The sequence below is a fragment of the Geomonas silvestris genome (assembly GCF_014193515.1).
Lineage (GTDB): Bacteria > Desulfobacterota > Desulfuromonadia > Geobacterales > Geobacteraceae > Geomonas > Geomonas silvestris.
The window spans coordinates 56,763-114,433 of the sequence record NZ_BLXX01000012.1 but is presented as its reverse complement, the minus strand read 5'-3'; the positions used below and the strand labels follow the sequence as shown (position 1 = coordinate 114,433).

Here is a 57,671-nt window from a genome sequence, read left to right as displayed (position 1 = left end):
GTGAAGAAGGAGGCCAAGGCCGCCTCGGCCGCCGCAGCAGGCGGCAGCACCAAGAAGCTCTCCGACGTGCTGAAGACCTGCCGCGAGAAGATGTACCCGCGCTGCCGGGTCTGCCCGGAGTGCAACGGCGTCGCCTGCTCCGGCGAAGTCCCGGGGATGGGGGGGCTCGACTCCGGCAAGGCCTTCCGCAACAACCTGGAGGCCCTTAACAAGTACGACCTGAAGATGAAGACCTTCCACGAGGTGAAGAAACCCGACACCACCCTCACCCTTTTCGGCGCGAAACTCTCCATGCCGATCCTCTCCGGGATCACCGGCGGGGTGACCTACAACATGGGACTGGGCGGCAAGGTGAGCGAGGAGGAGTACGCCGAGGGGATCATCGGCGGCTGCGCGAGCGTCGGCACCATCGGCTTCGCGGCGGACGGCATCGGCGACCCGCTCTCCGTGTACGAGACCCGTCTCCAGACGGTGGCCAAGTACCGCGGCAAGGCTGCGGCGCAGATCAAGCCGCGCACCCAGGCCGAGATCATCGAGCGCATCCGCTTGATCGAGAAGGCCGGCGCCCCCTTCTTCGCCATCGACATCGACTCGGCCGGCCGCGCCAACCGCGCGCTCCCCGGTAAGACCGTCGAGCCCAAGAGCCTGAAGCAGCTCCGCGAGATCGCCAAGTCCACCAAGCTCCCCTTCATCATCAAGGGGATCATGACCCCCGAGGAGGCCGAGGCGGCGGTCGAGGTCGGCGCCGCCGGCATCGTGGTCTCGAACCACGGCGGCCGCGTCTTGGACCACACCCCGGGTACCGCACAGGTGCTCCCGCAGATCGCCGACAAGGTGAAGGGGCGCCTGGTGATCTTCGCCGACGGCGGGGTGCGCTACGGCGCCGACGTCCTGAAGATGCTCGCCCTGGGTGCCGACGCCGTGCTGGTGGGGCGCCCGCTCTTGCGCGGTTCGGTGGGTGGCGGAGCCGAGGGTGTCGCCCTGACCCTCAAGAAGATGCACGAGGAGCTCCTGGTCGCCATGATCCTGACCGGCACGGCCGACGTGAAGAAGGTGAGCCGGAGCATCATCGCCTGATCCCGACTACGTACCCTGAAGCGGCGGGACTTGAGCCTTGAGGGGCGGGTCCCGCCGCGTGAACGGGATGGAGAGAATATGAAACTATCGAACGTAAGCCTTACGCTTCTGGGGCTCGCGCTTTGGGCCGCAGCGGCAGGCGCGACCAGCGACAAGGCTCTGCTCTACGGCGGAGCGGGGCAGGGGAAGGTGATCTTCGACGGCCGGCTGCACGCCTCGAAGGGGCTGGTCTGCAACGACTGCCACAGCGCCATCTTCGCCACCAAGAAAGAGGCGCTGATGACCATGGACAACCACAGCCAACCGGTGGGGTGCTTCACGTGCCACGACGGCGTCAAGGTCTTCAACGACTGCGAGCAGTGCCACCGCAAATTCTAAGGTTCATCCTACACGTTCCTGAAAACCGCATCCCCCCCTCCCTTGACGGGTGGGGGGAGGAGGGTGGGAGAAGCTGCCAGGTGCGATGAAATGGCACCTTCCCCCTCACCCAGTCCCTCTCACGCACGGGGAGAGGGGACCTAAACGCACGGCTTTCCAGGGAAACCCGGACGAACCAAATCTACAGGGTTTTGCACCCTGAACAGGAGGACACACATGAACAAGGCATTCCGGATTTCGGGCCTTATCCTGGGCGCCGTTTTGGCTCTGGGCCAGCTGCAGGCGGCTGGTGCCGAGGAAGTGAAATTTGCCGGCGCGGCGAGCGTGGTCACCGACCTGGTGGCGCCGCACAAGGCGCAGGTGGAGAAGACCACGGGGATCAAGCTCGTGGTGGACAAGAGCAATGCCGGCAAGGGGCTCATCGACCTCATCGACGGCAACTGCGATGCGGCCATGGCGTCGGCCTCGCTGGATGCCACGCTGGCTGCCGCCAAATCCGCCGGGCTCAAGAAGCCGGTCCCCGACCTGAAGCTGCAGGTGATCTCGAAGTCCGAGGTGGTTTTCATCGTGCACCCCTCGAACCCGGTGACCAAGCTCACCTGGGAGCAGATCAAGGAGATCCACACCGGCAAGATCGTGAACTGGAAGGAAGTGGGGGGCAAAGACCTCCCCATCACCGTGTACACCGACGCCAAGGCGAGCGCGACCCGCGGCCTCATCAAGCAGACCGTGCTGGCCAACGCCGAGTATGCGGCGAGCGCCAAGGCGGTGGATTACGTGAAGGACGTCAACGACAAGGTAGCCCTCGACCCGAGCGGCATCGGCGGCCTCGGTTCCGGGTTCGTCGATGCGGGGAAGGTCGTGGTGGTGGGCACCAAGAAGCTGGAGCGCCCGCTTGGTTTCATCACCGTGGGTGAGCCCTCCGCCAAGGTCCGCAAGGTGATGGAGGCCTTCAAGGCGGCAAGCAGGTAGCACGAGCAACCAGTATCTCAGGCGCAAGCCTCTTCGTTCACTGTGATGGCCGTCCCTCCATGTGGAGGGGCGGCCTTTTTTGCGAAGGATAGACAGAGGGGAATTTGACCTGGTTGCTGCCGATAAATCCCCGCGTTCCCCCCTTCGCAAAGGGGGAACGCGGAATTCAGCCGCAGAGCTGCGTGGAAATGAAGTTAGAGCTAGGGTTGTCGGAAACCAGACAAAGGTACTTTCCCCGGAGATCTAGGCAGTGCCGCCGGCGTCACGTCCTCCCCTTTGCGAAGGGGAGACAGAGGGGATTTGATCCAGGTCGCTGCCATCTGCGTGGCGAGGAATAAAAAAGGGAGTGTCCTGTTGGTCAGGAACACTCCCTTATTTGTGGCTTGTGGCGATTCAGTGACGCTTCAGAAATTTTACGGGTGGGGTTCTATCCCCTTAATCCCATGCATCCCTGTTGGTCTAAAAGGTCGTATCCCTTAATCCCCGTTACCAGTCGAGATCCTTGCTCTTCTGCACCCCGAGCCGCTGACCGGTGGCGGCATCCACCGTGAAATTGCTGGTCCAGGTGTAGCTCCCCTGGCTGGACGAGGCGGCGTAGTTCACCACGAAGCGCAAAAGCGAGCCCGGCTCCTGCTGTACCCCCTTGATGAGCACCTCGAAGCTGCGGTAATCGTCGCTGTCGATCGGCTGGGGCAGCGGAAAGGCCACCGCCTCTCCCAACACCTTGCGGTTCTTGTCCAGAAGCGCTACCCGCACTTCCATGTTTTCCAGCCGCTGCGCTCGCACGTTCTTGATGAGCCCCTCTACCTTGAGCCCTTCGGCCGCCGGGGCGAGACGCCAGGCGTAGCGCAGGTCGAAATCCTTATAGATGTACCGGTAGTCTGCAGCCGGGCTGCGCGTGGCCGCCTGCTCGGTCGCGCAGGCACCCAGGGCGACGACTACTGCCAGTAACGCTGCCGCTTTGATCAGAATCTTCACGTTCCCTCCGATGAGCATTCCAGAAATGAAAAAGGCCCGCCGAGCTTAAACCCGGCGGGCCGGAACTGTCCACTGTTTTCTACTCTTTGCGCGGGACCACCACGATCCCGGAATCGGTCACCGTATAGCCGCGGCGCAGGTCCTCGTCCCGGTCGTAGCCGATCACGGTCCGGTCCGGGATCACCACGCCGCGGTCGATGATCGCCTTCTTGATCTTCACCTGGCGCCCCACCTGGACGTTCTCGAACAGGATGGAATCCTCCACGAGGCTGTGGCTCCTGACCCGACAGGAGGGACCCAGGATGGAGCGGCACACCGTGGCACCGCTCGTCACGCAGCCGCCGCTTACGTGCGACTCCAGGTTTACCCCCGAGTTCCCCTCGCTGTCGGTCACGGTCTTCGCGGGGGGGAGGTTCCCCTGGTTGGTGAGGATGGGCCACTTGTAGTTGTACAGGTCGAGCTGGGGGGTGCATTTGATCAGGTCCATGTTGGCGTGGTAGTAGGCGTCGAGGGTTCCCACGTCCTTCCAGTAGCCGCGCTCTTCGCTCTTGAAGCCGGGGATCACGTTGTTCTTGAAGTCGTAGGCGAAGACCCGCTCCCGGCACTCGAGCATCATGGGGATCACGTGCCTGCCGAAGTCCAGGTTCTCGTGGCGCTTCTTAGCCTCCTGGAGCACCTCGATGAGCTTTTTGGTGGAGAAGATGTAGTTCCCCATGGAGGCGAGGCAGGTCTCGCAGCCGGAGATCGCCTCCGGGCACTCCGGCTTCTCCTCGAAGGAGCGCACCCGCCCCTCGTCGTCCACCGCGAGGACCCCGAAGCGGCGTGCCTCGCTCGCCGGGACCTCGATGGCGGCGATGGTGAGGTCCGCGCGGTTCAGCCGGTGCTGGTTGATCATCTGGCTTACGTCCATCCGGTAGATGTGGTCCGCCCCGAAGATCGCCACGTAGTCGGCGTTGGAGGACTCGACGAAGCGCAGGTACTGCAGGATGGCGTCCGCGGTCCCCTTGAACCACTTCTCGCTCTCGCTGCTCGTCTCGGGCGAGATGGCCACGAAGAACTCGCCCAGCCCGGTCCACTTGCCCCAGGACTCGCGGATGTGCTTGTTGAGCGAGAAGGCGCGGTACTGGGTGAGGATGTAGACCTTCCTGATCCCCGAGTTGAACAGGTTGGAGAGCACGAAGTCGATGAGCTTGTACTTGCCGGCAAAGGTCACGCTCGGTTGGGCGCGCCTCATGGTAAGCGGCCAGAGCTGCTCTCCTTTGCCGCCGGCGAGCACCATGGCGATGGTGTTTTTTTCGACATTGTCCTGGCCAAACATGCTGCTTCTCCTTTCTTGAATCGGTGGTGAGGGGTGAGGTGGCCCTGCACCCGGAATCGGGTCTGACACCGTTTGGAGGGCGGGCCGGTTTTCTGTCAGGACGATGTGCTCTTTCACTATCAGTACCTACGTAGGGGTCGATTGTAAAATATTATGAAAATTTTTCAACAAATAAAGCGTCAGGTAATCTGCCCGGCGTGCTCACTGCGGCAAGAAAAGTGAGTTGATGCTAATGTCTGTGCCTGTATTTCTGGGGCGTTAGCTTTTTCTGTGACTTGGTCATTTTTTTTGTGAGGAGGATAGCTGGGACCGGTGGGGGCGGGTGAGTGAGTGCCGCCCCTCCTCGTCCACGAGAAGCCTGAGGAGTGAGTTCGCCGTTTTTCGTGGAGGCTCGGCAGCGAGCCTTGTCTGGGAGGAACGGGATACTGATCGCTCGTCTGAAGGGGATCTCCTGCGATGGTATACACCTTGGACCTCCCGGACGATATGCGCTAACATCCAAGTGCTTGCTCTGGCGGGTTTCTTCTGCCGGGGCGCTTAAGGGAGTTTTTGCGTGCAACTAGGGTGCGATCAGATAGCGGGGATCCGGCTTTTCCACGGGTTCGACGCGGAGGAGTTGGACCGGGTGGTCCGGCGCCTGGAGGTCTGCGAGTTCGGCTCGGGGGTGGTGATGCTCGAGCGCAACCAGCCGGCCCGGGAACTCTTCGTCATCCTGGAAGGGCGGGTCAGGGTGGAGCTCAACCCCGGGGGAGGGCAGGTCCTGAACCTCACCGAGCTCGGACCGGGGAGCATCATCGGCGAGCGCGCCATCTTGACCGACGAGCGGCGCTCGGCGGACGTGCGCGCCATTTCGGCGGTGCGCGCCGCGCGGCTCACCCGCTCCGATTTCGAGGAGCTCCTGCGCGAGATCCCCAAGCTCTACGCCAACATAAGCCGTATCTTCGCCCGTCAGCTGGGGAGCTGGGCGCACCGCCACCAGCGCGAGGAAAACGAGCACCGCGAGGTGATCACCAACATCATCGGCTGGCAGCTGCTGCCTGAGTTCGGCACCTTCCCCGGCAACTCGCCCTGGGTGCGCACCCTGAACCAGCGCCTCGAGCGGCTGGGCGCGAACCGCTGCCACGTCCTGATCCAGGGGGAGCCGGGGACCTGGAAGGACCTGGCGGCGCGCCTCATCCACTACCACAGCGAGATCCCCTGCCCGGTGCTCTTTCTGGACTGCGCCTCCCCGCCTCCGCTTTTGGGGCAGGAAAACGGCGCGGCGAGCCCGGTCCCCGAGGCGGGCCACCTGGCGCTTGCCCAGGACGCCGCGCTCTTCGGCACCGTCTCCGAGGAGGGGGAGCGAGCGCGCCGGGTGCGCCGCGGCATGCTGGAGCTTGCGGCAGGGGGGGACATCATCCTGCGCAACGTGGACTGCCTGGCGCCGGAGGTGCAAAAGGCGCTGGTCGACTACATGGAGAGCGGCCAGTTCAGCCGCCGGGGCGAGTCGCGGCTGCGCAGTTCTGAGGTCCGCATCATCGCGACCAGCGGCAAACCACTGGAGCCGCTGGTCGAGGCCGGGAAGTTCCTCGCCCCCTTCTGCCAGCGCCTAAGCGGCGAGACCCTGAACATGATGCCGCTTCGGGAGCGCAAGAAGGACATCCCGGTGGTGGCGCGGGGGCTCTTGAAGACCCTCAATGCGAAACACCACAAAAAGGTGCACCGCTTCTCCCAGGACGCCATGAACCTCCTGGTGGACCACGACTGGCCCCTAAACGGTACCGAGCTCTACCAGGTGGTAAGCCGCGCCGTGGTGGTCTGCGACGATGAGGTGATCCTTCCCGAGCACATCTCCTTGCAGGGACAGCTCTTCGGCGGCGGGCGCTTCAACCTCTTGTCCGTGGCCGGGCTCGAGCAGGTGGCCCGCAAGGGGGAGTACCCGCGCAAGCTGCGCTGGACCACGGTCCCCCTGTTTCTCCTGGTCATCGTCTACCTCTTTTTGGGGCCTCCGCTGGACAACCCGGCGAACCTGGCCGCCTGGACCCTGGGGTGGCCGGCGCTCCTTTTGACCGCCTTCCTGCTGGCGCGCGGCTGGTGCAGCTACTGCCCCATGGAGGCGATCGGCGAGTACCTCGGGGTGAAGACTCGGGTGGTGCACGAGCCGAGCCGCTGGCTCAAGCGCTGGGGGCCGGTACTGAGCTTCGCGGGACTGGTGCTCATCCTCCTCCTGGAGCAGGGGACCGGGATGTTCACCCGCGCCTTCGCCACCGGTCTTCTCTTGAGCGCTATGCTGGCGGCGACGGTGCTTGCCGATCTCATCATCGGGCGGCGCGGCTGGTGCAAGTTCCTCTGCCCGCTCGGGCGCATCGTGGGGCTCGTCTCGCGCATCTCGATCCTGGAGATGCACAGTAACCACAACGTCTGCCACTCGCGCTGCCGGGTCGACGACTGCATCAAGGAGAAGGGGTGCCCCATGGGGCTGCACCCCTCCGCCCTGGACACCTCGGACCACTGCATCCTCTGCCTGGACTGCGTGCGCAACTGCCCGCACCACTCGATGCAGCTCGACCTGCGCCACCCGGCCTGGGGTATCCGGGCCAAGGCGAAGCGGGGCTTTGCCGAGGCGCTCTTCTCGGTGACCCTGGTCGGGGTCGTGCTGGCGGCGAAGCTCACCCCGATCTGCGCCGGGCGCCGGCCGGAGTTCTTCCCGCACACGCTGTGGGGTGCCCGCGAGTACCTCTACGCCCTGGCGATCCTCACCGTGGTGGCGGGGCTTGCCCTTTTGGCCTCGGCCGGCAGGGGGAAGAACCGCTGGCAGCAGGTCTTCACGGCGAGCGGGATCACCTACCTCCCGGTGGCCGCCATCGGGCTCTTTTTGATCTACTTCCGCCCCCTGGTGGAAGGCGGTGCACGGCTGGTCCCCCTTTCGCTTGCCGCGCTCGGCCTGGACGGTCTGTTCGACGCGTCCCGCCTTACCCCGGACCTTGGGACCCTGCGGCTTTTCATCTATCCGCTGATCCTGGTCGGCTGGCGCATCTCCTGGGTGGAACTCGGGCGCCTGCAGCAGCAGGAGGGGCTGAGCGGCCGCGGGTTGTTCTGCCACCGGCTGCTGGTGACGGCGGTGACCGCCCTCTTTGTGGCGACCCTGTAAAACCCGTCCCGGCGGCAACAAAAAAACCCCTGTCCAAAGGCAGGGGTTTTTGTTTTTTATCCTGATATGTAGGTCGAGCCTGTCACGGCTTATTTACGTCCCGATCCCTTGCACATGCTGCAGGGAACCTCGATCTCCTCGTAACCTGTCTGGCGGGATTTCGTGAGGACTTTGCCTTTGCCGTGGCATTTCGCGCAGAGCGTGGTGTACATGTTGTTACCTCCGTTTTCGTCCTTTCTTCCACCTCCTCATTCTAGCAAACCGGCGTAACAGAATCTATAGTGATTTTTGAATATATAGCTGGGTCCGGATGCTTAGCCTGGGGCTGTCTCGTCAGTTCCGAGAGGGAGGCGGATCCGAGCGTCAGCTAAAGGTCAGGGAGAGGTGCGTGGGGCCTGTTCCTCGCGCGCTTTCTGGAAATCGTCCATGTTCCAGGTCTGCTGGCAGACGATGCAGCAGACTTGGCCGGATGCCTTGCGGATGGCGGCCTGCGAAGAGAGGTGCAGAGACATGCTTTTTCCCTTCGGAGTGGTGATGAACATGTTGGTCAGTTCACTGTTCCCACAGATCGGGCAAAAATACTTCTTCTTCATGGCTCCACTCTCCCTTACTGGCAGTGTCAGTGGTTGTGAGTCGGACTTAGGGCGCCACACTATCGGAGGTTAAATATAATCTAATAGTCTAAGGAGATCAAGTATTTTAATATTATTGCATATCTCGCATATAGTGTATACGTAAACTGCTGATTTCGCGTGACAACACCAGCAGGCGGCTGTGCCGGGTACCGGTGCTCACTGATTCTGGGGATGAAAGAATTTCACCGACAAGGCGGCGCATATCTGTTGATTATACTGCGTGTTTACAATTGTCCACTGTCAGGTGTGGTAAGCCGTTAATCGGGGAATCTGCGGTTCGTGAAGGAATCAGTGCGACAGGGGTGAGCTGGGGTGCGGCTGTGGCGGAGGGGCAGGGGAGGGCGAAGGTGCCGCTGCCGCTTGAGGACGGGAAGAGGTTACCGAGGTTTAGCCGCGGGTCAAGTGGACCGGGCGGGGGAGCTGCTGCAACTGGATTAGGCGAGCTCCGCCTACCGGGCATGGAGCTCCTGCCACTCTTTCTCGAGTTTGGCGGGCTCGGTGGTGATGCGCTTGAGCAGCCGGAAGAGCAGCTCCTCGGCGCGCTCGTCGATCTGGACGAACTCCACGCCGACCATCGAGAAGAAGGCGTGCACCACCCGCACCTCCATCGTCAATACGGCGTCTTCTGCGTCGAGCTGGATGCCCAGGGTGGCACAGTCGTCTTCGGGGATCATAATGCACTCGTGGGAGCTCAAAAGGGCTCCGCGCATGGAGATGTTCTCCAACCGGATGTGGTAGCTGACCCCCTGGTGGCGCAGCTCGCCCGGTGCTGCGAATTTGATCCGGTGGAACCGCCGGTGCTCCATGGTTTGCCTCCCTAGGTCCGAGTGATAGACGGCACTGGCACTCATCGACAGCGCGCCGGACAAACTGAAGCACTTTTGCCCGTGCTTCGCTTACCGGCAGCAATGCCGACCTCGAGAGGCGATGGGCGAGGGGCGCTGCCGCGGCGAGCTCCACTAACTAGGTGCTCGCTGATCCTCCCGGCTTTTCCTGTCCTCAGGCCGCGCCCGCCTCCCCGCGAACCGCGGCCGGCCGCTTCCGGTAGAGCCGAGCGAGCTGCTCCCGCTTCCCCCGGGAAGCAGAGGGATGGTGCGCGGCGCTCCACGTCTACGCTTCTCGGCCCGCGGCAGCTGCTTTTACGGTTGACTTCAAACCTCAACTATTGTATTAAATAGCGTTTCGAGGGTCCGGCGTCTGCCTCAGCGGCAGGCGCTGCAGGGCATTCCGATGCAATTACACGAGAAAAAAAAGAGGGCCGGAAGTTGATGGAAAATAAGATCAGAGTGTTTAGTGGCAATTCCAATCCGGTTCTGGCAGAAAAGATCTGCGGCTTCCTGCAGGTTCCTCTCGGTAAGGCAAAGGTGAAGACCTTCTCCGACGGCGAGATCATGGTGGAAATCGGCGAGAACGTGCGCGGCCGCGACATCTACGTGGTGCAGGCAACCTGCGCGCCGACCAACAACCACCTGATGGAGTTGCTCATCATGATCGACGCGCTGAAACGCGCCTCGGCAGCGACCATCACCGCAGTCATGCCCTACTACGGCTACGCCCGCCAGGACCGCAAGGCCGCACCGCGCACCCCGATCAGCTCGAAACTGGTCGCCGACCTGATCACCACCGCCGGCGCCGACCGCGTGGTGACCGTCGACCTGCATGCCGGCCAGATCCAGGGCTTCTTCAACATCCCGGTGGACAACCTCTACGCCGCTCCGGTCCTTTTGGCCCACCTGAAGACCCGCTTCGCCGACAGCCTGGAGAACCTGGTCATGGTCACCCCGGATGCCGGCGGTACCGAGCGCGCCCGCGCCTTCGCGAAGAGGCTCGGCTGCTCGCTGGCCGTGATCGACAAACGCCGCTCCGGCCCCAACGTCGCCGAGGTGATGCACCTCATCGGTGACGTGAAAGGGAAGTCGGCGATCATCCTGGACGACATGATCGACACCGCCGGGACCCTGACCCAGGCCGCCCAGGCCCTCAAGGACCACGGTGCCGCCAACGTGTACGCCTGTGCGACCCACGGCGTCCTCTCCGGCCCGGCCATCGACCGGATCAACAACTCGGTCATCGAAAAGGTGGTCATCACCGACACCATCCCGCTGGGCGACAGGGCCGAGGCGACCGAGAAGATCCGGGTCCTCTCGGTTGCCGAACTGCTGGGTGAGGCGATCCGCCGCATCCACGAGGACGAGTCGGTCAGCTCCCTTTTCGTATAACAATTTCTAGCGACAAGCTTCATCTACATAGTGAATCGCACCTATCAAAGTTGACATCGGAGGATGTATGAGTAAGCAGGTATTGAACGTTGAACTGAGAGAACAAACCGGTAAAGGGATCTGCCGCCGCCTGAGGGCAGCCGGCCGCGTTCCGGCCGTTGTCTACGGCAAGGGTATCGAGCCCGTCGCTGTTTCCTTGAACGAGAAAGAGCTTACCGAAGCCATCGCCGGCGTAGGTGGCCGTAACCACATCCTGACCATCAACGGCGCTGGCGAGCTGAACGGCTCCAACGTCATCGTGTCCGACCTGCTCGTCGATTCCCTGAAAGGGAACCCGCGCCACGTCGACCTGCACAGGGTCAACCTGGCAGACAAGGTGAAGGTTCACGTTCAGCTGCGTCTCACCGGTACCTCCGCAGGCGTGAAGGCCGGCGGTTTCCTCGATTTCGCCCTGCACGAGGTGGAAGTCGAGTGTCTGCCGGTGCACATCCCCGAGGCCATCAAGGTCGACGTGACCGAACTGCTGGTCGGCCAGACCCTGCACGTTTCCGACGTGGCTGCTCCGGTTGGCACCGTCATCCTCAACGACCAGAACGCGCCGGTGGTCAGCATCCTGGGCCGCAAAGGTGGCGAGGCTGAGGAAGCCGCGGTCTAATCAGGTAGCTCATGGCAGCAAAACTTATCGTAGGGCTCGGCAACCCCGGGCCACAGTACTCATGGACCCGCCACAACGCGGGTTTCATGGTTTTAGACCGTCTTTCCCGCCAGACCGGTATCTCCGTCACCAAGAAAGCCTTCTCCGGGCTTTCTGGCGACGGGAACTGGGCGGGGGAGCGGGTGATCCTCCTCAAGCCGCAGACCTTCATGAACCTCTCCGGGCGCTCGGTGGCCGAGGCGCTCCGCTTCTACAAGCTCACCCCTGCCGATCTCATTGTCATTCACGACGATCTCGACATCCCGTACGGGAGCGTCCGGCTCAAGCTGGGCGGCGGTCACGGCGGGCACAACGGCCTACGCTCCATCGATCAGGAGTTGGGGAATAAGGAGTACCTTCGGGTGCGCATGGGGATCGGCCGGCCGGTGCACGGCGACGTCTCCAACTACGTCCTGTCCAACTTCTTCAAGGAGGAGACGGATTCGCTCCTGAACGTCTTGGACGGGGTGATCGACGCCATGGAGATGCTTCTCAGGGAGGGGCTTCCCAAGGCGATGAGTATTCATCACAGTAAGAAGCTCAATTGACGACGAGAGGCAATTGATAGTTGACAATTGGCAATTGACAACGAAAGCCTGAGGCACTGCTTATGAGTATTGCGGCAGTATCTTTGGAGTATGCAACTTACATGTTCACAACCACTCCATTGCATGTAACTATTGGCGATTGGAGTTTCACGCATTGTCAATTGTCCATCGTCAATTGTCAATTGAGGTAAATTATGGGTTTCAACTGCGGCATCGTCGGTCTTCCCAACGTCGGCAAGTCCACCATCTTCAACGCGCTCACCTCGGCCGGTGCCGAGTCCGCCAACTACCCGTTCTGCACCATCGATCCCAACGTCGGGATCGTCTCGGTGCCGGACCCGCGCATGGATAAGCTCGCCGAGATCGTACATCCCGAGCGCATCCTCCCCACCACCATCGAGTTTCTGGACATCGCGGGGCTGGTGAAGGGTGCGAGCCAGGGCGAGGGTCTGGGGAACAAGTTCCTCGGGCACATCCGCTCGGTAGATGCCATCCTGCACGTGGTGCGCTGCTTCGAGAATGAGAACGTGGTGCACGTAAGCGGCAGCGTCTCCCCGGTGCGCGACATCGAGGTGATCCAGACCGAACTTGCCCTGGCCGACCTCGACACGGTCGAGAAACGTCTGCAGCGCACCGAGAAACAGGCCAGAAGCGGCGACAAGAAGGCCAAGGAGGACGTAGAGTTCTGCCTCAAGGTTAAGGCGACCCTGGAGAAAGGGCTCTCGCCCCGGGACCTGGCCGAGAACGAGGACGAGCGGCTGATCCTGCGCGACATGCACCTTATGACCGCAAAGCCGGTGCTCTACGTCGCCAACGTGGCCGAGGACGACCTGGACGGGAAGCACCCGTATGTCGAGGAAGTGCGCCAGTTGGCGACCCGCGAGGGTAACGGCGTGGTCTTTATCTGCGGCTCCATCGAAGCCGAGATCTCGGAGCTCGAGGGGGAGGAGAAGCAGGCCTTCCTGCAGGAGATGGGGCTTGCCGAGTCCGGCCTGGACCGCCTGATCCGCTCCGGCTACGAGCTTTTGGGCCTCATCACCTACTTCACCGCAGGCGTGAAGGAAGTGCGCGCCTGGACCATCACCAAGGGGACCAAGGCCCCCGGTGCGGCCGGCGTGATCCACTCCGACTTCGAGAAGGGGTTTATCCGCGCCGAGGTCATCGCCTACGAGGACTACATCGCAGCAGGCGGCGAATCGGGTGCCAAGGAAAAGGGGCTGATGCGCCTGGAAGGGAAAGAGTACGTGGTGCAGGACGGCGACGTCATGCACTTCAGGTTCAATGTGTAGAAGCTAAGTTCTAAGTTCTAAGTTAGGGGCTGGGGATCAGGGGCACGGGGGGCAAGGGTTGGAAGGCCAACTTCCCCTCGCCCTCTGGGAGAAGGTAAGGTGAGGGGGGCGGCAGCTCTGACATTTTGGCCGCCAACTTGAGAATCAACCCTGCTTTTCGCCGCCCGTGCTGTTTTTCCTTGTCAACTTGCAGCATCTGTAGTAAAAAACGTGGTTCCACCAGAACGGCATAGCCTGCCGTATCTCCTTGCTCCGGGCCGGACCCGGGGCTCAATAACCGTGAGGAGGCATTACCATGAGGATGTACGAGACGATCTACATCGTCCAGCCGGACCTCGGTGACGAAGAGCTGAAAGGGCTCTCCACCAAGGTTCAGGAAATCATCGCCAGCATGAACGGCGATTTCAAGAGGCTCGAGGACTGGGGCGTCAGGAAGCTGGCTTACCCGATCAACAAGAACCCCCGTGGCCGTTACTTCTACCTCCGCTTCGACGGCGACTCCGCACTGATCGCCGAACTGGAGCGCCGTCTGCGTCTGGACGACAAGGTCATCCGTTACCAGAGCGTCAAGCTGGAAACCGAAGTCGTGGCACCCGCCGCCGCTCCGGTGAAGGCTGCCGAGGAAGGGACCGAGGAAGCCGCTGAGGCGACCGCAGAAGTGACCGCGGCTCCGGCCGAAACTACTACGGAGGGATAAGCAATGGCTGACGAAAGAGCACCCCAGGGCAGGCCGACCAGCGGCCCCCGCAAAAAACGCCCGTTTCAGCGCCGCAAAGTCTGCCGCTTCTGCGCAGACAAGCAGGTGAGCATCGATTACAAAGATCCCCGCACTCTGCGTTACTTCGTGTCCGAGCGCGGCAAGATCATTCCGCGCCGCATCTCGGGTAACTGCTCCAAGCACCAGAGGGAGATTACCGAGGCGATCAAGCGCGCCAGGAACATCGCGCTGCTCCCCATCGCGGGCAGCCACGCAAGCGCCTAGTCTGTGTCGCTCGCTGGCAACCCTGTGTTGCAGGGGCGGATTCTGGACGTCATCAAGGGGAGCGTCGCTTCGGCGGCGCTCTTTCTTGCGTTTCTGCTGCTCCCGATCGTCGGCCTGATCCCTGGCAGCTTCGCTGCCGCTCCCGGGATCTACTACGCCCTGAAGCAGGGGCGCTGGGTCGGGCTCTCGATCGTGGTGGCCAGTTCGCTGCTCCTTGCGGCGGTGGCCGATCCGGCCTCGACGGTGATCTACCTTTTGCAGGCCGGCATCATGGCCGTGGCACTCTCAGAATTCCTGATCCGGATCAGGGGGGGCGCCCGCTCCATCGTCTATGCCGTCGCCATAAACCTGTGCTGCATCGCCATCGCAGCCGGGCTGTACGGATACCTGACCGGTTCCGACCTGCACGCCAAGGTGGTCCGGGGGGTGGAAACGAGCATCAGCCAGACGGCCAAGATGTACGAGAAGGCCGGCGTGGCTGGGCAGGAACTCAAGGCGCTCAACGAGTCGATGCACCAGGCCGGGACGCTCATCGTCAGGGTCTACCCGGCGCTGGTTACCGTGGCGCTCGGCATGATCGCCATGGCGAACCTGGTGCTGGTCTCCAAGGTGGCGGCGCGCAACAGGCTGCCGGTCTACCTGGGGGCCTTCAGAAAGTACAAAAACCCGGAGCCGCTCATCTGGCTTTTGATCGTGGCCGGCTTTGCGATGCTCGTCGAGCAGACCCAGGTACACCTGGCCGCGCTCAACGTGCTGATCGTGCTGGGCACCCTCTACCTCGTGCAGGGGTGCGCGGTACTGAGCCACCTGTTCGCCAGCTACAAGGCTCCGGTCTTTATCCGTCTAATCGTCGTCCTGCTCCTGATCTTCCAGCCCTTCATGGCGCTGGCGGTGGCGGCGCTGGGCATTTTCGATCTCTGGGGCGATTTCCGGGCCCCAAAAAACCCGCAAAACCTGTAAAAACATCAGGCTAGGAGGCATTACATGAAGGTCATTCTGCAGGAAAACGTTGAGAATCTGGGCCACATCGGCGACGTCGTAAAGGTTGCTCCGGGCTACGCCAGGAACTACCTGCTCCCCAAAGGGTTCGCCATCGAGGCCACCGAGAAGAACGCCAAGGCTCTGGCTCACGCCAAAAAGCACCTGGAGTACAAGAAAAACCGCGTCCTCGAGGCAGCCAAGGCTGTAGCAACCAAGATTGAAGCTATCACCCTGACCCTCGCCCACCAGTCCGGTGCTGACGACAAGCTCTTCGGTGCCGTCACCAACATGGAACTGGCTGAGCAGCTCAAGGCACAGGGCGTCGAAATCGATCGTAAGCGCATCGTGCTGGCCGAGCCGATCAAGCAGCTGGGCGAGTACGCCGCTGCCGTGAAGCTCCACCCGGAAGTCACCGCAAACCTGAAGGTTGTAGTGACCAAGGCCTAACAGCCGGTCTCCAAGTAGTGAAAAGGGTCGTCTCCCTCGGGATGCGGCCCTTTTTTTGTTACCATTTCCGTACCTACCGGACACCAGGCTGAACCTGCAGGGAGGAGCTATGGACATCAGGAAGTACTCCAAAGAGGAGATCGCCCAGTGCCAGATCGAGACGGCACTGGAACTTTTCTTCGTTAAGGGGGACCTCTTTTCGGCTATCACGCTGGCCGGTGCCGCGGAAGAGATCCTCGTGCAGCTGAACGCCGTGAAGAGCGGGCGCCAGGGGCTGGCGGAGAAGGTGGTTTCCCTCTTCGAGATCCTGCGGCCGGCCCGCAAGAAGACTGAAGGCGGCGACGACCCCGCACGTTTCGAGGCCGAGACCGTGGTCCACATGGATGCCCGGCACGAAGCGGTGTTCCTGTTGGGTCGCGCCATCGAGGAGTACGTGACGCTCACCGGAAAACCCACCACGCTCATGCTCAAGTTCTTGAGCGAGGCGGCGGTGCGCGGCTAGCTGCAAACTGGCCTGCGCTTGGTGTGCTGGTGTGCCGTCCGGAAACATTCCAGAAACAGTGATACGACAAAGAGAGCGGCGTCTGCCATCGAGGGCAGACGCCGTTTTTTTGCGCTTTCGGGTAGGTGATCCACCTGGGTCCCCTCTCCCCTTGCGGGAGAGGGATAGGGTGAGGGTGAGGGTGAGGGGGAAGGCGCCACGTCAGCGCAGATGGCAGCTTCACCCACCCCCCGACTCCCTCCCGTCAAGGGAGGGGGGATGTGGTTCCGAAATGACCTTTATTCCAGGGGGATGCTGGGTAGTTTCGGGAATCGGGAACACTGAGCTTGCAGAGCAGTCGCGCCACGGTATATTGTACTGGCACATTAGAGCCGGTGAATCTTTCCGGTCTCGGAAACCAGGTAGTGAGGCAGAGGGGGAAGGTTATGAACAAGAAACTGGGCGTACTTTTTATCCACGGCATGGGAGAGACGCAGGACGACTTTGCGCACGACGCGATCCACCACCTGCGCGAGCGGCTTTCCGGGCTCGGTTTCGACCGCGACGATGTCGCCTACGAGGTGGTGTACTGGGCTCCGGTGCTCTCGCCGCGGGAAAACCAGCTCTGGGTCGACCTCTCCGCGCAGAACGACCTGAACTGGGCCAAGTTGCGCAAGTTCTTCATCAACGGCTTCGGTAACACGACGGGGTACCAGCAGGGACAGTGCAGCCGCAACAACGTGTACGCCAGGATCCATTCCCTGGTGCATCAGGCGCTTATGTCGCTGCGGGGCAAGTTGGGAGGTGAAGACCGGCCGCTGGTGGTACTGGCCCATTCCTTGGGCTCGGTCTTCGTCTCCGATTACATCTGGGACCGCCAGCACGGTAAGGAGGCCGAGCGCTACGGCGGCTCCGCCTTCGAGCGGATGGAGACCCTCTCCGGGCTGATAACCCTGGGAAGCAGCATTCCGCTCTTCACCCTGGCCCACGACCCGGTCGCCTGCATCACCTTCCCGCCGGCCGGGCTCCCCCAGAACCTGCGCAAGCGGGCCAAGTGGCTCAACTTCTACGATGCCGACGACGTCCTGGCCTGGCCCCTCAAGCCGCTCAGCATGAACTATGCGGAGACGGTAAGCGAAGACATCGAGGTGAGCGCCGGGAACCTGCTCACCGCCTGGAACCCCGCCAACCATGCCGCCTACTGGACCGACGAGGCCGTGATCAAGCCCGCCGCCCACCTGCTCTCCTCGCTCCTCGAAGAGTGTCAGGTCGCGCAATTGGGGAGACCTGCAGAAGCGGGGAGGGAGGAGCAGCTGGCGGGCCGGGTCGGCTGACCCCGAGCGTAGCTGCGGCAAGGGATACAGAAAAGGCGCCTGCACGGGCGCCTTTTCTGTTCCAAGCGAAAAGCCGGATCAAGCAGCGCTGAGCGCTCCCGATCCGGCTTTTTCTTTTCTGTATCGGTTGTAGTGCCTGCCGCGATCTCCCATCTCAGGAATACCATCAGCATCAACCACCACGTCGTCAATCGCTAATCGTCAATCGCTTCTAGCTTTCCCTGCACTTCTGCCCCGCCATTTTCCCCATCTCCTTCATCTTGGCGAGCATCGGGTGGTCATCGGTGCCGTCGAAGCTGAAGTGGGTCGGCATGCCGGAGCCTGCAAAATCGAACTTGTTGCCGTGGTCCTTCATCATCAGCATGAAGGCCGAGAGCATGTACTTGCGCTTGAACCCTTCCTCGAGGTCGATGATCTCCTGCATCTTGTTGCCGTAGAAGCGCATGTAGCAGGTCCCCAGCGCCTGGGTGATCTCATCCATGGTCATCTCGTAGGGCTCGATGATCGGGGTCACCAGGTTGTACTGCGAGTAGTCCCAGACCCGGATGCGGTCCTTCATCTCCGCGTGGATCGGGGTGAAGGGCATCGGGGTCACCACCGGGAAGACCGCGATGTCGGGGTTCAGGTACTGGGCCGAGGCGATGGTGTTTTCGATCGACTCCCAGGTCTCGTTGGGGAAGCCGATCATGAAGGATGCCTCGGTGATGATGCCGGCCTCGCGGCAGAGATCGAGCGCCTGCTTGTTCTGCTCAAAGCTGGTCCCCTTGTTGAGGCTGTTCAGGGTGTCCTTGTCGGCACTCTCGGCACCGATGTAGATGTGGATGATCCCCGCCTCGCGGTATTTGTGCAGGATGTCCTCGTCGCGGATGATGTCCTCGACGCGGGTCTCGATCAGCAGGTGCACCCCGAGGTCCGCCTCGATGACCAGGTCGAGGAACTTCTCCCAGCGGGCGCGGTGCTTGGTCGGGTAGGCGTCGATCAGGGTGAAGAACTTGACGCCGTAGGTCTCGATCAGCATCTTCATCTCTTCGATGACGGGCTCAGGCTTGCGGCAGCGCCAGTCCTCGTTCCAGAACATGCGCTGGCTGCAGAAGGCGCACTGCATGTCGCAGCCGCGCGAGGTGAGGATGGAGGCCATGGTGCCGCAGGGCTCCACCTGGTACTGGTAATCCGCCCAGTCCAAAAGGTGCCAGGCCGGCTTCAGCTCGTCGAGGTTTTCGATGTGCGGCTGCTTGGGGTTCACCTTGACCTCGCCCTCCTGCTTGAAGGCGATCCCCTTGGTCTGCTTCATGGCAGGGGTGCCCTCGGGAAGAGCGGTGAGGAGTTGCTGGAGGGTGCGCTCCATCTCCCCGACCAGGATGTAGTCGACGTTGCTCTCGGCAGGCTCGAAGATCTCCCGGTACATGAAGGTCGGGTGCGGACCGCCCAAAAGGGTCGTGATGGCGGGGTTGATCTCCTTGGCGATGTCGAGGATCTTCAGCGAATCCGGTATGGTCGCGGTGCTGATTGCGCCGGTCACCGGCAGGTAATCGAGCGTCATCACGAAGTCCGGCTGGTAACGCACGATCTCTTCCCTTATGTCATCGAACGACTTGTTCTTGTTCATGGCATCGTAGATACGTGCTTCGTGCCCGGTCTCCAGGGCTACGCCGGCGAGATAGGCCATGTGCAGCGGCGGCCAGTTGCCGACTACCTGGACCCCCCAGCAGTGATACGGTGCCGTGACAAAAAGAATCTTGCTCATTCGATGTTCTCCTTAATGGATTTGGTCTGCCGCACCGGAAGGCCGCCACCGGGAAAACCGGTGCCGAGATGAGCCGGCGTTTTACCTCGCGCCGCTGTCTGAGGCCACACCTTTTCACATTTAAACGACAAAGGTACGGTCTCAATGAGCCCATGGTAGCGATACGGGGGAATGATAGCGCAGAAGGAGACGGCGTGCGTGTAAAGTTTTGGTAAAGATGGGGTGGGGATAGGGGCTAGAGGGGGAGGCTGAACCAGATGCGGGTTTCCTGGCCGTCGCTTTCGGCCCCCACCTGGCCGCCGTGGGCTTCGATGAGTTCCTTGACGATGGAGAGGCCGATGCCGGCTCCCCCCGCGTCGCGGGAGCGGGAGCGGTCGGCCCGGAAAAAGCGTTCGAAAAGAAAGGGGAGATCCTTCTCGGCGATGCCGGCACCGGTGTTGCTGAAGACGGTCCTGATGCTCCCCTCGGCCTGCCGGGTGCTGATGGTCACCTGGCCGCGTGCCGGGGTGTACTTCCAGGCGTTGTCGGCCAGGTTGCGGATCGCCTGCAAAAGCTTCTCGGGATCCGCCGAGACCCGGTCGCTCCCCGCGTCGAGGTCCCAGGTTACCTCGATCTCCTTCTCCTGGAAGTTGGGGCGGTACAGGTCCATGATCTGCCCGAGCAGCTGGTTTAAGGAGATCTCCCGGCAGTCGAGGAAAGAGCGGGCGGCGTCGGCCTTGGCGAGCTGCTGCAGGTCCTCGACCAGGTGCACCAGGCGCAGCACCTCCTGCTCCAGCATCCGGAAAGTGTCAGGGGTGGGGGGGATCACCGCGTCGCTTAAGGCCTCGAGGTAGCCGCGCAGGTTGGTAAGCGGGGTGCGCAGCTCGTGAGAGATGTCGGCCACCATGTTCTTTCTGAGCTGCTCGATCCCCTCGAGCTTGTCGGCCATGGTGTTGAACGCATTGGCGAGTTGGCCCGCCTCGTAGCGCGAGGCCACCTGGACGCGCTCCGAGTAGTTTCCGTCGGCCACCTGGCGGGTGAGCGCCGACATCTGCAAAAGCGGCCTCAAGGTCCAGGTGATCAGGGCATAGCTTAAAAGCGCCGAAAGGCATAGGGCGATCACGGTCCCCCAGACCAGGTAGTGGTGGATCCCGTCCAGAAAGGCGCGGTGGGCCTCGAGGGGGGATACCTTGTGGACTACGACCAGGTCGCGGAAGTAGTCGGCGGCCAGCCGGTCGATCTTGAGCCAAACCACCACTACGGCGATGGCTACCAGGGGGATGATGTGACAGAAGAGCAGCTTCCAGAGCAGGCGCTGGCGCAGCTGTTTCCCTTGCGTGGTCTTCATGGGATCCTTATCGGTCGTTTTCATCGCTTAGCCGATAGCCGTGGCCGCGCACGGTCTGGATGTAGCGGGGGGCGGCCGGGTCGTCTTCGATCTTTTGGCGCAGCTTCCCCACATGTACGTCGATGACCCGGTCGATGACGACTTCGCCGCCGGGGTAGCAGTGCTGCAGGAGTTCCTCGCGCGAGAAGGCGCGCCCCGGCGCGGTCAAAAGGGCCTGGAGGATCTTGAACTCGGAGGAGGTGAGGGTGACCGGATGCCCGTCGCGGGCGACCTTGCGTTTCTCGGGGTCGAGGGTTAGGCCGTTCCAGCTCAGGACCTGCACCGGGCGGGGGGCGGGGCGCTGGCTGCGGCGCAGGATCGCCTTGACCCGCTCCACCAACTCGCGAGGACTGAAGGGCTTAACCACGTAGTCGTCGGCACCCATGGCAAGCCCCGAGACCCGGTCCCCTTCCTCCTCGCGCGCGGTGAGCATGAGGATCGGGACGTCGGAGCTCTCGCGCAGTTGCCGGCAGATCTCCCAGCCGTCCAGGTTGGGGAGCATAACGTCGAGGACCACGAAAACCGGGTGGGCGTCCCGGGCGGCGGCCACCGCCTCGGCGCCGTCGTGCACCTGCACGGTCGCGAACCCCTCCTTGCCCAGGTAGGCTGCCACCAGCGCCGCGGTATTGCGGTCGTCTTCTACGATCAGCACCGTGCCCTGTTGCTCGGCGGGTGAGGACATGCAGGCTCCCAAAAGACAGGTTGAGGTTACGGTTGAGGTTGAACAAAAACCGTGGTGCGCCGGGAGAATCACGGAGGAACCGGGACCGCTCTCCGGTTTTGCGCGTCCGGCCGTCGTCATTTGTACTTCTTTTGCGGACCGATCGTCAAGACGTGAAGAGAGGGGAGCGAGTTTCATCTGGAAATTACAAGGAAGTGCGATCTTTAGCCTGTAAAGGGCTCTCACGCTCCCCCCTTTGGCAAAGTGGGGAACGTGAAGCCTGCCGCAGTGCTTTGTGGAAAGGGACTCTGCGCTTTCCTCGGAATATCCGGGCAAAAAAAGGGGGAGGCAGCGCCCGCCGCCTCCCCCGACTGTAACTTTCCTGCTGCGGAGTGTCCCTACTTGACGACCTTGTAGGGACGCATCATATCGTTGTCCTCGTGGTCCAGGATGTGGCAGTGCCAGACGTACTGCCCCTGGGTGGGATCGAAGGGGTACAGGTTCACCCCGGCCAGCGACTTGTTCGGGGTGAGCGGCACGCCGGTCGGCGCAAAACGCATCAGGATGCGCATCACCTCACCGGGGTTGGCCTTCGCGGTGTCCTTGAGGCCAGCCTCCTGGGGCAAGGGCGCCTGGGCGTCATGCAAAAGGTACGGCGCGACGTCCGGGTTGCCGCCGACTACCTGCACCTTGTTCCCGGCGAGCGTCGTGGTCCGGCCGTTGTTGTTGTAGGGAAGCGGCGGTCCGAACCCCGGGCAGGGGTTGAAGGGGTCATCCGCAGGGTTCGGGTCGATGTTGAAGCAAAGCGGCGAGCTCAAAAGCGGCGTGTACGCTTTCGGCCAGGCACCTGGTATCCGCGGGGTGACCCCGTCGTCGTAGCCGATGTAGCCTCCCGCGATGCCGGACCCCATGGTGCCGTCCACGTCGAAGGATTCGCGGTTCAGGATCTCGAACTGCACCAGGTGGGTGTGGATCGGGTGCGCGTCACCGGTCAGGTTGATGATCTCCCACATCTCGATGGAGCCCACCCGTGGCGCCTCGCTGATGCCGTCTGCCGGGAGGTTGGGCGACATCTGGTTCAGGATCATCCCGTCGAAGCTCGTGTTGTTGAGCAGGACCTCGATGGGGCCTCCGGCACCGCCGTGCTCCTTCAGGATGAGCTGGCGCACCTTGTCGACCTTGACGCCGCGGGCGATGTTGCCGTTGCCGTCGGTAAGCTTGAGGACCGGCGTGGGGCGCTGGCACTGGCCAAGCGCTGGATCGCAGGTTTGGTCCTTGGTCGCGCAGCTCCTGGCCACCTGGAACTTCATGATGCTGGCCATCTGGGGCTGGTCGGCAGGTATCACCGCCCCGTTGGGGTCGATATGCGGCACCGGGTAGAGGCCGTCCGGGAAGGGGACCGGCGCGTCGTTGGCGACGGTGATGGACTTGCCGGCAAGCTTGCTGAAATCGACGATGATGTCGGCGCGCTCGCCCGGGGCGATGAAGACCTGGCCGACCGCTACCGGCTTGTCGAGGTAGGCCGCGTCGGACACGATCTGGTAGGTCGGGGCGCCGAAGGTGAGCCGGTAGACCCGGGCGTTGGCGCCGTTCAACAGGCGGAAGCGGTAGCGGCGCGGTTCCACCTTGAGAACCGGCCAGGGGGCTCCGTTGACGATCGAGACGTCGCCGATGAACTCGGGGCTCCAGAAGGGGTGGATGTCCGGGTTGGTGGGCGGCCCGTTCAGGTTGCTGGTCGCAACGTCGGTGCCGCTGCCGTCCGGGAAGAAGATCTGGCTGTTGGTGTCGAACTGGCGGTCCTGCAGCACCATCTCGATCTCGTAGGCGTCGCTGGGGAGCCGTTTGGGTTCCTTGGCGGAGTCGCGCAACAGGTAGAAACCGGCCAGGCTGCTGTAGACGCCGCCGCGGGTGGCGCCCAGGTTGTGGTCGTGGAACCAGAGGGTGCCGGGCTCCTGGCTGTTGTTGTAAAGGTAGACAGCCTTGCCGGGGCCGGGGCGCCCCAAGGTCTTGTACTGGGGTCCCTTCCGGCCGTCGGGGGTGAACCAGGCGGTCGGCCCGCCGTCAAATCCCGGCGGCACCTCGGCACCGTGCAGGTGGGGAACGGTCGGCGCCGGACCCACGAAGGGGCGGCAGCAGGCGTCGTCGGGAGTCTGCACGCAGTTAACCGGGGGGATCCGGGAGTGGCAGGCCATGGCCAGCGGGTCGGCCCACAGGTTGGTCTGGTCGATGCTCACCAGTCCCTGGACCAGGCCGTCCACGAAACTTGTGCCGCTTTGGTTCGAATAGTTGAAGGGGGGGAGATTGTTCACGTACTGGACCACGGTCGGATTGGAGCGTGTCGCGTCCAGGGTGACGGCCGGCCAGCTTGCCGGTCCCAGCAGCTTTCCGGTCAGGGTGTCGGTGGTCTCGTAGGCCCAGACCTGGGTCTCCTGGATGTTCACGGCGGGGCAGGGGGCCTCCGCCTGGTTGATGGTATCGAAGTAGGTCGCGGGATAGGCGGCAGGATTGGTGGGGAGTACCTGCTGCTTCGCTTCCTTCATCTCGATGGTGATCAGGGAGTGCTGTTTCGTGTTGACCCTGGGTTGGCTCCCGCCCGGGCCGAAGACCGGCATCGAAACGGCGAACTGTGGGATGCAGGCTCCCGGGACTGCGGTCTGCGGGACCAGGACACTCGCCCGGGCTGTCGATACCTCGATCAGCAGCAGGGCCAGCGCGAGTGCCAGTTGATACCTTAGTGTTGTCATGGTGGTTCTCCTCGTGAGAGGAGCAGCTTCCACACCCGAATGCCGACTATCTGGTGCCCGATGGCGGCGGCTACGGGCGTTCCGGCTGGTGCACCCGTAAGGGGCGGGCAGCACGGCGTGTAGAGGTTTAGCTAGGTGCCTCTGCTGTCGGTGTTGCCTATCTGTTCACTCCTTGCGGGAGATTGTGCCGTCATGGCTTGCTACTCCGTGTCATTCAAATAGATGTCAGTTTGTGTCTGGGCTGGTTGGAATGATCCAATCTGCCGTTGCGGCCTATGCTGACACAGCGCCGAGACTTACTGTTAGTGCCTCGCGGCTGTGTCAACCAGGCAAGACTCTGATTTACAGAATTTTACAACTTCGAGAACAACTGGCAATACTGTTACAAGCAAAAAAAAAGGGCCGAGTCAAATGACCCGGCCCTTTGCCGTGCTGGTTATGGGGGTGTGGCTGCCACCGCTGAGAATCTTGACAGTGGGGCAAGGTTTTCTGAGACCTCACGCCCTACAGGCAGTTTGGTCTGAGGACCGCGGTGCCTGTTCAGGCGCTAGACGATGCGCTTCATCCCTTTCATGGCGGCGCGCAGTTCCTGGCCCACTTCCTCGACCAGGTGGCTGCGGATGTCGGCGTTCACCGCCACCAAGAGGGTGTTGTCCACGCTGTTGTCGGCAAGCTCGAGACCCTTGCCGATCACGTCGGTGCCGACCTTGGCCATGAAGTCCTTCAAAAGCGGCACGCAGGCGTGGGCGAAGAGGTAGCAGCCGTACTCGGCGGTGTCGGAGATGACGCGGTTCATCTCGTAGAGTTTCTTGCGGGCGATGGTGTTGGCGATGAGCGGGGTCTCGTGCAGCGACTCGTAGTAGGCGCTCTCCGGCTCGATGCCGCTTTCCACCATGGTCTCGAAGGCGAGCTCGACGCCGGCCTTCACCATGGCGACCATGAGGATCGCCTTGTCGAAGTACTCCTGCTCGGAGATCTCGCCGGCGGCCTCGGTCTTTTCGAAGGTGGTCTTGCCGGTCTCCTCGCGCCAGGTCAAGAGCTTCACGTCGTTGTTCGCCCAGTCCTCCATCATGGTGCGGGAGAACTCGCCGCTCATGATGTCGTCCATGTGCTTCCAGAACAGGGGGCGCATGATCTCCTTCAGCTCCTCGGCCAGCTTGTAGGCAACGAGCTTGGCGGGGTTCGAGAGACGGTCCATCATGTTGGTGATCCCGCCGTGTTTCAGCGCCTCGGTGATGGTCTCCCAACCGTACTGGATCAGCTTCACGGCGTAGGGTGCGGCGATGCCGTTCTGGGTCATCTTGTCGAAGCACAAAAGTGCACCCGCCTGCAGCATGCCGCAGAGGATGGTCTGCTCGCCCATCAGGTCGCTTTTCACCTCGGCGATGAAGGAGGACTCGAGGACGCCGGCGCGGTCGCCGCCCTGGGCGGAGGCCAGAGCCTTGGCGATTTCGAGGCCGTCACCTTTGGGGTCGTTCTCCCCGTGCACGGCGATGAGGGTCGGCACGCCGAAACCGCGCTTGTACTCCTCGCGCACCTCGGTCCCCGGGCACTTCGGGGCCACCATGACGACGGTGAGGTCCTTGCGGATCTGGGTCCCTTCCTCGACGATGTTGAAGCCGTGGGCGTAGCTGAACACGGCGCCTTCCTTCATGAAGGGGATGACGCTCGCCACCACGGCGCTGTGCTGCTTGTCCGGGGTGAGGTTCATGACGATATCGGCAGTGGGGAGCATTTCAGCGTAGGTCCCCACCTTGAAGCCGTTGTTCACGACGTTCTGGTAGGACTGGCGCTTCTGGGCGATCGCCTCGTCGCGCAGGGTGTAGGAGATGTCCAGGCCGGAGTCGCGCATGTTGAGCCCCTGGTTCAGGCCCTGCGCGCCGCACCCCACGATGACGATCTTCTTACCCTTCACGTAGTCGCAACCGTTCGCGAACTCGGAGGCATCCATGAAACGGCAGGTACCCAGCTCCTGCAGCTGGCGGCGCAGCGGCAGCGTGTTGAAATAGTTCTGACCCATTGCTCTCTCCTCTTTATATGTGGTGATGGTTTACCGGTAAGGTGAAGTGTTCGCGAATGTATACTAATTTGTTCGTTGCGTAAATTGAATTATTGTGCATATTGTGTTGCGTGCGGCGCAATAGGTGCCTGCTGTGCCGCTTTATCGCTCCCACGCCGAGCGCGGGAACGAGATGCCCTAGATTACCTGAAAAACCGGGAGTACGATGGACATCCGCGAAATGGAGATCTTTCTCACCGTGGCCGAACTGCGCCACTTCGGCCGGGCGAGCCAGGCCTGTAACCTGAGCCCCTCGGCGCTCACCCGCACCATCCAGCGCCTGGAAGAGGAGGTGGAACAGCCCCTTTTCCTGCGCGACAACCGCACCGTCACCCTCTCGGCGGCAGGCGAGCGCTTCCGCTCCTATGCCCGCCTCGCGCTCCAGGAGTGGCAGACCTTCCGCGCCTCGAGCAAAAGCGAGCAGTCGGTCGCCGGCACGCTTTCCATCTACGCCTCGATCACCGCGGTCTACAGCCTTTTGCCGCAGCTTTTGGAGTCCTACCGGGAGAAGTTCCCCGAGGTGCAGCTGGAGCTTCGCACCGGGGCTGCCGAGCAGGCCGTGTCCCAGGTGCAAAGCGGCGAAATAGACCTCGCGGTGGCGGCGCTCCCCGACCGGCAGCGCTCGCGCATCGAGTTTCTCCCCATCGTCACCATCCCGCTGGTCTTCATAGCGCTCAAGCGCCAGCTCGCCCCCTCGGACTGGCTCGTCGACGGGCATCTCGACCTGGCGCGCGCTCCCCTGGTGCTGCCGCAGACCGGCCTCTCCCGGCGCCGCCTGGATCTCTGGCTCAAGGAACAGCGCATCACCCCCAACATCACCTCCGAGGTCTCCGGTAACGAGGCGATCATCGCCATGGTGCGCCTGGGGTGCGGTGTGGGGATCGTCCCTGAGCTCGTGCTGGAGAAAAGCCCCTTTCGGGACGAGGTGGCGATCCTTGCCGATGCGCCGGTCCTCGAGCCGTACGTCGTTGGCCTGTGCACCAGCAAGCGCACCCTGCAGCGCCCGAGCGTGCAGGCCTTCTGGCGGCTCGCCGAGGAGCGCTCCAAGACGCCGGCCCTCCCGGGGTAGCGCCAAAATGCCCTTGCCAACCTCGTTCTCGTGTGCTATATAAGTTCGCTGTTTAAAAATTCGCACGCCATCTGTTTCTAGCCGGCGGTGCCTGCCTGTTGCGGGTTCCGGCAGTCTGGGTGGCGGAGGGAAAACCAAAGGAGAAAGAAATGTCGAACATCACCATGAAAGAACTGCTGGAAGCGGGTGTCCATTTCGGTCACCAGACCAAGAGATGGAACCCGAAAATGAAGCCGTACATCTTCGGCGCACGTAACGGTATCTACATCATCGACCTGCAGAAGACCGTGCGTCTGTTCAAAGGCGCCTACAGCTTCGTGGCCGATTCCGCCCAGGCCGGTGAGACCGTCCTGTTCGTCGGCACCAAAAAGCAGGCTCAGGATTCCGTGGCCGAAGAGGCGCAGCGTTGCGGGCAGTACTACGTCAACGAGCGCTGGCTGGGCGGCATGCTGACCAACTTCGCTACCGTAAAGCAGAGCATCGACCGCCTCAAGCGTCTGGACGCCATGACCGCCGACGGCACCATCGAAGCCTACACCAAAAAAGAGCAGCTCAAGCTCGGCAAAGAGCGCGAGAAGCTTGAGAAAACCCTGGGCGGCATCAAGGGGATGGGCAAACTGCCGGGCGTCTTGTTCGTGGTTGACCCGAAAAACGAAGAGATCGCCGTCAGCGAAGCGAAGAAACTGGGGATCCCGGTCGTCGCCATCGTCGACACCAACTGCGATCCTGACGACATCAACTATGTCATCCCGGGCAACGACGACGCGATCCGCGCCATCCGCCTCTTGACCGGCAAGATGGCCGACGCGGTGCTGGATGGCGTTCAGGCCCGTCAGGCGCGCCTGCAGACCGGCGCCGAGGAAGAGTTCACCGCAGCGGCCGAGGACGTCGTGGAAGAGACGGCCGGCGAGGCCTAAGAACTCAACCCGTATCGGGACCCTTTGCTACAGCTAACACACTAGACTTCGAACACCCCCGTCTGCGGGCGGGGGGAGTTTCGGACGGAGGATACTGATGAGCATCACCGCTGCAATGGTAAACGAACTGAGGAAAGTAACCGGCGCCGGCCTCATGGACTGCAAGAAGGCCCTCACCGAGACCGCCGGCGATCACGAGAAGGCGATCGACTACCTGCGCAAGAAAGGGCTCGCCGCCGCCTCCAAGAAGGCCGGCCGTGCGGCTACCGAAGGTCTGGTCGGCTCCTACATCCACGCCGGCGGCAAGATCGGCGTGCTGGTGGAAGTGAACTGCGAGACCGACTTCGTGGCCAAGAACGAAAACTTCCAGGCCTTCGTGAAGGACATCGGCATGCACATCGCCGCTGCAGCTCCGCAGTTCGTGCGTCGTGAAGAAGTTCCGGCCGAGCTCCTCGAGCGCGAGAAGGACATCTACCGCGCCAAGGCGAAAGAAAGCGGCAAGCCGGACGCCATCGTCGAGAAGATCATCGAGGGGCAGATCAACAAGTTCTACGCCGACATCTGCCTCATGGAGCAGAACTACGTGAAGGACCCGGACAAGACCGTCCAGACCCTGCTCAACGAGACCATCTCCAACATCGGCGAGAACATGAGCATCCGGCGCTTCGCCCGCTTCGTGCTCGGCGAGGGCTTGGCCAAGAAGGAAAGCGACTTCGCGGCAGAGGTCGCCGCGGCGGCCGGCGTGTAACGCAACCCACGGAGCCGGCCATGAAAATGGGCGGCTCTTTTTTTTGCCCCCAGAATACGATCCAGGTTCTACGTTCTACGTTCTAGGTTCTAGGTTCTACGTTAAAACCGGCAGGCACCCGCGCCGCCGGTAGTAACGTAGCACGTAGCACATAGAACCGTCTCTCAACCGCATCATCCCTTAGGTGACACCATGGCAGAGCCTTATTACAAACGAGTGCTCCTGAAACTCTCCGGCGAAGCGCTGGGGGGCGACCAGGGGTACGGCATCGACCCGAAAACCATCACTACCATCGCTCGCGAAGTAAAGCGGGTCGTCGAACTCGGCGTGCAGCTCTCGCTGGTCATCGGCGGCGGCAACATCTTCCGCGGGCTGGCCGCCTCCTCCAAGGGGATGGACCGCGCCAGCGCCGACTACATGGGGATGCTCGCCACCATGATCAACTCGCTCGCCATGCAGGACGCCCTCGAGAAGGTCGGCGTGGACACCCGGGTGCAGTCCGCTCTCGGCATGGCCGAAGTGGCCGAGCCCTACATCCGCAGGCGCGCCATCCGGCACCTGGAGAAGGGGAGGGTGGTCATCTTCGGTGCCGGCACCGGCAACCCCTACTTCACCACCGACACCGCCGCGAGCCTCAGGGCCATGGAGATCGGTGCCGACGTGATCCTCAAAGGGACCAAGGTGGACGGCGTCTACTCCGCCGACCCGGCCAAGGACTCCAGCGCCACCAAGTACCAGACCCTCGACTACATCGATGTCCTGAAAAAGGGGCTCCAGGTCATGGACGCGACCGCCATCTCGCTTTGCATGGACAACAGCCTTCCGATCATCGTCTTCGACGTGACGACCGACGGCAACGTCTGCCGCGTCGTCTGCGGAGAGCCGATCGGTACCCTCGTAAAAGGAGCTTAAGCATGATCAAGGACGTTATCGCCGACATGAATGTCCACATGGACAAGACCATCGACGCTCTCAGGAAGGAATACCAGCGGGTGCGCACCGGCCGCGCCAACTCGAGCCTTTTGGACGACGTGCGCGTCGACTTCTACGGCACCCCGTCGCCCATAAGCCAGGTCGCCACCCTCTCGGTCCCGGAGCCGCGCACCATCACCATCCAGCCCTGGGAGCCCAAGATGATCCAGGTCATCGAGAAGGCGATCCTCAACTCGAACCTCGGGCTCACCCCGGCCAACGACGGCAAGGTGATCCGCCTCTCCCTCCCGCCGCTCACCGAGGAGCGCCGCAAGGACATCGTGAAGCAGATGAAGCGCGACGCCGAGGACGCCAAGGTCGCTCTCAGGAACATCCGCCGCGACGCCATCGACAGGCTGAAGAAACTCGAGAAGGACAAGTCCATCTCCGAGGACGAGCTGAAGCGCGCCGAGAAGGACGTCCAGGATTCCACCAACGCCCACGTGGCCAAGGTGGACGAGGTGCAGCAGCACAAGGAAAAAGAGGTCATGGAGATCTAACCGAAAAGCGGGCGGGGTGCCAGCTGGCTCCCCCGCCCGTTTAACCGGTTGCCTCAGCACCACTTTTTGCCTGAACCCCCAGCGTTGGGGATTTTTTGTTTTTAGGGTGGGTATGGACACGTTAAAGCCGGAGAACCTCCCGGTGCACCTGGCCGTCATCATGGACGGCAACGGGCGCTGGGCCAAAAGCCGCATGCTGCGCCGGATCGTGGGACACCAAAAGGGTGTGGAAACGGTCCGGGTGATCGTCGAGGAGTGCTCCCGGCTGGGCATCCGTTACCTGACCCTGTTCGCCTTTTCGGCGGAGAACTGGCTGCGCCCCAAGGCCGAGGTGAAGGCGCTCATGGCGCTTTTGAAGCAGTACATCCGCGCCGAGATCGCCCGGATGATGCAGAACAACATCCGCTTCAACGTGATCGGCAACCGCGTCGACCTCCCCGAGGACATCAACCGCGAGATCGAGGCCGCCATCGAGAAGACCTCGGGGAACACCGGGATGCTGCTCACCCTGGCGCTCTCCTACGGCGGCCGCCAGGAGATCGTCTCCGCCGCCCGGCGCCTGGCTCTCGACGCCGCGGCCGGCCACCTGGACCCGGAGGCGATCGACGAGCAGATCTTCTCCGGCCGGCTCTTCACCGCCGGGATCCCGGATCCCGACCTTTTGATCAGAAGCAGCGGTGAGATGCGCATCAGCAACTTCCTCCTCTGGCAGCTCGCCTACGCCGAACTCTACTTCACCGAGGTGAACTGGCCCGATTTCAACCGCGACGAACTGGCCCGCGCCTTCCGCGCCTACCAGGCCCGCGAGCGCCGTTTCGGAAAGACCAGCGACCAGCTGCGCAAGGAAGACGTCGATTAAACCCGTTTGCGTCGGGACCCCCCGCACGTCAAGGAGTGCGCTATCCAACGATTAATCACCGCCGCCATACTCTTGCCGCTGGTCATCCTGTTCACCCTCAAGGCCACGGCGTTCCAGTTTTCCCTGCTGATCTTCCTGATTGCGCTCGCCGGCCTCGACGAGTTCTACCGGATGACGCTCCCCACCCGCAGGGGCGAGGGGCGCATCGCCGCCGTGGCAGGAGCCTGCGCGGTCTTCACGGTCTTCTCCGGCAACCCCATCGTCCCGCTCATGACCTTCACCGCGCTGGTCTTGGGTTTTGCGCTCATCGCCCTTTTCAGGCTGAAGGAGATCCCGCAGGCCGCGGCCGACAGCGCCCTGGTCCTCATGGGTTTCCTCTACGTGCCTTTTTTGCTCTCCCACCTCATCATGATCCGCATGCTGCCGCACGGCATCCCCTGGCTCTTTTTGATCATGGTGATCGTGATGACCGGCGATTCCGCCGCCTACTACGTGGGGAGCGCCTTCGGAAAGACCAAGCTCTACCCGGCGGTGAGCCCCAAGAAGAGCGTGGAGGGATCGCTCGGTGGACTCGCGGGGAGCGTGGCCGGCGCGTTCGTCGCGAAAGCGATCTTCTTCCCCGAGCTCACCCCGTTTGACTGCGTGGCGACCGCGCTGGTCCTGGGAGTCCTGGGGCAGTTGGGCGATCTCTTCGAATCGCTCATCAAGAGAAGCTGCGGCGTGAAGGATTCCGGCGTCATCTTCCCGGGGCACGGCGGGATCCTGGACCGGCTGGACAGTATCCTCTTCGCCGGCCCGGCCGCCTTTTACTACGCCTATTTCCTGCTGCGCTAGGCGAAGTGGTCGTCGCTTAAGCTCCCCCGCCCCTTGCGGGAGGGGGCAGGGGGGTGGGGGAGGCCGGCAGCTGTAGTCTGCTGACTCACAGTTAGCACCTTCCCCCTCACCCCGACCCTCCCCCGCCAGGGGGGAGGGGAAGTCGTTAAAGATGTAGCGCACACTTGCATTGACCGGCTCCCCGCTCGGGTGCACCGGTTTGAACGTCGAAAGAGGGTACTATGAAAAAACTCACCATTCTCGGTTCCACCGGCTCCATTGGCGTCAGCACGCTCGACGTCGTTTCCGCTCAGCCCGACATGTTCAAGGTGGTTGCGCTCACCGCCGGCTCCAACATGGAGCTCCTCAAGGAGCAGATCGAGAAGTACTCCCCCGAGGTGGTCTCCGTGCTCGACGAGCACAAGGCGCGCACCCTCAAAAAGATGCTCACCGGCAAGAAACCGGAGATCCTGCACGGCGTGGCAGGCATGATCGCCGCAGCCACCGCCGCCGAGACCACCATGGTGGTCGCCGCCATCGTGGGCGCCGCCGGCCTCGTGCCGACCGCGGCCGCCATCATGGCAGGCAAGGACGTGGCCCTCGCCAACAAGGAAACCCTGGTCACCGCGGGCCACCTGGTGATGAACATGGTGCGCGAGAAGGGTGTGAAGCTCTACCCGGTGGACAGCGAGCACTGCGCCGTGTTCCAGTCCATGGTGGGGCACCGCGACCAGGACATCTCCCGGGTGATCCTGACCGCGTCGGGCGGGCCGTTTCTCAACTGGTCCCGCGACCGCCTGGCCAACGCCACGGTGACCGATGCCCTGAACCACCCGAACTGGAGTATGGGGCGCAAGATCACCGTCGACTCGGCCACCATGATGAACAAGGGGCTCGAGGTCATCGAGGCCCGCTGGCTCTTCGATATCCCGGTCTCCCGCATCGACGTCAACGTGCACCCGCAGAGCATCATCCACTCGATGGTCGAGTACGTGGACGGCAGCGTGATGGCGCAGCTCGGGGTCCCCGATATGAAGGGGCCCATCGCCTACGCGCTCACCTACCCGGCGCGCGTCCCCTCCGGCGTAAAGCCGCTCGACCTCACCACGCTTTCCGGCCTCACCTTCTTCAACCCGGACCTGGACCGCTTCCCGGCGCTCAAGCTCGCCTACCAGGCGGTCGAGTCCGGCGAGAGCATGCCGGCGGTGATGAACGCGGCCAACGAGATCGCCGTCGACGCCTTCCTCTCCGGCCGGATCGGCTTTATGGCCATTGCCGAGTCGATCGAGAAGGTGATGAACCTGCACACCCCGCACGCGCTCAACTCCATCGAGGAGGTCCTCGAGGCCGACCTGTGGGGTCGCAGAGCCGCCCGCGAGGTGCTGGGCGTGCCCCAGGTGTAGCTAAAAGGATTGAATTGGTCCTGTAGATAGTGCACAGTAGCAGGTAACGAGAGCCACTTCATAACGCTTTTCCCAACCTGGCGCATCTAAGACTCCGCCTCAACTGAGAGGGAAACCTTATGAGTATCATCTTTGCAATCATCGCCCTGGGGGTACTGATCTTCATTCACGAACTGGGGCACTTCCTGCTCGCCAAAAGTTGCGGCGTGGGGGTGGAGAAGTTTTCCCTGGGGTTCGGCCCCAAGATCATCGGCAAGCAGATCGGTGAGACCGAGTACCTGCTCTCCGCGCTCCCGCTGGGGGGGTACGTGAAGATGGTGGGGGAGGGGGAGGACGCCGAGGTCACCGAAGAGCAGCTCCAGCACTCCTTCGCCGAGAAGTCCCCCCTGCAGAGAATCGCCATAGTCGCGGCGGGGCCGGTGTTCAACCTGCTCTTCGCGCTCCTTATCTTCATCGTCATCTACCTGATGGGGGTCCCTGCGGTCACCACCAAGGTGGGCGAAGTGGTGCCGGGCAAGCCTGCCGCCAAGGCCGGTCTGATGGCCGGCGACCTGATCACCGCGGTGAACGGCAAGGCGGTCAACCGCTGGGACGAATTCGCCAAGATCATCGCCGAGGGTAAGCTTGCGCCGCTGGAACTCCAGGTGAAGCGCGGTCAGGAAGCCCGGAAGTTCACCATGGTGCCGGAGAGCCGGACCTCCAAGAACCTCCTGGGCGAGACGGTGACTCAACCGATCGTCGGCGTGGTTTCGGCAGGCGAGACGGTCATCGACCACTTCCCGCCCCTCGAGGCGATCCAGAAGGGGAGCGCCCAGTGCTGGAACGTGATCAAGCTGACGGTGCTCTCGCTGGTCCGGCTGGTGGAACGCGCCATTCCGCTCGACACCATCGGCGGACCGATCATGATCGTCAAGATGGCGGGGCAGCAGGCGGCAGCAGGCGGCATCAACTTCCTCGCCTTCGTGGCGCTCTTGTCCATCAACCTCGGCGTGTTGAACCTCTTGCCGGTTCCGGTCCTGGACGGCGGCCACCTGGCGTTTTTCGTTATCGAACTGATCATCGGCCGGCCGGTCAGCAAGAAGGCCCGCGAGGTGGCGCAGCAGGTGGGTCTGGTACTCCTGATCAGCCTGATGACCCTGGCCTTCTACAACGACATCGCCCGGATGATCATGAGTAAGGCGTAGAGCGCCCCTGGCAAAAGGTTTCCCGTGAAGATCCTCACCATAGATACCTCCAGCAACTGTTCCTCGGTGGCGTTAAGTAACGGCTCGATCCTGCTCGGCGAGAGCATCCTGGGCGAGGACCGCAGCAGTTCCGGCCGCCTCCCCGAAGCTGTCGACAAACTCCTGGCCGCCGCCGGACTTGCCCCCGACGGCCTGGACGCCTTGGCCACGTCGCTTGGCCCCGGCTCCTTCACCGGCGTCCGGGTCGGGATCGCCATGGTGAAGGGGCTTGCGCTGGCAACCGGCAAGCCGACCCTCGGTTTCTCCTCGCTCGCCATGCTCGCCATGAACCTGCCGCACTGCGCCTACCAGGTGGCACCTCTGTTCGATGCGAGGAAACAGGAAGTCTACGCCGGCCTCTACCGGGTGACCGATCTCGCCCAGCCGCTTAGGGAAGACGTGGTCCTGCCGCCCCAGGATTTTCTCTCCACGATCGACGCCCCCACCGTTTTCCTGGGGGAGGGCGCCCTGCGCTACCGTGAACTTATCGAGCGCACCCTCGGCGAGCTCGCCATCTTCCCCGCCTGGCACTGCCATCTGCCGCGCGCCGCAGCCGGCGCCGCCCTGGCCTTGAACGCCGCACAGGCCGGAAACTTCATCCCGCTCCCCCTGCTCAACCCCCGCTACCTGCGCGCCTCCGAGGCGGAAATCGCCAAGCGCCGCAGGGACGCAGCGTAAGACCTGCCGGCCGGAAGTCCCTCTTTTACGTATGCCTTAGGCCGGCGTTCCCCTCTCCCCCTGCGGGAGAGGGCCAGGGTGAGGGGGAGGGTGCCACATCATCCGAGATGGCAGCTTCACCCACCCCCGTCCCCCTCCCGTCAAGGGAGGGGGGAGACAGAGCCACCCGTGTCCCGCCGAGAAATCCACCCAAATTTATCCTATTACTCCCCTTAGCGCCTTAACGCCGTTTTACTCGCCTGTTGACACCTCAGGGTTAATGTATTATGTTGTCCCTTCATGCTAATTTAACCACCCTGAAATACAGCGTTTTTTCAGCCAGACCAACTGCCGGTTTACCGATTTCAAACACCAAAGAACCGGCCTAAGAGGAACTTTATGCGCAGCGATACTATCACCCAAGGACTTGAGCGCACCCCGCACCGCGCACTTCTCAAAGGAACCGGCCTGCCGCAGAGCGAGATGGGCAAACCGTTCATCGGCATCGCCACCAGCTTCACCGATCTCATCCCCGGCCACGTCGGGATGCGCGACCTGGAGCGCTTCATCGAGAAAGGGGTCCACACCGGTGGCGGCTACTCCTTCTTCTTCGGGATCCCCGGGGTCTGCGACGGCATCTCCATGGGGCACAAGGGGATGCACTACTCGCTGCCGACCCGCGAGCTCATCGCGGACATGGTGGAGTCGGTCGCCGAGGCGCACCGCCTGGACGGCCTGGTGCTCTTGACCAACTGCGACAAGATCACCCCGGGCATGCTGATGGCGGCGGCCCGCCTCGATATCCCCTGCATCGTGGTCACCGCAGGCCCCATGATGAGCGGCCGCGGCGACGCCGGGCGCAAGTACTCCTTCGTTACCGACACCTTCGAGGCGATGGCCCGCTACAAGGCCGGCGTCATCGACGACAAGGAACTCGCGCGCTGCGAGGAGAACGCCTGCCCGGGAATGGGCTCCTGCCAGGGGCTCTTTACCGCCAACACCATGGCCATCCTCACCGAAACCATGGGGATGAGCCTGCCGCGCTGCGGGACCGCGCTGGCGGTCTCGGCGCTCAAGCGCCGCATCGCCTTCGCCTCGGGTGAGCGCATCGTCGACATGGTGCACCAGAACATCACCCCGCGCTCCATCCTGACCCGCGAGGCGTTCGAGAACGCCATCCGCGTCGACCTCGCCCTGGGCGGCTCGTCCAACACCGTGCTGCACCTTTTGGCCATCGCCCGCGAGGCCGAGGTGGAACTGCCGTTGGAAACCTTCGACATCCTCTCCAAGCAGACTCCGCAGATCGCCTCGATGAACCCGGCGGGAGAGCACTTCATGGAGGACCTTGACGCCGCAGGCGGCGTGGCCGGTGTCATGAAGCAGTTGGGCGACAAGATCCACGACTGCCAGACCGTCTTCGGCCTCACCACCCACGAGCTCGCCGCATCGCTCGCCGGGGTGGATGAGGAGGTGATCCGTCCGGTAGATAAACCGGTGAAGAAAGAAGGGGGGATCGCCGTCCTCTTCGGCAACATCGCCCCTAAGGGTGCGGTCGTCAAGCAGTCCGGCGTATCCGACGCCATGATGAAGTTCACCGGTACCGCCCGCTGCTTCGACTCCGAAGAGAAGGCGATGGCAGCCATGATGGGCGGCGTGGTGAAAAGCGGCGACGTGGTGGTGATCCGCTATGAAGGTCCCAAGGGAGGCCCCGGCATGCGCGAGATGCTGGCCCCCACCGCAGCTCTCATGGGGCTTGGGCTCGGCGACTCGGTGGCGCTCATCACCGACGGCCGTTTCTCCGGCGGTACCCGCGGCCCCTGCATCGGGCATATCTCCCCCGAAGCCGCGGTGGGTGGGCCGATTGCCCTCGTCGAGGACGGCGATGCCATAGAGCTCGACATCCCGGCGCGCTCGCTGAAGCTCATGGTGAGCGACGAGGTGCTGGCCGAGCGCCGCAGCCGCTGGGCCGCACCGGAACCGAAGATCAAGAAGGGGTGGCTTGCCCGCTACGCGAAAGTCGTCACCTCCGCTCACACCGGCGCAATAACCACGGCGGAGTAGCAACAACGTACCGGCCCGCACACGTAGTTCAGCAAAGGAAGTGGCAGCAAAGGAAGTGGCAGCAAGTTTAAACCGAAGGTCGGATACTGGCACTCCTCCCTTACCGAGGGGGGAGCATGATGCCCCTTTACCGAGGGGTGACAACGCGCCCCTTTACCGAAGGGGACATTCACGGTTTTTCTTGAGGAGGGTTTATGAAGTTGAACGGTGCACGGATTCTACTGGAATGTTTGAAACGGGAGGGGGTTGACACCATCTTCGGGTATCCCGGAGGTACGGTCATCAACCTCTATGACGAACTCTTCTCCTTCAGGGAGATCAGGCATATCCTCCCCCGCCACGAGCAGGCCGGCGTCCACGCCGCCGACGGCTACGCGCGCGCCACCGGCAAGGTCGGCGTCGCCATCGCCACTTCGGGGCCGGGTGCCACCAATACCATCACCGCGATCGCCACCGCCTACATGGACTCGATCCCGATGGTGATCGTCACGGGCCAGGTCCCGACCGCGCTCATCGGCAACGACGCCTTCCAGGAGGCCGACATCATCGGCATCACCCGCCCCTGCACCAAGCACAATTTCCTGGTGAAGGACGTGAAGGACCTGGCGCTCATCATGAAGAAGGCCTTCTACATCGCCCGTACCGGCCGCCCCGGCCCGGTTCTGGTCGATCTCCCGAAAGACGTGCAGATCGCGCAGACCGAGTTCGAGTACCCGGAGAGCGTTGAGATCCGCGGCTACAAGCCGACCGTCGAAGGGCATCCCAAGCAGATCGAAAAGGCGGTCAGCGTGATGCTGCAGGCCAAGAAGCCCGTCATCTACGTGGGGGGCGGCGTGATCCTCGGCAATGCAGCAGGGGAGCTGACCAAGCTCGCGCATCAGCTGGGCATTCCCGTCACCATGACCCTGAACGGCCTGGGTTCCTTCCCCGAGGACGACGATCTTTCCCTGGGGATGTTGGGGATGCACGGCCACTACTGTGCCAACATGGCGGTCTCCAACTGCGATCTCCTGATAGCGGTGGCCGCGCGCTTCGACGACCGGGTGACCGGCAAGATCGCCGCCTTCGCACCGCACGCGAAGATCATCCACGTCGACGTGGACCCGACTTCCATCAAGAAGAACGTGCGCGTCGACCTCCCGATCGTGGGGGACGTGCGCGAGGTGCTCACCCGCATGCTCAAAGTGATAAACGGGCACAAGGGCGAGGTCGAGACCATGAAGCAGAACCTCGCCCCCTGGATCGAGCAGATCAACGAGTGGAAGGCGAAGCACCCGGTGACCTACAAGCAGACCGGCTCGACCATCAAGCCCCAGTACGTCATCCAGCGCCTGCGCGCGCTCTCCAACCCCGACGCCATCCTGGCGACCGACGTCGGGCAGCACCAGATGTGGGTCGCGCAGTTCTTCCAGTTCACCCGTCCCCGGACCCTGCTCTCCTCCGGCGGCCTCGGTACCATGGGCTTCGGTCTCCCGGCGGCCATGGGCGCGCAGGCGGCCTTCCCGGAGCGCCAGGTGATGGCGGTCTGCGGCGACGGCGGCTTCCAGATGAACATGCAGGAGCTGGCCACCCTGGTCCAGAACCGGCTCAACGTGAAGATTGTCATCCTCAACAACAACTTCCTGGGGATGGTGCGCCAGTGGCAGGAGCTCTTCTTCGACAAGCGCTACTCCTCGACCTGCATGGAGCTTCCCATCGACTTCATCAAGCTCGCCGAGGCCTTCGGTGCGGTCGGCCTGCAGGCCACCAAGGTGGACGAGGTAGACGGCGTGATCAAGAAGGCCTTCGAGATCGACGGCCCGGTGCTCATGGAGTTCAAGGTGGCCCGGGAGGAGAAGGTGCTCCCGATGGTCCCCGCAGGGGCGTCCTTGACCGAGATGGTACTCACCTAGCAAATGACGATGGACAATTGACGATTGACGATGAAAACCTGTCTTTGCGTCGATTGTCTGTTCTTTGCCTGGGCCATCCATCTTTTTGGGCGCACGCGGTGCTGAAAGCTGGATCTCGTCGGTTATTGTTCAATGCCAAGTGCCGATTGAGATCATCCGCTACCGCTGCTGCCTCTGGTGCTGAAAACTTGAAGCTCGTTGTCAATTGTCCATTATCAATTGTCAATTGGGTTCTGGAGGGTTTATGAAACATACCATTGCAGTTCTTGTGGAAAACGAATTTGGCGTACTGTCCCGCGTGGTGGGCCTCTTTTCCGGGCGCGGCTTCAACATCGACTCGCTCACGGTTGCTCCGACCAACGACGAGTCGCTCTCGCGCATCACGCTGGTGACCCGCGGCGACGAGCAGATCATCGAGCAGATCACCAAGCAGCTCAACAAGCTGATCGACGTCATCAAGGTCATCGACTTCGAGCCGGAGAACGCGATTGAGCGCGAGATGGTGCTGGTCAAGGTCTCCGCGGAGGACGAAAGCCGTGCCGAGGTGCTGCGCATCGCCGACATCTTCCGCGCCAAGGTCATCGACGTGACGCCCAAGTCCTACACCCTGGAGGCAACCGGGACTCCGGCCAAGGTTGCGGCCATGGTGGAGCTCCTGCGCCCGCTGGGACTTAAGGAGCTGGTCAGCACCGGTCCGGTGGTGATCGGGCGCGGCGCCCGGGGCTGGAAGGGATAACGAAGCAAAACAAATCAAAGATTGCATGAGAGGCCGTTTTCGGGCTATACTCCGCGTTTGAAGTGCGGGGGCCCGGCAACGGCCTCTTTGTTTGTGCCGCAAGCCCCGTACCTGGCAGCCCTGCCGCCCTCCACCCCTGTGCTGTACTTCTGTAGGTAGCCGCGCCCTTTGCCCCGCGGCTGCTTGAGCTTCACGCTCTCATCACCGTTTATGAGGTAACTAGATGCGCAATACCAATACCCCGATCGCTGCCGAGGGGTACCCGTTCATTTTCGGAGCCCTGGCGCTCACCGTCGTCTTCGCGCTGCTCGGGCTCAAGCTGCACGCCGGCTTCTTCGCACCTGCCGGTTTTTTCTGCCTCCTCTCCGCCTTCATCGTGTTCTTCTTCAGAAACCCGGAGCGCAACACCCCCAACCTGGAGCAGGGCGTGATCGCACCGGCTGACGGTGTGGTGATCTTCTCCGGCCGTGTCGTGGAACCGCACACCCAGACCGAGATGGAAAAGGTGAGCATCTTCATGTCCGTGTTCAACGTCCACGTGAACCGCGCGCCGGTAACCGGGCGGGTGCTGGACTCCTTTTACACCAAGGGTAAATTCTACGATGTGCGCGACGAGCGGGCCACCTTCGAGAACGAGCAGCAGGGTCTGGTGCTGGAGACGAGCCCCGGCCAGAAGCTGGTGGTCGTCCAGGTGGCGGGCCTCATCGCGCGCCGCATCGTCTGCTATGCCAAGGTCGGCGACCTGCTGACCCGGGGGCGCCGCTACGGACTCATCCGTTTTGGTTCCCGACTCGATGTCTACCTGCCGCTCGGCACCAAGGTCAAGGTTGCCATGGGCGAGAAAACGGTCGCCGGCGAGACCGTCCTGGGGCTACTGCCGTGAGCGAAGAAAAAGTGAAAGTCGAACGGGAGGGGATGCGCAAGGGGATCTACATCCTTCCCAACCTGTTTACCGCGGGAAGCCTCTTCGCAGGCTTTTACTGCATGGTCTCCACCGTGAACGGCGACTACCGTACCGCCGCCCTCTGGATCCTGGCCTCCTCGATCTTCGACGGGCTGGACGGCAAGGTGGCGAGGCTCACCGGAACCGCCAGCAAGTTCGGGGTCGAGTTCGACTCCCTTGCCGATGTGGTCTCCTTCGGTGCCGCACCGGGCCTGCTCATGTACTGCTGGGCCCTGAAACCGTTCGGGAGATTGGGGTGGTTGGCCGGTTTCCTGCTCCTGGTCTGCGCCGCGCTGAGGCTTGCGCGCTTCAACGTCCAGGTCGAGACCGTCGAGAGCCGCCGTTTCGTGGGACTTCCCACCCCGGCTTCGGCCAGCATGGTCTCCGCGACGGTGCTCCTCTTCTATCACATGGGGTGGCCGAGCTCCTACAACCGGGTCGCGATCCTGGTGCTCATCTACTTCCTGGCGCTGCTCATGGTCTCCAACGTGCGCTACAACTCGTTCAAGGACCCGAGCCTCATCAAGCGGCAGCCCTTCGCCTTCCTGGTCCTGGCGGTGCTGCTTTTGATCGTCATCGCCGCCGAACCGGTGATCATGCTCTTCACCATCTTCATCTGCTACATCGCCTCCGGTCCGGTCGGTTTCCTGATGACCTGGCCGCGCCGCCGCAGGCTGGAGAAGGTAATGCACAAAGGGCACGAGGACATGCGTAGCAAACCGTAATCTCTGCAACCTTGCTACCCGTTGATACTACGTCCCCTCTCCCCTTGCGGGGACAGGGTGAGGGGGAAGGCGCCACTTCTGTGCAGCTGGCAGCTTCACCCACCCCCCTGACCCCCTCCCATCAAGGGAGGGGGGAGCCAAAGACGATGGTTCTTCTTCGCTGCACCAAAGTTTTGCATCATCAAAATAAAACAATGCTGGCGAAAAACCCCTTGACACCCGTCGGGGGTTTTTCTTATGATTCCGGAAAATTGAAAGGCAGTGACGAGGAGTAGTAGCCTTCTCCTTCCTCTACAGAGAGCTGGTGCTTGGTGCAAACCGGTGGGGAAGCAAGGTGAACTCGCCTTTGAGCCGCCGCAGCGAGAACTGTTTCGTATCCGCTTCATGCGGGGAGAACCGGCAGGTAGCTGCGGACGTCAGCCCGCGTAAAGGGCGATAGAGGTCCGTCGTCAGGCGGATGAATAAGGGTGGTACCGCGGAAGCTTCTTCAAAGCCTTCGCCCCTTGCTGGGGCGGAGGCTTTTTTCGTTGGTGCGGGCAAGCAGGCTGGACGAACAGTAACTGCGCTCGATCACTGGCATAATCGGAAATTTCTGTAATAATTAATTGCCCAGATGAGTACCGCACATGAATCTGGGAGGGGCAACCATCAACAGGGGGTAGAGACGTGACAACAACGGAACCGAGAATGATCAAGATCTTCGACACCACACTCAGAGACGGGGAGCAGTCCCCCGGTGCCAGCATGAACATCGAGGAGAAACTGCGCCTCGCCCGTCAGCTGCAGAAGCTCAATGTGGACGTCATCGAAGCCGGTTTTCCGATCGCCTCCGAGGGTGATTTCGAGGCGGTCAAGAAGATCGCCCAGACCATCAAAGGGCCCGAGATCGCCGGCCTGTGCCGCGCCGGTTTCAAGGACATCGACCGCGGATGGGAGGCGCTGCAGTATGCCGAGGAGCGTGGCCGCATCCACACCTTCATCGCCACCTCCGACATCCACATGAAGTACAAGCTGAAGATGACCCCGGCCCAGGTGCTGGACGCCGCGGTGAAAGGGGTGAAGAGGGCGTGCGGCTACACCGCGAACGTCGAGTTCTCCTGTGAAGACGCCGTCCGTACCGAGCTTAAGTTCCTGGCCGAAGTGGTAGGCGCGGTCATCGACGCCGGCGCCAAGGTGGTGAACATCCCGGACACCGTAGGCTACACCATCCCCTTCGAGTACTTCAACATCATCAAGTACCTGAAGGACAACGTGCCCAACGTCGAGCAGGCGATCCTCTCGGTGCACTGCCACAACGACCTGGGCCTTTCGGTCGCCAACTCGATCGCCGCCGTGCAGGCGGGAGCCGGCCAGGTGGAGTGCACCATCAACGGCATCGGCGAGCGCGCCGGCAACTGCTCGCTCGAAGAGTTCGTCATGGCGATCAGGACCCGCGGCGACATCCTTCCCTTCAAGACCAACGTGGTGACCGATCAGCTCACCCCGGCGAGCCGGCTCTTGACCAGCGTAACCGGTATCGTAGTGCAGCCTAACAAGGCCATCGTCGGCGCCAATGCCTTTGCCCACGAGGCGGGGATCCACCAGCACGGCATGCTGATGGACAAGTCGACCTACGAGATCATGACCCCCGAGTCCGTCGGCCTGAAGGCGAGTGCGCTGGTCCTGGGGAAACATTCGGGCCGCCACGCCTTCAAAAAGCGCCTCGAAGAGCTGGGGCACGACCTGGACGACGAGAACCTGAACAAGGCGTTCGAGCGTTTCAAGGCGCTCGCCGACCTCAAGAAAGAAGTGTTCGACGAGGACTTGGACGCCATCGTCGCCGACGAGGTGATGCGCGTCAACGAGAAGTTCAAGCTCTCCCATATCACCGTCACCTGCGGCTCCTTTGCGGTCGCCACGGCCACGGTGCAGATGGAGATCGACGGCGAGCAGGTGCGCACCGCTGAATTGGGCGACGGCCCGGTCGACGCGACCCTAAAGGCGATCAAGAAGCTCTCCAAGAGCGAAGCCCGCCTGGTGCAGTACAACGTCGGCTCGGTGACCGGCGGCACCGACGCCTTGGGCGAGGTCACCGTGCGCATAGGGCAGGGCGAGCGCGTGGTCATCGGCCGCGGCTCCTCCACCGACATCATCGAGGCGTCCGCCAAGGCCTACATCGACGCGCTGAACCGGTTGTACTTCGCCACCGAGCGTGACATCGAGCCGCTCTAGGTCGATATCTCCGGCAGCAGACAAAAAAAGGGGAGCCCAACCGGCTCCCCTTTTACATTTTTTTACTTTGCTTCAATCCCTCACTATGCGATGCTACCTCACACTGTATTCACTCCGTCTCTCAAGCTCCGGCACAGTCATAGCCCGCACCTGGTCGCCTGAGGCTGCCGTCTTAGTTGGATAACAGGCCGTGTTTCGTGGGTTAAGGTGAACTGCTTCCCGTCTGGTAGATAACCGTTGCCAGGGAGTAACTATGCCCTCAATCATTCGGATGGTTTTGACGATAACGTTAGTGGCTGCCATTTGTTCGGCGGCGACAGCAGCTGCTCGGCGGCCGGATGGCCAGTGGAAGTTCTTCCATTTTGACGGAAAAGATTTCCTTCCTGGCAGGGCAGCCGATGAATCTCCCAGCGTAGCCCTACAGACGGGGATGCAGCCGATCGTTCAGGTCAAGGGTGCCTTAGTTGGGGTCCCTTTGTCCAAAGGGATGGGGGCGATCGTCGGCGTCTGTTTCACTGAGACGTCGGGCGGGAAGCTTAAAGCCGTGCGGCCAAGGTCGGTGCTCTATCCGCAGCTGCCGGTCGAGATTCGTTCTGGCAGTCGGCTGGTGGTGAGCACTCAGACCGATGAACAGGGATTTTTTCAGGCGGTGCTGCCGGCGGGAACCTACCAGGTGTCCAGCAGGCGGGGAAATGTCGAGGTGAACGTCGCATCCGGCGTCACCACCATGATTTCACTACGAGTGGGTAAAAGGATGGTGGATTAGTGAGAACGATACACGGACAGATTTTGACGCTGTTGGTGCTGCTCCTGCCGGCTTTGGCTGCTGCTGGGACTCTTGACGATTACTACTTGGCGCGGCTTGTCCCCGGGTATGCCGGTGGCGGCTCAGCCGTGACTGGGGTGGTCGCCAAAAAAGCTCTGAATCATGCCGACCGCTCCCTGACCATGGTCAGGCACGCCGCCAAAAGGGACTGGAGTCAGCTTGAACCGGCTACTCAGAAAGTCCTCGCCAAGGCGATGGCGCTCCCCACCCTCACCGGGGAGCGGGTATGCGTGCCGGTGGGCGGACACTTCACCATCCACTACGCCACCTCTGGCACGGATGCACCTGCGCTGGCCGACCTCAACGGTAACAACGTCCCGGACTGGGTCGAGACTATTGCCGGTGTTTTCGAGTACGTCTACAGTGTGGAAGTGACGCAGATGGGGTACCAGCCGCCTCCGGGAACGACCTATCACGTTTACCTCCAGAGCCTTGCCTCTCAGAGCGCTTACGGCTTCACCGACGACATTTACTCTCCCTCTTTGCCGCCGGGAACCTCCACAGGCAGCTACATCACCATCGATAAATCGTTTACCGATCCGGTGTACGGTAGCTACACCCCGCTGGAAAGCCTCCGGGTGACTGCGGCACACGAGTTCCACCACGCGATACAGTTCGGATATAACTACTATTTCGACCCGTTTTATGCGGAGATGACCTCCACCTGGATGGAAGACGAAGTCTACAATTCGGTGAACCAGCTCTACAACTACCTGCCGAGTTATCTTCCCAATACTGACACCATCGCGCTCAACCAAGCAATCAACAGCACCGATCTCTCCGAGTACGGCCGTTGGATCTTTAACAGGTATCTGGCGGAACTGGACGGCAGCCGAACCGTGGTGCGGGCATTTTGGGTGCAACTCGGCGCCATGCCAGTGCCGTCAAACCACGCCGACATTCCCGCACTGCCGGTCCTCAACCAAGTGCTGAATCAGAATCTCGGCAACAATTTCTTCGGATTTGCCAAGAGGGTGTTCCTGCGGAACTGGACCACCCACGTGGGCGATGTGAGCCTTATCCCGCCGGTGACAGTTCCCCAGGCACGGACCTTTCCCGCACACCTCACCGTTCAGGGGCCTATCAATGCCTTGGCTACCCCCTATACCTTCGCCTACTACAAGTATCTCCCCTCCTCGTCCGACGGGCAGGATCTCGCGATTACCTTCCCCGGTCTTTCTTCATCCTTGGCTGTTTCGGCCTTCAAGGTAAGCACTGCGGGAACCCAGGAATACCAGTACAACGCCGGCACCCAGTCCATAGTAGTTCCGGCGTTCACCTCCGACGCCACCGTCTATCTGCTGGTGTGCAACAACGGCAATGGCGACATGCAGACCCCTGTCGCACTCAGCTTCCCGGCGGACGGCGCCACAACACTCGATGGCAGTACTCTGGTGAATGGAACCCCTCTCGATGCGAACGCTCTCGCGATACCAGCACAGCCTCCCATTCCCGTGACCCCCGTTGTGAGCTCCGGCGGAGGTGGTGGAGGCGGCGGTTGCTTCATTGCCACGGCCGCCTATGGCAGCTATCTGCATCCGAAGGTAGCCTTGCTGCGCGAGTTCCGCGATCACTACTTGCTGACCAACGCACCCGGCAGGGTGTTCGTTGCCTGCTACTACAAGATGAGTCCGCCGATCGCCCACTTCATCGCCCGGCACGAAGTGCTGCGCGTGATAACCCGACTGCTGCTCACACCACTAGTGTTTGCTGTTGAGCACGGTATGCTGACCCTGGCTTTGTTGGTCGGTTGCCTCGCTGCCTTTGTGGCGCAGCAACTACGGTTGCTGCGTAGGCGGGCGTCCGCACATTAAGTGCGGGCGGTACCTGCATCTGAAGGGAATGGCAGCTTTCGGAGAGAGGTGAGTATCTTCCTTCGGAACTGGAACCTTTTGCGCGAAAGTGGACACCTTTTCAGGGGAAGGTGACATCTTTCCGGCGGAAGGTAAATCTTCCAGCAGAAAGGTGACACCTTTTGAGCGGAAGTGGCCACCTTTTCGAGGAAAGATGACATCTTTCGGATAGAAGTATTAACTTTCAGCGCAAACATGACAACTTTTTCTCAAAAGTGGAAACTTTTCACTGGAAGACGACAACTTTCGGACAGAAGTGATAACTTTCAGAGGAAACGTGACAACTTTTTCTCAAAAGTGGAATCTTTTCACCGGAAGGTGACAACTTTCGGACAGAAGTAATAACTTTCAGCGCAAACGTGACAACTTTTTCTCAAAAGTGAGAACTTTTCACCGGAAGTTGACAACTTTCGGATAGAAGTAATAACTTTCAGCGCAAACGTGACAACTTTTTCTCAAAAGTGGAAACTTTTCACTGGAAGTTGATAACTTTCGGATAGAAGTAATAACTTTCAGAGGAAACGTGACAACTTTTTCTCAAAAGTGGAAACTTTTCACCGGAAGGTGACAACTTTCGGACAGAAGTAATAACTTTCAGCGCAAACGTGACAACATTTTCTCAAAAGTGGAAACTTTTCACCGGAAGGTGACAACTTTCGGACAGAAGTAATAACTTTCAGCGCAAACGTGACAACTTTTTCTTAAAAGTGGAAACTTTTCACTGGAAGGTGACAACTTTCGGATAGAAGTTAAAACACTCAGCGAAAACGTGACAACTTTTGCTCGGAAGTAGAAACTTTTTCCCGGAACGTGACAACTTCGGATAATAGAAAAAGGCCCCGCCGAAATCGGCGGGGCCTTTTTGTTGCGCTGTCTGCGTCGTCGCTCGCTTAGCCGATTTTCTTGACGTTAGCAGCCTGCAGACCTTTCGGGCCGTTGGTCACATCGAAGGAGACCGACTCACCTTCGGCCAGGGACTTGAAGCCATCCCCGGTGATTGCGGAGAAGTGCACGAATACGTCCTCGCCGTTCTCCTGCTCGATGAAACCGAAACCTTTAGCGTCGTTGAACCATTTAACCTTGCCCTGTGCCATTGTCCTGCCTCCTTTTTCAGACCTCCGGAACTCTGCCGGATCTACGTTTATGCTGCAATTTCCGGAGAGTTCTTCGGCATGAAAGGGCTCAAAGGAAGCGGAACTTCTCTCTGGCTTTTCGTCGCTACAAACTTCCGAAACTAGCTGCTGGCGTAAAAATTAACAGGGTATAATAACCTTGTCAAGAAAATATTTAAAAAACAATTTTTTTCTTGCAATCCCGTTTTTACGCGCCCTTCGGGCGTTTAGAAGGTGTTCAGTCGCCGGATAAAGGCGATGAGCAGCCCGTAGTGCTGGTGGTGGAATCGGAATGCGATGCGGGGAAGGTCGATCAGGTCCGGTTCGTCGGCCTCCTCCGGACGCGCCGCCACCGCCTGTATGTGGCTTCCCGGCATGCGCAGTTCGGGAAATTCGTTTTCCAGCATCTCGATCTGTTCCGGCGTCAGCTCCTTGGTCAGCCTGATCACCAGGTCGCCGTTGACGAAACGGATCGAGTGGTACACCGTGTAGAACTCCTCGATGACCTGCACCGCCTCCTCGTAACTCTTGGTGATGGTGAAGAGCGAGAAGTCTTCCGCCGAGATGAACCCGCCAACCAGGAGGCGCTCCTTCAGGAACCGGAACCAGTGCTCCCAGTAACCCTCCTCGTCGTCCACCAGTACCAGCGGCTTGGGTGAAGTCTTCCCGGTCTGGATCAGGGTGAAGACCTCCATCGCTTCGTCAAGCGTCCCGAAACCTCCCGGGAACACGGCGATGGCGTCGGCCTCCTTCACGAAAGCCACCTTGCGGTTGAAGAAGTACTTGTAGGTGATCAGGCGGGGATTCTTCAGCATGACCGAGTTCGCGCTCTGCTCGAAGGGAAGCCGGATGTTGGCCGCGAAAGACGATTCGCTGCCGGCCCCCTCGTTGCCGGCCTGCATGATACCCCCGCCACCGCCGGTGATGATCATGTAGCCGTGGTCGGCGAGGAGTTTGGCGAACTGTGCACACTTGATGTACATCGGCTCGTCCGAAATGGTGCGTGCGGAGCCGAAGATGGTGACCTTCTTCTTGTTGCGGTAGGGCGCAAACACCAAGGTAGTGTAGCGCATCTCCTTCATGGTGTTGCTGAGCAGCTTCAGGTCCGCCAGATAGTCGGTGTCCTGCCCGGCTTTAAGGGCCGAGAGGATCATTTCCCGCACCAGGTGGGGGTGGTGGATGTCGCCTGCTTTCTCAAGGAGCTCATCGATCAGTTTGTCTACTTCTCCGTTAGTTCTGGTAAAGCGCAGTTGCATTTAAGGCTCCCTTCGGTTGTCGAGTCGGCTCATTATAGCATGGTTGTTATCTGAGGCAAATGTTTAATATAATTGAACAAAGATTAGTTTGATTTGTGGCGGGTATTTGGTTTATTGTGGCCCCTAGAGAAAACCATCCCACTCACATAAAAGGAAGCTTTTACTTATGGGTATGACAACTGCTCAGAAGATATTCGCCGCGCATCTGGTCGATGAGCCGTTTGCCGGGACCAAGGTACTGAAAATCGACGTGGTGATGTGCCACGAAATCACTACTCCTATCGCCATCGCCGACCTGATGGCCCGCGGCAAGGACCGGGTCTTCGATCGGACCAAGATTAAGGCCGTCATAGACCACGTCACCCCCAGCAAGGACTCCAAGACCGCCACCCAGGCCAAGATGCTGCGCGACTGGGCCCGGCGCCACGACATCAAGGACTTTTTCGACATCGGCGCCAACGGCGTTTGCCACGCGCTCTTTCCGGAGAAGGGGTTCATCCGCCCGGGCAACACCGTGATCATGGGCGATTCCCACACCTGTACCCACGGAGCCTTCGGGGCCTTCGCTGCCGGCGTGGGGACCACCGACCTCGAGGTCGGCATCCTCAAAGGGGTCTGCGCTTTCCGCGAGCCGAAGACCATCCGGGTGAACCTGAACGGCACGCTTCCCAAGGGGGTGTTCGCCAAGGACGCCATCCTGCGCGTCATCGGGCACCTTGGTGTGAACGGAGCCACGGACCGCGTCATCGAGTTCGGGGGGCCGATCGTGGCCCAGATGAGCATGGAATCCCGCATGACCCTGTGCAACATGGCCATCGAGGCGGGCGGTACCTCGGGGATCTGCGCCCCGGACATGGTCACCGTCGACTACCTCTGGCCTTTCATCTCCGAGAACTTCGCCTCGAAGGAAGCGGCGCTCGCCGAGTACAGCGCCTGGTGCCCGGATGCGGACGCCGCGTATGACAAAGTTATCGACCTCGACCTCTCCGACCTTGAGCCTCTTTGCACCTTCGGCTACAAACCGGACCAGGTGAAGCCGATCTCCGAGATGGCCGGTGCCCCGGTGGACCAGGTTTACCTCGGTTCCTGCACCAACGGCCGCCTCGAGGACCTGCGCATCGCGGCCCAGGTACTGAAAGGGAAGAAGATAGCGCCGACCGTGCGAGCCATCCTGTCGCCGGCCACCCCGCACATCTACCAGGAGGCCAACGCCGAGGGACTCATCGACATCTTCATGTCCGCCGGCTTCTGCGTCACCAACCCGACCTGCGGCGCGTGCCTCGGGATGAGCAACGGTGTCCTGGCCGAGGGCGAGGTCTGCGCCTCGACCACCAACCGCAACTTCATGGGGCGCATGGGCAAGGGGGGCATGGTCCACCTGCTCTCGCCGGCAACCGCAGCGGCCTCGGCCATCGAGGGGAAACTCGCCGACCCGAGGAAGTACCTGTAGGCAATGGACAATTGACGACTGACAATTGACAATGAGAACCCGAATCGGGCCATTGACGTTGTCGATCAATCTTCAGGCTAACTAACGACACGACGATTGGTATTTGATGTGAGACAAGGTATTTGACTGTAATTGTCCATCGTCAATTATCAATTGTTTCCAAGGAGATCATATGAAGACTTTTGGTGGCCCGGCCCTCTTTCTGGACCGCAGCGACATAAACACCGACGAGATCATCCCGGCGAAATACCTCACCGAGATCACCAAGGAGGACCTGAAGCCCTACCTGCTGGAGGACCTCAAACTCCCGGGCTTCGATCCCAAGGCCGAAAAGACCCGCTCCGCAGGGGTGGTGGTCACCCGCGCCAACTTCGGATGCGGCTCCTCCCGCGAGCACGCGCCCTGGGTCTTCGAGGTAAACGGCATCACCGCCGTCATCGCCGAATCGTTCGCCAGGATCTTCCGCCAGAACATGTTCAACTGCGGCATGGCCGCCATCGAGCTCCCGGCCGGTCAGATCGACAGGCTGTTCAGCTTCGCCGACGCAGCCGATGCCTCGATCGCCCTCGACGTGGAGGGACAGATCCTCACCATCAAGGGGGGCGGTCGCCAAGAGAGTGTCTCCTTCGAGATCTCGCCGTTTGACAAGGCGCTGGTGCTGGCCGGCGGCTGGGTTGACTACGCAGATACCAAGTACTAGTCAAGGGCGGTCTTGCCGCTTGGGCAGTTCGAGACCCCGGCCAGGACGGGGAAGAGTCTCGATCTGCACGCTGTAACGGGGCAGGGGGCCGAGTGGTCCCCTGCCTTTTCTTTTTCTCCGAGTAAGAGAGTTCCTTCTTGTGCCGCCCCCCCTTCGCCTGACAACTGTCATTAAGGGGTTAGCGAATACCGATAGATGGCATTATTTGATTGACTACCCCTAATACCTGCAGTTAGTATCGCAAGTTATTTCGCAACTAAACTGCACCAGCGAGAGTCATGCCCCGTATTACGACACACATAGCCGGTCTGCTCACCCTCTGTGCCCTGAGCCAACCGGTCCAGGCTGCACCGGCGCAACCGGCGCAACCGGCGCAACCGGCGCAACCGGCGCAACCGGCACAACCGGCACAACCGGCACAACCGGTGCCCGAGCAGCCTGCGCAGACGGCGCAGGGAGTTCAACCCGCTCAGACGGCCCAGAAAGAAGAAGGGACCATCTTCACTTTTTGGCCGCTGGTGGATTACCGGACCAGTCCGGCGGATGGCTTCAGCAACCTGTCGCTGCTCGGCCCGATCTTCAAGTTCCAGAACAAGGGGGAGGACCGCGACACCGCGTTCCGGCCGCTCTTTTATCGCAAGGACCGCAGCAAGGGGAGCGCGCACGCCACCTACTTCCTGTACCCCGCAGCATTTCACGAGAATACGCCCGACTCCGATACCTATGAGGTGATGCGGCTGTTCCAGGTCTCCAACTTCCGCAAGGAGGAGGGGGAAAAGAAAAACGGCACCACGACCTTCCTGCCGTTCTACGTTTCCGGGGAGTCCCCCAAACGCGGCAAGTACCGGGCGTTCATCCCGTTTTACGGCGACATCTACGACCGGTTCTGGCGCGACGAGTACCACATGGTCATGTTCCCGCTCTACGGCTCCACGGTGAACCGCGGCACCACGACCAAGCACTACCTCTACCCGTTCTTCTCCACGACGAGCGGCGAGAACGAGACGGGCTTCGAGGTGTTTCCGCTCTACGGGCAGTCGCACAAGGACGGTGTGTACCGCAAGCGCTTCGTGCTCTGGCCGTTTTACACCAGCGAAACGACCGGTATGAACACGGAGAACCCGACGGACAAGGCGACCCTGTTCCCGCTCTACTCCCGGACCGATTCGCCCAAGAAGACCTCGCGCAGCTACCTGTGGCCCTTCTTCGGGTACACTGACGACCGGGAAAAGAAGTACCAGGAGGTCGACTACTTCTGGCCCTTCATCACTACGGTGCGCGGAGAGAAACGCAACGCCAACACCTTCTTGCCTCTCTACGCGCACGACGTGCGCCCGGAATACGAGAAGACCTGGTACCTGTGGCCTCTGCTCAAACGCGAGCAGATGCACTCCAACATCTTCAACCAGGACCAGGACCGGGTGCTCTACTTCCTGTACCGGGACAACCGCGAGATGTGGCCCAAGGACGGCAGCACCCGGCGGCGTACCGCGATGTGGCCCTTGTTTCTCTACACCAAGAGCCCCGAGGGTGTCTCCGCCTTCTCGTTCCCGGCACCGGTGGAATCGGTCCTGGACAAAGAGGGGATCGAGGAGAACTGGGCCCCCCTGTGGCGGCTCTACCAGCGGCGCTGGGACGAAAGCGGCAACTCAGCCACCTCGATCCTCTGGAACCTGTTCTGGGAGGAGCGGCGCGGACCGGAACTGGCCTACGAGCTGTTCCCGCTGGTTTCCTACCGCCGCACGACGCAGGCGCGGGACCTGAAACTCTTGAAGGGATTGGTGAGCCTGAAGCACAAGGGCGACGAGCATGAGCTCAGCCTCTTCTGGCTCCCCTTCGGCCTGAAATGGGGGGGGACGTGACGGATTTCGTAGGACGCATCGGCAAGAGGATCCTCTACTTCAACCAGGTGCTGGGCGAAATGGTCATCCTGCAGGGGAGGATCTTCTACTATTTCAGGGAGGCGCACCGCAATGTGCCGAGCATCCTGACCCAGATGGCCATCATCGGCGCCGACACCCTGCCGGTCGCCTCGGTGATGTCCTTCTTCGTGGGGATGGTGCTCGCCCTGCAGACCGGCGTTGAGCTCAACAAGTACGGCGGCCAGAACATCATCGGCGCCATCGTCGGGCACTCCATGGTGCGCGAGCTCGGGCCGGTCATGACCAGCTTCCTGGTGGCCGGCCGCGTGGGCTCGGCCATGACCGCGGAACTCGGCGTCATGACGGTGTACGAGGAGATCGACGCGTTGCGCACGCTCGACATCGACCCGGTGCGCTACCTCGCCATGCCGCGCTTCATCGGCTGCCTGATCTGCGTGCCGGCCCTGGTCATCTACTCGGACTGCATCGGGATCATCGGCGGGGCGCTGATCAGCAACCTGCACCCGCAGATCTTCGTCTCGTACTCCACCTATTACGACAGCCTGACCGCCGCCCTCAAGATCAAGGAGATCGGTATCGGTCTTACCAAGGCGGTCGTGTTCGGCTCCCTGGTCGCGCTGGTGGCCTGTTACGTCGGCTTCAGCACCTCGGGCGGCGCCCGGGGGATCGGCGAATCCACCACCCGTTCCGTGGTGCTCTCCTTCATGTTGATCCTGGTCGCGGACTACATCCTGACCAGGCTTCTCATGTAGTCCGCACCGCTTCTTGTAGTTAGGCACGTGCGTGCCGCGTGTATTATCCGGAGGTTACTGCCCATGGCTCTCTCGGTAGAGAAAAAAGTCGGCATGTTCTTTTTGATTGGCCTGATCGTTCTCGGCATACTGCTCGAGGTGGGGGAGAAGTGGAACCCCTTCGAGAAGAACGTGCCGTACAAGACCTACCTGACCAGCATCACCGGTCTCAAGGTCGGCGACCCGGTGCGCCTGGCCGGCGTCGACGTCGGTCGCATCACCAAGATCTCGATACTTTCCGACAAGATCCAGATCGATTTCGAGGTGAAGCCGGGGACCCAGGTCCACACCGACACGGTGGCGGGGCTCAGGCTCACCAACCTGCTGGGTGGCCAGTTCTTGGGGCTCTCCTTTGGCACCCCGAGCGCGCCGCTCTTGCCGGCAGGTGCGACGGTGGCCGGCAAGGATGTCGCCAACATCGACATCATCGTCGACAACGTAAGCGACCTCACCAAGGACGCCAAGGCCTTCATCGCCAGCCTGAACAAGAACCAGGACGACGTGCTCAAGAAGATCTCCGCCATGCTGGACGAGAACCGCGGGAACATCAAGGGTGCCGTGGCAAACCTGAACAGCATCACGGAGAAGTTCGACCGCGGCGACGGTTCGCTTGCGCTGCTTCTCAACGACAAGAAGCTTTACAGCGACACCAGCGCCACCATGGCGAACCTGAACGCGGTGACGGCGAAGATCCAGAGAGGCGAGGGGACCATCGGCAAACTGGTGAACGACGACGCCTTCTACAAGGACGCCACCGCCGTGGTTGCCGACCTTAAGTCCGGGGTGAAGGACCTCAACGCCGGGATGAAGAACGTGAACGAGATCACCGCCAAGATAAACCGCGGCGAGGGGACCATCGGCAAGCTGGTGAACGACGACACCATGTACAACCGGTTGAACGACGCCTCCAAGGATATCGGCGAGATCGCCCACAAGGTGAACTCCGGGCAGGGGACCATCGGCAAGCTGATCAACGAGGACAACCTGTACCGCGACACCACGGCCACCCTGAAAAAGGCGGAACGCGCCATGGAAGGGTTGGGCGACACCGGCCCGATCTCGGTCTTGGGCTCCATCATCGGTACGCTCTTCTAAAGGCAATTTAGCCACGGAGACACGAAGCACACGGAGAAAAAGCAAACCTTTCGGGGGGACGGCCTAAAGCCGGTTTTCCCCTCCTTGGGCTTTGGCACTTCTCCGTGATCTCCGTGTCTCCGTGGCTAAATTTTTTAAAGGTTGTTATGACTGATTTCCTTCACATAGCCGTCGGCACCGTCACCATGCGCCCCTACGTCTTCGCCTTTTTCGCGAGCTACCTGGTGGCGGCGGTTTTGCACCTTGGCTGGCGCAAGACCATCTGGTTCACGGTGGTAGGCTACCTGATCGCGTTCGCCTCCGAGGTCTCCTCGATCAACAACGGCTTCCCCTACGGCTGGTACTACTACATCGACACCACCCGCCACGACGAGCTCTGGATCGCCGGGGTCCCGTTTTTCGACTCGCTCTCCTACGTGTTTCTCACCTACTGCAGCTACGGGACCGCACTCCTCGTCGTCGCCCCACTGAAACGGATCCGCCGCGACCTGGTCTCCCTGGAAACCCATGCGCTCAGGCGCTCCTTCTCCGTGCTCCTCTTGGGGTCGCTGTTCCAGGTCTTCCTGGACATCGTCACCGACCCGGTTGCACTGCAGGGGAGGCGCTGGTTCCTGGGGCAGATCTACGGCTACCGCGAAGTCGGCACGCATTTCGGGGTGCCGCTTTCCAACTACCTGGGATGGTGGTTGGTGAGCGCCCTTTTGGTTGCAGCCCTCCAGCTCATCGACCGCTTCGCCAAGGAACCGAAAAAACCCGCGGGGGTGGCGAAGGCTCCCTACCGCTCCTGCTACGCTCCCTTTCTCTATCTCTGCGTGATCGTCTTCAACCTCTCGGTGACCTTCTACATCGGGGAGAAACTGATGGGGCTCACCGGCGTCTTCATCTTCACCCTCCCGGTGGCGATCTCCGTTGTGCTGCTCGCCAACCGGGTGAACCGGTACCGGAAGGAGGATCTCGCCGAGCACCTCTCCGATTTTCCCTGGTCGCCAGCCGCCGAGGGGAACGCAAACCCGGACAGGAAACTGCGGCTCTACCCCTGAGACGTAGGCAGCCACTGCCTCAGCTCGTCTTATCCTCCTCATCCCCGGGCAGCCCCTCCAAGGCCCGCATCTGCCTTTGGTAACACTCCGGACAGAGCCCGTGGCTGAAAAGCGCCTGGGAATGCTCCGAGATGTACTGTTCCAGCTGCTGCCAGCTCTCCTTGTCGTTTCTGATCTTCTTGCAGACTCCGCAGATGGGGATCACCCCCTCCAGACGTTTCACCGCGGCCAGCGCCCTTTCCAGTTGGACCACCTTCTCCTCCAGTTGCTCGGTCCGTTCGGCCACCTGCAGTTCGAGGCTCAGCGCGTAGCTCTCCGCGCTGCTGCGTGCCTGGTCGATTTCACTCAGCAGACTGCGCAGGTAGCTGTCGAAAACCAGGGTGATGTCGAAATAGATCAGCTTTTCCAGGGCGAGGGCGGTACGGTGCAGCCGCTCGTGGTCGGCTATGTGGCGCTCGAAAACACGGTTGATGATGTCTTTCAGGGTCTTCACCGCCGCCAGGTAGAGTTGGGGTGCGATCCCGACACGCCGATGCACCAGGCCGATGCGGAGCCGGTCGGTAACATAGCTGTGCCCGGTATGGCCGCAGAAAAGTCCGAGCACGTAGCGGCGCTCGGCGCTGCGCAGGCGCCGGAGTACCCCCTCGTCCCTCAAAAAGGCCGCCATTTCCTCGAAACCCGCCTGGGCGGCAAGGTAGTCAGTGACAATCTGGTCGAGCTCCGCCCCGATGAATTCCCTGCACCGGTTCAACAGCGCGTCATCGTCAGCGGTCAGCTGCAAAAAGCCCCTTCGGCGCAGGATCTCGAGGTCGGTTATCTGCATATGGGCGTGCAATCCGTACTCTAGTCTCATTGTCGTGAGTTTCAACTTATGGCATTATCCTAGTAGTTTGTCTCCTCTGCTTCTAACCCATCCTTCTGCACGATTCTGAGACAGCTCTAAGCCAAAAGAACGCTCGATATAACTGTAAATTCCGTGCCTACTAGATTGTACGCCCGGCCCGGCTGGGCTCACAAGACAAAAGGCCGGTTTGGAAAGACCCGCGGGAACCGGAGGGGTTTGTCACCGGCAACCCTCGCAGCGTACAATGAGGCATGGACAACGCAAACCGGCAAGGAGGTCGAGTATGGGGTGGATGGCGAGAGTTCTGGTGCTGGTAGTTGCGCTGCTGGCCGGGTGCGCCACCAGCCGCGAGGCGGGGGGGCGCTACAAGATGGAGCAGTACCCGCTGCACTACCGGCAGTTTGACGTGGAACTGGCCTACCGGGTCAGCGACCTTGGATCGCAGACGCTGGTGGACGGCATGCTGAGGAGCCTGCGCTACCAGTACATGGAGGATGCGGAGGTCTGGGTTGCCGCACTTGGCTCTGGCGGAAAGACTGAGGCCCGTACGGTAAGCTACCTGCCGCACGAGCTGAGGCAGGGGGAGATCGCCTCGTTCAGTGCGAAGCTGCCGGTGCAGGTTGCGCCGGGGAGCACCCTGCGTTTCACCTATAAGTACCAGGGCTCGGACGGCGGTGACGACAAGGGAGAGGAGAGGATGCAGAGCTTCGATGCGGTGGTTCCCCCCCGGTAACGGGGGGGCAGGGATTGCCAGCGGGCTCCCTGGTGCCCCGCCGGTTCCGGGACCGGCAGGGGCACGAAGGGATAGCTGGTGCGGAAGGGGTTAGCTGACTACCTGCACTTCGATCTTGCGCGGCTTCGCTGCTTCCGCCTTGGGGAGGTGCAGGGTGAGTACGCCGTTGTTCAATTCCGCCCGCACCTTGCTCTGGTCGATGACGTCGGGCATCTGGAACTGGCGGAAGTAGGGTGCCCATTCAAACTCGCTGTAGATGGGGCGGCCCGGCTGCTGCCGGGAAACCTCGGCCTTGATGGTCAGAATCCCCTTGTCGACGTTG

General features: G+C 61.6%; 52 protein-coding genes and 1 other annotated feature (2 of these 53 cut by a window edge). Of the genes, 39 read left to right on the top strand and 13 right to left on the bottom strand.

Translation table 11 applies throughout. The annotated features are described in order from the left end of the window. The 3 genes from GMST_RS17275 to GMST_RS17265 form a co-directional block, all read left to right on the top strand. Positions 1-1,077: the 3' portion of an alpha-hydroxy-acid oxidizing protein gene (locus GMST_RS17275; protein WP_198424573.1), read on the top strand. It extends 144 nt beyond the left edge of the window; only the last 1,077 of its 1,221 coding nucleotides appear in the window; its start codon lies off the left edge, out of view; its stop codon occupies positions 1,075-1,077. A gap of 78 nt (positions 1,078-1,155) precedes the next feature. Then, the gene (locus GMST_RS17270) at positions 1,156-1,455 is read left to right on the top strand and encodes a c(7)-type cytochrome triheme domain-containing protein (protein WP_183355946.1); all 300 of its coding nucleotides are present in this window, start codon (positions 1,156-1,158) and stop codon (positions 1,453-1,455) included. Between the two features lie 216 nt (positions 1,456-1,671). Then, entirely contained in the window at positions 1,672-2,427 is a 756-nt protein-coding gene (locus GMST_RS17265) for a substrate-binding domain-containing protein (protein WP_183355945.1), read from the top strand. A 486-nt stretch (positions 2,428-2,913) separates the two neighbouring features. Here GMST_RS17265 and GMST_RS17260 read toward each other — a convergent pair whose 3' ends face one another. Together GMST_RS17260 and glgC are read right to left on the bottom strand one after the other, a co-directional pair. Beyond that, on the bottom strand, positions 2,914-3,405 hold the full coding sequence (locus GMST_RS17260; protein WP_183355944.1) for an FxLYD domain-containing protein: 492 nt from the start codon (positions 3,403-3,405) through the stop codon (positions 2,914-2,916). 79 nt (positions 3,406-3,484) lie between these two features. Further along, positions 3,485-4,723 (bottom strand): glucose-1-phosphate adenylyltransferase, encoded by a 1,239-nt coding sequence (gene glgC, locus GMST_RS17255; protein ID WP_183355943.1) that lies wholly within the window; start codon positions 4,721-4,723, stop codon positions 3,485-3,487. 553 nt (positions 4,724-5,276) lie between these two features. Between glgC and GMST_RS17250 the strand changes: the two genes are divergently transcribed. Further along, complete coding sequence (locus tag GMST_RS17250) at positions 5,277-7,853, top strand: sigma 54-interacting transcriptional regulator (protein WP_183355942.1); 2,577 nt, start codon at positions 5,277-5,279, stop codon at positions 7,851-7,853. A 374-nt stretch (positions 7,854-8,227) separates the two neighbouring features. Here GMST_RS17250 and GMST_RS17245 read toward each other — a convergent pair whose 3' ends face one another. Both GMST_RS17245 and GMST_RS17240 read right to left on the bottom strand, forming a co-directional pair. Next, complete coding sequence (locus tag GMST_RS17245; protein ID WP_183355941.1) at positions 8,228-8,446, bottom strand: hypothetical protein; 219 nt, start codon at positions 8,444-8,446, stop codon at positions 8,228-8,230. A gap of 491 nt (positions 8,447-8,937) precedes the next feature. Continuing rightward, the gene (locus tag GMST_RS17240) at positions 8,938-9,294 is read right to left on the bottom strand and encodes a PilZ domain-containing protein (protein ID WP_183355940.1); all 357 of its coding nucleotides are present in this window, start codon (positions 9,292-9,294) and stop codon (positions 8,938-8,940) included. Between the two features lie 462 nt (positions 9,295-9,756). On the opposite strand from GMST_RS17240, the gene GMST_RS17235 reads away from it, so the two are divergent. From GMST_RS17235 to GMST_RS17190, 10 genes are all read left to right on the top strand, one after another. Then, positions 9,757-10,707, top strand: a complete 951-nt coding sequence (locus GMST_RS17235) for a ribose-phosphate pyrophosphokinase (protein WP_183355939.1) — start codon at positions 9,757-9,759, stop codon at positions 10,705-10,707. A 67-nt stretch (positions 10,708-10,774) separates the two neighbouring features. Further along, a complete protein-coding gene (locus tag GMST_RS17230; RefSeq protein ID WP_183355938.1) occupies positions 10,775-11,362 on the top strand; it encodes a 50S ribosomal protein L25 in 588 nt (195 codons plus the stop codon). A gap of 11 nt (positions 11,363-11,373) precedes the next feature. Then, positions 11,374-11,949, top strand: coding sequence for an aminoacyl-tRNA hydrolase (gene pth, locus GMST_RS17225; protein WP_183355937.1), 576 nt, complete (start codon positions 11,374-11,376; stop codon positions 11,947-11,949). A gap of 194 nt (positions 11,950-12,143) precedes the next feature. Next, complete coding sequence (gene ychF, locus GMST_RS17220; protein WP_183355936.1) at positions 12,144-13,238, top strand: redox-regulated ATPase YchF; 1,095 nt, start codon at positions 12,144-12,146, stop codon at positions 13,236-13,238. Positions 13,239-13,533: 295 nt separating this feature from the next. Then, positions 13,534-13,935: a 30S ribosomal protein S6 gene (gene rpsF / locus GMST_RS17215; RefSeq protein WP_183355935.1), complete on the top strand. Its 402-nt coding sequence runs from the start codon at positions 13,534-13,536 to the stop codon at positions 13,933-13,935. Between the two features lie 3 nt (positions 13,936-13,938). After that, positions 13,939-14,220, top strand: coding sequence for a 30S ribosomal protein S18 (gene rpsR / locus GMST_RS17210; RefSeq protein ID WP_183355934.1), 282 nt, complete (start codon positions 13,939-13,941; stop codon positions 14,218-14,220). Positions 14,221-14,244: 24 nt separating this feature from the next. Then, a complete protein-coding gene (locus GMST_RS17205; RefSeq protein ID WP_246399831.1) occupies positions 14,245-15,180 on the top strand; it encodes a YybS family protein in 936 nt (311 codons plus the stop codon). 24 nt (positions 15,181-15,204) lie between these two features. Next, positions 15,205-15,648 carry a 50S ribosomal protein L9 gene (gene rplI / locus GMST_RS17200; protein WP_183355932.1) on the top strand — a complete coding sequence of 148 codons (444 nt, stop codon included), beginning with the start codon at positions 15,205-15,207 and terminating at the stop codon, positions 15,646-15,648. 109 nt (positions 15,649-15,757) lie between these two features. Further along, positions 15,758-16,150 carry a hypothetical protein gene (locus GMST_RS17195; RefSeq protein WP_183355931.1) on the top strand — a complete coding sequence of 131 codons (393 nt, stop codon included), beginning with the start codon at positions 15,758-15,760 and terminating at the stop codon, positions 16,148-16,150. Positions 16,151-16,575: 425 nt separating this feature from the next. Beyond that, complete coding sequence (locus GMST_RS17190; RefSeq protein ID WP_183355930.1) at positions 16,576-17,463, top strand: hypothetical protein; 888 nt, start codon at positions 16,576-16,578, stop codon at positions 17,461-17,463. Between the two features lie 211 nt (positions 17,464-17,674). Here GMST_RS17190 and GMST_RS17185 read toward each other — a convergent pair whose 3' ends face one another. The 5 genes from GMST_RS17185 to ilvC all read right to left on the bottom strand — a co-directional run bounded on the left by GMST_RS17185 (position 17,675) and on the right by ilvC (position 25,998). Continuing rightward, positions 17,675-19,207, bottom strand: a complete 1,533-nt coding sequence (locus GMST_RS17185; RefSeq protein WP_183355929.1) for a B12-binding domain-containing radical SAM protein — start codon at positions 19,205-19,207, stop codon at positions 17,675-17,677. Between the two features lie 235 nt (positions 19,208-19,442). After that, complete coding sequence (locus GMST_RS17180; RefSeq protein ID WP_183355928.1) at positions 19,443-20,534, bottom strand: sensor histidine kinase; 1,092 nt, start codon at positions 20,532-20,534, stop codon at positions 19,443-19,445. 7 nt (positions 20,535-20,541) lie between these two features. Beyond that, on the bottom strand, positions 20,542-21,255 hold the full coding sequence (locus GMST_RS17175) for a response regulator transcription factor (protein WP_183355927.1): 714 nt from the start codon (positions 21,253-21,255) through the stop codon (positions 20,542-20,544). Between the two features lie 377 nt (positions 21,256-21,632). Then, on the bottom strand, positions 21,633-23,978 hold the full coding sequence (locus tag GMST_RS22475) for a multicopper oxidase domain-containing protein (RefSeq protein ID WP_183355926.1): 2,346 nt from the start codon (positions 23,976-23,978) through the stop codon (positions 21,633-21,635). 547 nt (positions 23,979-24,525) lie between these two features. Then, positions 24,526-25,998 carry a ketol-acid reductoisomerase gene (gene ilvC / locus GMST_RS17165; protein ID WP_183355925.1) on the bottom strand — a complete coding sequence of 491 codons (1,473 nt, stop codon included), beginning with the start codon at positions 25,996-25,998 and terminating at the stop codon, positions 24,526-24,528. Positions 25,999-26,203: 205 nt separating this feature from the next. On the opposite strand from ilvC, the gene ilvY reads away from it, so the two are divergent. The 18 genes from ilvY to GMST_RS17075 all read left to right on the top strand — a co-directional run bounded on the left by ilvY (position 26,204) and on the right by GMST_RS17075 (position 46,406). After that, on the top strand, positions 26,204-27,106 hold the full coding sequence (ilvY, locus tag GMST_RS17160) for an HTH-type transcriptional activator IlvY (RefSeq protein ID WP_183355924.1): 903 nt from the start codon (positions 26,204-26,206) through the stop codon (positions 27,104-27,106). A 149-nt stretch (positions 27,107-27,255) separates the two neighbouring features. Further along, positions 27,256-28,023 (top strand): 30S ribosomal protein S2, encoded by a 768-nt coding sequence (gene rpsB, locus GMST_RS17155; RefSeq protein WP_183355923.1) that lies wholly within the window; start codon positions 27,256-27,258, stop codon positions 28,021-28,023. 97 nt (positions 28,024-28,120) lie between these two features. Beyond that, complete coding sequence (gene tsf, locus GMST_RS17150; protein ID WP_183355922.1) at positions 28,121-28,771, top strand: translation elongation factor Ts; 651 nt, start codon at positions 28,121-28,123, stop codon at positions 28,769-28,771. Positions 28,772-28,963: 192 nt separating this feature from the next. After that, positions 28,964-29,683 (top strand): UMP kinase, encoded by a 720-nt coding sequence (gene pyrH, locus GMST_RS17145; protein ID WP_183355921.1) that lies wholly within the window; start codon positions 28,964-28,966, stop codon positions 29,681-29,683. Between the two features lie 2 nt (positions 29,684-29,685). Continuing rightward, positions 29,686-30,243, top strand: coding sequence for a ribosome recycling factor (gene frr / locus GMST_RS17140; RefSeq protein WP_183355920.1), 558 nt, complete (start codon positions 29,686-29,688; stop codon positions 30,241-30,243). A gap of 112 nt (positions 30,244-30,355) precedes the next feature. Continuing rightward, complete coding sequence (gene uppS, locus GMST_RS17135; protein ID WP_183355919.1) at positions 30,356-31,102, top strand: undecaprenyl pyrophosphate synthase; 747 nt, start codon at positions 30,356-30,358, stop codon at positions 31,100-31,102. A gap of 42 nt (positions 31,103-31,144) precedes the next feature. Then, positions 31,145-31,936: a phosphatidate cytidylyltransferase gene (locus tag GMST_RS17130; RefSeq protein ID WP_183356039.1), complete on the top strand. Its 792-nt coding sequence runs from the start codon at positions 31,145-31,147 to the stop codon at positions 31,934-31,936. A 221-nt stretch (positions 31,937-32,157) separates the two neighbouring features. Further along, complete coding sequence (locus GMST_RS17125; RefSeq protein ID WP_183355918.1) at positions 32,158-33,318, top strand: 1-deoxy-D-xylulose-5-phosphate reductoisomerase; 1,161 nt, start codon at positions 32,158-32,160, stop codon at positions 33,316-33,318. A gap of 119 nt (positions 33,319-33,437) precedes the next feature. Beyond that, on the top strand, positions 33,438-34,502 hold the full coding sequence (gene rseP, locus GMST_RS17120) for an RIP metalloprotease RseP (RefSeq protein WP_183355917.1): 1,065 nt from the start codon (positions 33,438-33,440) through the stop codon (positions 34,500-34,502). A 24-nt stretch (positions 34,503-34,526) separates the two neighbouring features. Then, the gene (gene tsaB / locus GMST_RS17115) at positions 34,527-35,219 is read left to right on the top strand and encodes a tRNA (adenosine(37)-N6)-threonylcarbamoyltransferase complex dimerization subunit type 1 TsaB (RefSeq protein WP_183355916.1); all 693 of its coding nucleotides are present in this window, start codon (positions 34,527-34,529) and stop codon (positions 35,217-35,219) included. A gap of 378 nt (positions 35,220-35,597) precedes the next feature. Continuing rightward, entirely contained in the window at positions 35,598-37,259 is a 1,662-nt protein-coding gene (ilvD, locus tag GMST_RS17110; protein ID WP_183355915.1) for a dihydroxy-acid dehydratase, read from the top strand. Positions 37,260-37,453: 194 nt separating this feature from the next. Continuing rightward, a complete protein-coding gene (gene ilvB / locus GMST_RS17105; protein WP_183355914.1) occupies positions 37,454-39,151 on the top strand; it encodes a biosynthetic-type acetolactate synthase large subunit in 1,698 nt (565 codons plus the stop codon). A 244-nt stretch (positions 39,152-39,395) separates the two neighbouring features. Continuing rightward, positions 39,396-39,887 (top strand): acetolactate synthase small subunit, encoded by a 492-nt coding sequence (gene ilvN, locus GMST_RS17100; protein WP_183355913.1) that lies wholly within the window; start codon positions 39,396-39,398, stop codon positions 39,885-39,887. Between the two features lie 223 nt (positions 39,888-40,110). Beyond that, a complete protein-coding gene (locus GMST_RS17095) occupies positions 40,111-40,770 on the top strand; it encodes a phosphatidylserine decarboxylase family protein (RefSeq protein WP_183355912.1) in 660 nt (219 codons plus the stop codon). Positions 40,771-40,802: 32 nt separating this feature from the next. Continuing rightward, positions 40,803-41,555, top strand: a complete 753-nt coding sequence (gene pssA, locus GMST_RS17090; protein ID WP_183356038.1) for a CDP-diacylglycerol--serine O-phosphatidyltransferase — start codon at positions 40,803-40,805, stop codon at positions 41,553-41,555. Between the two features lie 252 nt (positions 41,556-41,807). After that, positions 41,808-42,062 (top strand) — a binding site (T-box leader). A gap of 159 nt (positions 42,063-42,221) precedes the next feature. Continuing rightward, complete coding sequence (locus GMST_RS17085) at positions 42,222-43,766, top strand: 2-isopropylmalate synthase (RefSeq protein WP_281380062.1); 1,545 nt, start codon at positions 42,222-42,224, stop codon at positions 43,764-43,766. A gap of 253 nt (positions 43,767-44,019) precedes the next feature. After that, on the top strand, positions 44,020-44,532 hold the full coding sequence (locus tag GMST_RS17080) for a hypothetical protein (protein WP_183355911.1): 513 nt from the start codon (positions 44,020-44,022) through the stop codon (positions 44,530-44,532). After that, on the top strand, positions 44,532-46,406 hold the full coding sequence (locus GMST_RS17075; RefSeq protein WP_183355910.1) for an MXAN_6640 family putative metalloprotease: 1,875 nt from the start codon (positions 44,532-44,534) through the stop codon (positions 46,404-46,406). The genes GMST_RS17080 and GMST_RS17075 overlap by 1 nt, the downstream gene beginning before the upstream one ends. A gap of 929 nt (positions 46,407-47,335) precedes the next feature. On the opposite strand, the gene GMST_RS17070 is transcribed toward GMST_RS17075, so the two are convergent. Further along, positions 47,336-47,539 carry a cold-shock protein gene (locus GMST_RS17070; RefSeq protein WP_183355909.1) on the bottom strand — a complete coding sequence of 68 codons (204 nt, stop codon included), beginning with the start codon at positions 47,537-47,539 and terminating at the stop codon, positions 47,336-47,338. A 245-nt stretch (positions 47,540-47,784) separates the two neighbouring features. Further along, positions 47,785-48,813 (bottom strand): LOG family protein, encoded by a 1,029-nt coding sequence (locus GMST_RS17065; protein ID WP_183355908.1) that lies wholly within the window; start codon positions 48,811-48,813, stop codon positions 47,785-47,787. A gap of 166 nt (positions 48,814-48,979) precedes the next feature. On the opposite strand from GMST_RS17065, the gene GMST_RS17060 reads away from it, so the two are divergent. The 6 genes from GMST_RS17060 to GMST_RS17035 all read left to right on the top strand — a co-directional run bounded on the left by GMST_RS17060 (position 48,980) and on the right by GMST_RS17035 (position 55,772). After that, entirely contained in the window at positions 48,980-50,263 is a 1,284-nt protein-coding gene (locus tag GMST_RS17060) for a 3-isopropylmalate dehydratase large subunit (RefSeq protein WP_183355907.1), read from the top strand. A 172-nt stretch (positions 50,264-50,435) separates the two neighbouring features. Continuing rightward, positions 50,436-50,963, top strand: coding sequence for a 3-isopropylmalate dehydratase small subunit (locus tag GMST_RS17055; protein WP_183355906.1), 528 nt, complete (start codon positions 50,436-50,438; stop codon positions 50,961-50,963). 278 nt (positions 50,964-51,241) lie between these two features. Then, on the top strand, positions 51,242-52,825 hold the full coding sequence (locus GMST_RS17050) for a hypothetical protein (RefSeq protein WP_183355905.1): 1,584 nt from the start codon (positions 51,242-51,244) through the stop codon (positions 52,823-52,825). Between the two features lie 59 nt (positions 52,826-52,884). Further along, positions 52,885-53,598, top strand: a complete 714-nt coding sequence (locus GMST_RS17045) for an MlaE family ABC transporter permease (protein ID WP_371873137.1) — start codon at positions 52,885-52,887, stop codon at positions 53,596-53,598. Between the two features lie 63 nt (positions 53,599-53,661). Then, positions 53,662-54,732, top strand: a complete 1,071-nt coding sequence (locus tag GMST_RS17040) for an MlaD family protein (protein ID WP_183355903.1) — start codon at positions 53,662-53,664, stop codon at positions 54,730-54,732. Positions 54,733-54,878: 146 nt separating this feature from the next. Beyond that, positions 54,879-55,772 carry a carotenoid biosynthesis protein gene (locus GMST_RS17035; RefSeq protein WP_183355902.1) on the top strand — a complete coding sequence of 298 codons (894 nt, stop codon included), beginning with the start codon at positions 54,879-54,881 and terminating at the stop codon, positions 55,770-55,772. 19 nt (positions 55,773-55,791) lie between these two features. On the opposite strand, the gene GMST_RS17030 is transcribed toward GMST_RS17035, so the two are convergent. After that, positions 55,792-56,595, bottom strand: coding sequence for a protoglobin domain-containing protein (locus GMST_RS17030; RefSeq protein WP_183355901.1), 804 nt, complete (start codon positions 56,593-56,595; stop codon positions 55,792-55,794). A 304-nt stretch (positions 56,596-56,899) separates the two neighbouring features. Here GMST_RS17030 and GMST_RS17025 point away from each other — a divergent pair, with 304 nt between their 5' ends. Further along, positions 56,900-57,349, top strand: a complete 450-nt coding sequence (locus GMST_RS17025) for a hypothetical protein (RefSeq protein ID WP_183355900.1) — start codon at positions 56,900-56,902, stop codon at positions 57,347-57,349. Between the two features lie 90 nt (positions 57,350-57,439). Here GMST_RS17025 and GMST_RS17020 read toward each other — a convergent pair whose 3' ends face one another. Then, positions 57,440-57,671, bottom strand: the 3' portion of a protein-coding gene (locus GMST_RS17020) for an Hsp20/alpha crystallin family protein (RefSeq protein WP_183355899.1). 161 nt of this gene lie beyond the right edge of the window; only the last 232 of its 393 coding nucleotides appear in the window; its start codon lies off the right edge, out of view; its stop codon occupies positions 57,440-57,442.

Excerpts from the sequence above, each read along its gene's own strand:
- GMST_RS17270 (WP_183355946.1), top strand. The coding sequence starts at position 1,156 with ATGAAACTATCGAACGTAAGCCTTACGCTTCTGGGGCTCGCGCTTTGG.
- GMST_RS17265 (WP_183355945.1), top strand. The coding sequence starts at position 1,672 with ATGAACAAGGCATTCCGGATTTCGGGCCTTATCCTGGGCGCCGTTTTG.
- glgC (WP_183355943.1), bottom strand. The coding sequence starts at position 4,723 with ATGTTTGGCCAGGACAATGTCGAAAAAAACACCATCGCCATGGTGCTC.
- GMST_RS17245 (WP_183355941.1), bottom strand. The coding sequence starts at position 8,446 with ATGAAGAAGAAGTATTTTTGCCCGATCTGTGGGAACAGTGAACTGACC.
- GMST_RS17240 (WP_183355940.1), bottom strand. The coding sequence starts at position 9,294 with ATGGAGCACCGGCGGTTCCACCGGATCAAATTCGCAGCACCGGGCGAG.
- GMST_RS17235 (WP_183355939.1), top strand. The coding sequence starts at position 9,757 with ATGGAAAATAAGATCAGAGTGTTTAGTGGCAATTCCAATCCGGTTCTG.
- GMST_RS17230 (WP_183355938.1), top strand. The coding sequence starts at position 10,775 with ATGAGTAAGCAGGTATTGAACGTTGAACTGAGAGAACAAACCGGTAAA.
- pth (WP_183355937.1), top strand. The coding sequence starts at position 11,374 with ATGGCAGCAAAACTTATCGTAGGGCTCGGCAACCCCGGGCCACAGTAC.
- ychF (WP_183355936.1), top strand. The coding sequence starts at position 12,144 with ATGGGTTTCAACTGCGGCATCGTCGGTCTTCCCAACGTCGGCAAGTCC.
- rpsF (WP_183355935.1), top strand. The coding sequence starts at position 13,534 with ATGAGGATGTACGAGACGATCTACATCGTCCAGCCGGACCTCGGTGAC.
- rpsR (WP_183355934.1), top strand. The coding sequence starts at position 13,939 with ATGGCTGACGAAAGAGCACCCCAGGGCAGGCCGACCAGCGGCCCCCGC.
- rplI (WP_183355932.1), top strand. The coding sequence starts at position 15,205 with ATGAAGGTCATTCTGCAGGAAAACGTTGAGAATCTGGGCCACATCGGC.
- GMST_RS17195 (WP_183355931.1), top strand. The coding sequence starts at position 15,758 with ATGGACATCAGGAAGTACTCCAAAGAGGAGATCGCCCAGTGCCAGATC.
- GMST_RS17190 (WP_183355930.1), top strand. The coding sequence starts at position 16,576 with ATGAACAAGAAACTGGGCGTACTTTTTATCCACGGCATGGGAGAGACG.
- GMST_RS17185 (WP_183355929.1), bottom strand. The coding sequence starts at position 19,207 with ATGAGCAAGATTCTTTTTGTCACGGCACCGTATCACTGCTGGGGGGTC.
- GMST_RS17180 (WP_183355928.1), bottom strand. The coding sequence starts at position 20,534 with ATGAAGACCACGCAAGGGAAACAGCTGCGCCAGCGCCTGCTCTGGAAG.
- GMST_RS17175 (WP_183355927.1), bottom strand. The coding sequence starts at position 21,255 with ATGTCCTCACCCGCCGAGCAACAGGGCACGGTGCTGATCGTAGAAGAC.
- GMST_RS22475 (WP_183355926.1), bottom strand. The coding sequence starts at position 23,978 with ATGACAACACTAAGGTATCAACTGGCACTCGCGCTGGCCCTGCTGCTG.
- ilvC (WP_183355925.1), bottom strand. The coding sequence starts at position 25,998 with ATGGGTCAGAACTATTTCAACACGCTGCCGCTGCGCCGCCAGCTGCAG.
- ilvY (WP_183355924.1), top strand. The coding sequence starts at position 26,204 with ATGGACATCCGCGAAATGGAGATCTTTCTCACCGTGGCCGAACTGCGC.
- rpsB (WP_183355923.1), top strand. The coding sequence starts at position 27,256 with ATGTCGAACATCACCATGAAAGAACTGCTGGAAGCGGGTGTCCATTTC.
- tsf (WP_183355922.1), top strand. The coding sequence starts at position 28,121 with ATGAGCATCACCGCTGCAATGGTAAACGAACTGAGGAAAGTAACCGGC.
- pyrH (WP_183355921.1), top strand. The coding sequence starts at position 28,964 with ATGGCAGAGCCTTATTACAAACGAGTGCTCCTGAAACTCTCCGGCGAA.
- frr (WP_183355920.1), top strand. The coding sequence starts at position 29,686 with ATGATCAAGGACGTTATCGCCGACATGAATGTCCACATGGACAAGACC.
- uppS (WP_183355919.1), top strand. The coding sequence starts at position 30,356 with ATGGACACGTTAAAGCCGGAGAACCTCCCGGTGCACCTGGCCGTCATC.
- GMST_RS17125 (WP_183355918.1), top strand. The coding sequence starts at position 32,158 with ATGAAAAAACTCACCATTCTCGGTTCCACCGGCTCCATTGGCGTCAGC.
- rseP (WP_183355917.1), top strand. The coding sequence starts at position 33,438 with ATGAGTATCATCTTTGCAATCATCGCCCTGGGGGTACTGATCTTCATT.
- ilvD (WP_183355915.1), top strand. The coding sequence starts at position 35,598 with ATGCGCAGCGATACTATCACCCAAGGACTTGAGCGCACCCCGCACCGC.
- ilvB (WP_183355914.1), top strand. The coding sequence starts at position 37,454 with ATGAAGTTGAACGGTGCACGGATTCTACTGGAATGTTTGAAACGGGAG.
- ilvN (WP_183355913.1), top strand. The coding sequence starts at position 39,396 with ATGAAACATACCATTGCAGTTCTTGTGGAAAACGAATTTGGCGTACTG.
- GMST_RS17095 (WP_183355912.1), top strand. The coding sequence starts at position 40,111 with ATGCGCAATACCAATACCCCGATCGCTGCCGAGGGGTACCCGTTCATT.
- pssA (WP_183356038.1), top strand. The coding sequence starts at position 40,803 with ATGCGCAAGGGGATCTACATCCTTCCCAACCTGTTTACCGCGGGAAGC.
- GMST_RS17080 (WP_183355911.1), top strand. The coding sequence starts at position 44,020 with ATGCCCTCAATCATTCGGATGGTTTTGACGATAACGTTAGTGGCTGCC.
- GMST_RS17070 (WP_183355909.1), bottom strand. The coding sequence starts at position 47,539 with ATGGCACAGGGCAAGGTTAAATGGTTCAACGACGCTAAAGGTTTCGGT.
- GMST_RS17065 (WP_183355908.1), bottom strand. The coding sequence starts at position 48,813 with ATGCAACTGCGCTTTACCAGAACTAACGGAGAAGTAGACAAACTGATC.
- GMST_RS17060 (WP_183355907.1), top strand. The coding sequence starts at position 48,980 with ATGGGTATGACAACTGCTCAGAAGATATTCGCCGCGCATCTGGTCGAT.
- GMST_RS17055 (WP_183355906.1), top strand. The coding sequence starts at position 50,436 with ATGAAGACTTTTGGTGGCCCGGCCCTCTTTCTGGACCGCAGCGACATA.
- GMST_RS17050 (WP_183355905.1), top strand. The coding sequence starts at position 51,242 with ATGCCCCGTATTACGACACACATAGCCGGTCTGCTCACCCTCTGTGCC.
- GMST_RS17045 (WP_371873137.1), top strand. The coding sequence starts at position 52,885 with ATGGTCATCCTGCAGGGGAGGATCTTCTACTATTTCAGGGAGGCGCAC.
- GMST_RS17040 (WP_183355903.1), top strand. The coding sequence starts at position 53,662 with ATGGCTCTCTCGGTAGAGAAAAAAGTCGGCATGTTCTTTTTGATTGGC.
- GMST_RS17035 (WP_183355902.1), top strand. The coding sequence starts at position 54,879 with ATGACTGATTTCCTTCACATAGCCGTCGGCACCGTCACCATGCGCCCC.
- GMST_RS17030 (WP_183355901.1), bottom strand. The coding sequence starts at position 56,595 with ATGCAGATAACCGACCTCGAGATCCTGCGCCGAAGGGGCTTTTTGCAG.
- GMST_RS17025 (WP_183355900.1), top strand. The coding sequence starts at position 56,900 with ATGGGGTGGATGGCGAGAGTTCTGGTGCTGGTAGTTGCGCTGCTGGCC.